This is a genomic window from Streptomyces sp. NPDC005393, assembly GCF_040606675.1.
Lineage (GTDB): Bacteria > Actinomycetota > Actinomycetes > Streptomycetales > Streptomycetaceae > Streptomyces.
Map to the genome: position 1 here is coordinate 57672 of NZ_JBEXFG010000022.1, position 56158 is coordinate 113829.

General features: G+C 71.9%; 55 protein-coding genes and 3 pseudogenes (2 of these 58 only partly in view). 10 read left to right on the plus strand and 48 right to left on the minus strand.

What is annotated here, in order from left to right:
* From dprA to proS, 16 genes are all read right to left on the minus strand, one after another.
* Positions 1–36 carry the 5' portion of a DNA-processing protein DprA gene (dprA, locus tag ABZS71_RS19575; RefSeq protein WP_356211700.1) on the minus strand. The gene continues 1272 nt to the left of window position 1, outside the view, so only the first 36 of its 1308 coding nucleotides appear in the window; the start codon lies at positions 34–36; its stop codon lies off the left edge, out of view.
* Positions 36–1658, minus strand: coding sequence for a YifB family Mg chelatase-like AAA ATPase (locus ABZS71_RS19580; RefSeq protein ID WP_356211702.1), 1623 nt, complete (start codon positions 1656–1658; stop codon positions 36–38). The genes dprA and ABZS71_RS19580 overlap by 1 nt, the downstream gene beginning before the upstream one ends.
* Complete coding sequence (locus tag ABZS71_RS19585; RefSeq protein ID WP_355846376.1) at positions 1658–2017, minus strand: YraN family protein; 360 nt, start codon at positions 2015–2017, stop codon at positions 1658–1660. The genes ABZS71_RS19580 and ABZS71_RS19585 overlap by 1 nt, the downstream gene beginning before the upstream one ends.
* 93 nt (positions 2018–2110) lie before the next feature.
* Positions 2111–2419: a DUF2469 domain-containing protein gene (locus tag ABZS71_RS19590; protein ID WP_009714730.1), complete on the minus strand. Its 309-nt coding sequence runs from the start codon at positions 2417–2419 to the stop codon at positions 2111–2113.
* A 39-nt stretch (positions 2420–2458) separates the two neighbouring features.
* Positions 2459–2938: an NUDIX hydrolase gene (locus ABZS71_RS19595; RefSeq protein WP_355846507.1), complete on the minus strand. Its 480-nt coding sequence runs from the start codon at positions 2936–2938 to the stop codon at positions 2459–2461.
* Positions 2939–2993: 55 nt separating this feature from the next.
* On the minus strand, positions 2994–3764 hold the full coding sequence (gene lepB, locus ABZS71_RS19600; RefSeq protein WP_355846373.1) for a signal peptidase I: 771 nt from the start codon (positions 3762–3764) through the stop codon (positions 2994–2996).
* 95 nt (positions 3765–3859) lie between these two features.
* Entirely contained in the window at positions 3860–4624 is a 765-nt protein-coding gene (gene lepB / locus ABZS71_RS19605; protein WP_356211705.1) for a signal peptidase I, read from the minus strand.
* Between the two features lie 103 nt (positions 4625–4727).
* Complete coding sequence (lepB, locus tag ABZS71_RS19610) at positions 4728–5834, minus strand: signal peptidase I (RefSeq protein WP_356211707.1); 1107 nt, start codon at positions 5832–5834, stop codon at positions 4728–4730.
* The gene (gene lepB / locus ABZS71_RS19615; protein WP_356211709.1) at positions 5827–6657 is read right to left on the minus strand and encodes a signal peptidase I; all 831 of its coding nucleotides are present in this window, start codon (positions 6655–6657) and stop codon (positions 5827–5829) included. The genes lepB (ABZS71_RS19610) and lepB (ABZS71_RS19615) overlap by 8 nt, the downstream gene beginning before the upstream one ends.
* A gap of 73 nt (positions 6658–6730) precedes the next feature.
* Positions 6731–7081, minus strand: a complete 351-nt coding sequence (gene rplS, locus ABZS71_RS19620; RefSeq protein WP_355846361.1) for a 50S ribosomal protein L19 — start codon at positions 7079–7081, stop codon at positions 6731–6733.
* Between the two features lie 132 nt (positions 7082–7213).
* The gene (gene trmD, locus ABZS71_RS19625; protein ID WP_356211712.1) at positions 7214–8044 is read right to left on the minus strand and encodes a tRNA (guanosine(37)-N1)-methyltransferase TrmD; all 831 of its coding nucleotides are present in this window, start codon (positions 8042–8044) and stop codon (positions 7214–7216) included.
* The gene (rimM, locus tag ABZS71_RS19630) at positions 8041–8592 is read right to left on the minus strand and encodes a ribosome maturation factor RimM (RefSeq protein ID WP_356211715.1); all 552 of its coding nucleotides are present in this window, start codon (positions 8590–8592) and stop codon (positions 8041–8043) included. The genes trmD and rimM overlap by 4 nt, the downstream gene beginning before the upstream one ends.
* An 81-nt stretch (positions 8593–8673) precedes the next feature.
* The gene (locus ABZS71_RS19635) at positions 8674–8913 is read right to left on the minus strand and encodes an RNA-binding protein (RefSeq protein WP_014048589.1); all 240 of its coding nucleotides are present in this window, start codon (positions 8911–8913) and stop codon (positions 8674–8676) included.
* Between the two features lie 2 nt (positions 8914–8915).
* Positions 8916–9359: a 30S ribosomal protein S16 gene (gene rpsP / locus ABZS71_RS19640; RefSeq protein WP_355846352.1), complete on the minus strand. Its 444-nt coding sequence runs from the start codon at positions 9357–9359 to the stop codon at positions 8916–8918.
* 155 nt (positions 9360–9514) lie between these two features.
* Positions 9515–10105, minus strand: a complete 591-nt coding sequence (locus tag ABZS71_RS19645) for a hypothetical protein (RefSeq protein ID WP_355846349.1) — start codon at positions 10103–10105, stop codon at positions 9515–9517.
* A gap of 158 nt (positions 10106–10263) precedes the next feature.
* Positions 10264–11679, minus strand: a complete 1416-nt coding sequence (gene proS / locus ABZS71_RS19650) for a proline--tRNA ligase (protein WP_356211717.1) — start codon at positions 11677–11679, stop codon at positions 10264–10266.
* A 264-nt stretch (positions 11680–11943) separates the two neighbouring features.
* Between proS and ABZS71_RS19655 the strand changes: the two genes are divergently transcribed.
* A complete protein-coding gene (locus ABZS71_RS19655; protein ID WP_355846343.1) occupies positions 11944–12825 on the plus strand; it encodes an SAM-dependent methyltransferase in 882 nt (293 codons plus the stop codon).
* A 192-nt stretch (positions 12826–13017) separates the two neighbouring features.
* On the opposite strand, the gene ffh is transcribed toward ABZS71_RS19655, so the two are convergent.
* The 5 genes from ffh to ABZS71_RS19680 form a co-directional block, all read right to left on the minus strand.
* Positions 13018–14571, minus strand: a complete 1554-nt coding sequence (gene ffh, locus ABZS71_RS19660) for a signal recognition particle protein (protein WP_355846340.1) — start codon at positions 14569–14571, stop codon at positions 13018–13020.
* 102 nt (positions 14572–14673) lie between these two features.
* A complete protein-coding gene (locus tag ABZS71_RS19665) occupies positions 14674–17250 on the minus strand; it encodes a [protein-PII] uridylyltransferase (protein WP_356211719.1) in 2577 nt (858 codons plus the stop codon).
* A 43-nt stretch (positions 17251–17293) separates the two neighbouring features.
* Positions 17294–17632, minus strand: a complete 339-nt coding sequence (locus tag ABZS71_RS19670) for a P-II family nitrogen regulator (RefSeq protein WP_355846334.1) — start codon at positions 17630–17632, stop codon at positions 17294–17296.
* On the minus strand, positions 17629–18918 hold the full coding sequence (locus ABZS71_RS19675) for an ammonium transporter (RefSeq protein WP_356211722.1): 1290 nt from the start codon (positions 18916–18918) through the stop codon (positions 17629–17631). Before ABZS71_RS19675 ends, ABZS71_RS19670 begins: the two co-directional genes overlap by 4 nt.
* Before the next feature lie 205 nt (positions 18919–19123).
* On the minus strand, positions 19124–20623 hold the full coding sequence (locus ABZS71_RS19680) for a hypothetical protein (RefSeq protein ID WP_356211793.1): 1500 nt from the start codon (positions 20621–20623) through the stop codon (positions 19124–19126).
* A gap of 465 nt (positions 20624–21088) precedes the next feature.
* On the opposite strand from ABZS71_RS19680, the gene ABZS71_RS19685 reads away from it, so the two are divergent.
* Positions 21089–21760 carry a bifunctional DNA primase/polymerase gene (locus ABZS71_RS19685; RefSeq protein ID WP_356211724.1) on the plus strand — a complete coding sequence of 224 codons (672 nt, stop codon included), beginning with the start codon at positions 21089–21091 and terminating at the stop codon, positions 21758–21760.
* A 70-nt stretch (positions 21761–21830) separates the two neighbouring features.
* On the opposite strand, the gene ftsY is transcribed toward ABZS71_RS19685, so the two are convergent.
* The 5 genes from ftsY to ABZS71_RS19710 all read right to left on the minus strand — a co-directional run bounded on the left by ftsY (position 21831) and on the right by ABZS71_RS19710 (position 26734).
* Entirely contained in the window at positions 21831–23057 is a 1227-nt protein-coding gene (ftsY, locus tag ABZS71_RS19690) for a signal recognition particle-docking protein FtsY (RefSeq protein ID WP_356211727.1), read from the minus strand.
* 34 nt (positions 23058–23091) lie between these two features.
* Complete coding sequence (locus tag ABZS71_RS19695; protein WP_356211729.1) at positions 23092–23760, minus strand: response regulator transcription factor; 669 nt, start codon at positions 23758–23760, stop codon at positions 23092–23094.
* Positions 23757–25895 (minus strand): histidine kinase, encoded by a 2139-nt coding sequence (locus ABZS71_RS19700; protein ID WP_356211731.1) that lies wholly within the window; start codon positions 25893–25895, stop codon positions 23757–23759. The genes ABZS71_RS19695 and ABZS71_RS19700 overlap by 4 nt, the downstream gene beginning before the upstream one ends.
* Position 25896: 1 nt before the next feature.
* Positions 25897–26193: a hypothetical protein gene (locus ABZS71_RS19705; protein WP_355846315.1), complete on the minus strand. Its 297-nt coding sequence runs from the start codon at positions 26191–26193 to the stop codon at positions 25897–25899.
* Between the two features lie 142 nt (positions 26194–26335).
* Entirely contained in the window at positions 26336–26734 is a 399-nt protein-coding gene (locus tag ABZS71_RS19710) for a hypothetical protein (protein ID WP_355846312.1), read from the minus strand.
* 232 nt (positions 26735–26966) lie between these two features.
* Here ABZS71_RS19710 and ABZS71_RS19715 point away from each other — a divergent pair.
* Positions 26967–27071, plus strand: a pseudogene (locus ABZS71_RS19715) (LLM class flavin-dependent oxidoreductase); the annotation flags it as partial.
* A 75-nt stretch (positions 27072–27146) separates the two neighbouring features.
* On the opposite strand, the gene ABZS71_RS19720 reads toward ABZS71_RS19715, so the two are convergent.
* The 4 genes from ABZS71_RS19720 to ABZS71_RS19735 all read right to left on the minus strand — a co-directional run bounded on the left by ABZS71_RS19720 (position 27147) and on the right by ABZS71_RS19735 (position 34113).
* Entirely contained in the window at positions 27147–28565 is a 1419-nt protein-coding gene (locus ABZS71_RS19720; protein WP_355846309.1) for a sugar porter family MFS transporter, read from the minus strand.
* Positions 28566–28784: 219 nt separating this feature from the next.
* Positions 28785–33014 carry an AAA family ATPase gene (locus ABZS71_RS19725; RefSeq protein WP_356211734.1) on the minus strand — a complete coding sequence of 1410 codons (4230 nt, stop codon included), beginning with the start codon at positions 33012–33014 and terminating at the stop codon, positions 28785–28787.
* A 237-nt stretch (positions 33015–33251) separates the two neighbouring features.
* On the minus strand, positions 33252–33458 hold the full coding sequence (locus ABZS71_RS19730; RefSeq protein WP_355846303.1) for a hypothetical protein: 207 nt from the start codon (positions 33456–33458) through the stop codon (positions 33252–33254).
* A gap of 373 nt (positions 33459–33831) precedes the next feature.
* Positions 33832–34113 (minus strand): acylphosphatase, encoded by a 282-nt coding sequence (locus ABZS71_RS19735; protein WP_355846300.1) that lies wholly within the window; start codon positions 34111–34113, stop codon positions 33832–33834.
* A 271-nt stretch (positions 34114–34384) separates the two neighbouring features.
* Between ABZS71_RS19735 and ABZS71_RS19740 the strand changes: the two genes are divergently transcribed.
* Together ABZS71_RS19740 and ABZS71_RS19745 are read left to right on the plus strand one after the other, a co-directional pair.
* On the plus strand, positions 34385–35248 hold the full coding sequence (locus ABZS71_RS19740) for a CAP domain-containing protein (RefSeq protein ID WP_356211737.1): 864 nt from the start codon (positions 34385–34387) through the stop codon (positions 35246–35248).
* A gap of 183 nt (positions 35249–35431) precedes the next feature.
* Positions 35432–35674, plus strand: a pseudogene (locus ABZS71_RS19745) (winged helix-turn-helix transcriptional regulator); the annotation flags it as partial.
* On the opposite strand, the gene mutM reads toward ABZS71_RS19745, so the two are convergent.
* From mutM to ABZS71_RS19790, 9 genes are all read right to left on the minus strand, one after another.
* Positions 35599–36516, minus strand: a complete 918-nt coding sequence (gene mutM / locus ABZS71_RS19750; RefSeq protein ID WP_356211741.1) for a bifunctional DNA-formamidopyrimidine glycosylase/DNA-(apurinic or apyrimidinic site) lyase — start codon at positions 36514–36516, stop codon at positions 35599–35601. The pseudogene ABZS71_RS19745 and the gene mutM sit on opposite strands and share 76 nt — an antisense overlap.
* Positions 36517–36681: 165 nt before the next feature.
* Positions 36682–37530, minus strand: coding sequence for a ribonuclease III (gene rnc / locus ABZS71_RS19755; RefSeq protein ID WP_356211743.1), 849 nt, complete (start codon positions 37528–37530; stop codon positions 36682–36684).
* A gap of 19 nt (positions 37531–37549) precedes the next feature.
* Positions 37550–37723 carry a 50S ribosomal protein L32 gene (gene rpmF, locus ABZS71_RS19760; protein ID WP_009714764.1) on the minus strand — a complete coding sequence of 58 codons (174 nt, stop codon included), beginning with the start codon at positions 37721–37723 and terminating at the stop codon, positions 37550–37552.
* A 2-nt stretch (positions 37724–37725) separates the two neighbouring features.
* The gene (locus tag ABZS71_RS19765) at positions 37726–38349 is read right to left on the minus strand and encodes a YceD family protein (protein ID WP_355846501.1); all 624 of its coding nucleotides are present in this window, start codon (positions 38347–38349) and stop codon (positions 37726–37728) included.
* Positions 38350–38493: 144 nt separating this feature from the next.
* Positions 38494–39729: a cell division initiation protein gene (locus ABZS71_RS19770; protein ID WP_356211745.1), complete on the minus strand. Its 1236-nt coding sequence runs from the start codon at positions 39727–39729 to the stop codon at positions 38494–38496.
* 100 nt (positions 39730–39829) lie between these two features.
* The gene (gene coaD, locus ABZS71_RS19775; protein ID WP_356211747.1) at positions 39830–40339 is read right to left on the minus strand and encodes a pantetheine-phosphate adenylyltransferase; all 510 of its coding nucleotides are present in this window, start codon (positions 40337–40339) and stop codon (positions 39830–39832) included.
* Positions 40336–40923: a 16S rRNA (guanine(966)-N(2))-methyltransferase RsmD gene (gene rsmD, locus ABZS71_RS19780; RefSeq protein ID WP_356211750.1), complete on the minus strand. Its 588-nt coding sequence runs from the start codon at positions 40921–40923 to the stop codon at positions 40336–40338. Before rsmD ends, coaD begins: the two co-directional genes overlap by 4 nt.
* A gap of 134 nt (positions 40924–41057) precedes the next feature.
* Entirely contained in the window at positions 41058–43295 is a 2238-nt protein-coding gene (recG, locus tag ABZS71_RS19785) for an ATP-dependent DNA helicase RecG (RefSeq protein ID WP_356211752.1), read from the minus strand.
* A 27-nt stretch (positions 43296–43322) separates the two neighbouring features.
* Positions 43323–45113, minus strand: a complete 1791-nt coding sequence (locus ABZS71_RS19790) for a DAK2 domain-containing protein (protein WP_356211754.1) — start codon at positions 45111–45113, stop codon at positions 43323–43325.
* Positions 45114–45334: 221 nt separating this feature from the next.
* Between ABZS71_RS19790 and rpmB the strand changes: the two genes are divergently transcribed.
* On the plus strand, positions 45335–45520 hold the full coding sequence (gene rpmB / locus ABZS71_RS19795) for a 50S ribosomal protein L28 (RefSeq protein ID WP_009714771.1): 186 nt from the start codon (positions 45335–45337) through the stop codon (positions 45518–45520).
* A gap of 83 nt (positions 45521–45603) precedes the next feature.
* Here rpmB and thiD read toward each other — a convergent pair whose 3' ends face one another.
* On the minus strand, positions 45604–46461 hold the full coding sequence (gene thiD / locus ABZS71_RS19800; RefSeq protein WP_356211756.1) for a bifunctional hydroxymethylpyrimidine kinase/phosphomethylpyrimidine kinase: 858 nt from the start codon (positions 46459–46461) through the stop codon (positions 45604–45606).
* Between the two features lie 10 nt (positions 46462–46471).
* Complete coding sequence (locus ABZS71_RS19805; protein WP_355846268.1) at positions 46472–47440, minus strand: thiamine-phosphate kinase; 969 nt, start codon at positions 47438–47440, stop codon at positions 46472–46474.
* Between the two features lie 137 nt (positions 47441–47577).
* Here ABZS71_RS19805 and ABZS71_RS19810 point away from each other — a divergent pair, with 137 nt between their 5' ends.
* Positions 47578–47811, plus strand: a complete 234-nt coding sequence (locus ABZS71_RS19810) for an Lrp/AsnC ligand binding domain-containing protein (protein ID WP_355846265.1) — start codon at positions 47578–47580, stop codon at positions 47809–47811.
* 19 nt (positions 47812–47830) lie between these two features.
* Positions 47831–48328: a DUF3515 domain-containing protein gene (locus ABZS71_RS19815; protein ID WP_355846262.1), complete on the plus strand. Its 498-nt coding sequence runs from the start codon at positions 47831–47833 to the stop codon at positions 48326–48328.
* A gap of 26 nt (positions 48329–48354) precedes the next feature.
* Here the strand turns inward: ABZS71_RS19815 and ABZS71_RS19820 are convergent, their stop codons facing one another.
* The 3 genes from ABZS71_RS19820 to ABZS71_RS19830 are packed head-to-tail and all read right to left on the minus strand — an operon-like array spanning position 48355 to position 51369.
* Entirely contained in the window at positions 48355–49527 is a 1173-nt protein-coding gene (locus tag ABZS71_RS19820) for a D-alanine--D-alanine ligase family protein (protein ID WP_356211759.1), read from the minus strand.
* Positions 49528–49561: 34 nt separating this feature from the next.
* On the minus strand, positions 49562–50581 hold the full coding sequence (locus ABZS71_RS19825) for an NAD(P)H-dependent glycerol-3-phosphate dehydrogenase (protein ID WP_355846256.1): 1020 nt from the start codon (positions 50579–50581) through the stop codon (positions 49562–49564).
* On the minus strand, positions 50578–51369 hold the full coding sequence (locus ABZS71_RS19830) for a lysophospholipid acyltransferase family protein (protein ID WP_356211762.1): 792 nt from the start codon (positions 51367–51369) through the stop codon (positions 50578–50580). Before ABZS71_RS19830 ends, ABZS71_RS19825 begins: the two co-directional genes overlap by 4 nt.
* Positions 51370–51539: 170 nt before the next feature.
* Between ABZS71_RS19830 and cofC the strand changes: the two are divergent.
* Positions 51540–52139, plus strand: a pseudogene (cofC, locus tag ABZS71_RS19835) (2-phospho-L-lactate guanylyltransferase); the annotation flags it as partial.
* A 319-nt stretch (positions 52140–52458) separates the two neighbouring features.
* Here cofC and ABZS71_RS19840 read toward each other — a convergent pair.
* The 4 genes from ABZS71_RS19840 to leuC all read right to left on the minus strand — a co-directional run bounded on the left by ABZS71_RS19840 (position 52459) and on the right by leuC (position 55550).
* Positions 52459–53028, minus strand: a complete 570-nt coding sequence (locus tag ABZS71_RS19840) for an HU family DNA-binding protein (protein WP_356211765.1) — start codon at positions 53026–53028, stop codon at positions 52459–52461.
* 125 nt (positions 53029–53153) lie between these two features.
* Positions 53154–53396, minus strand: a complete 243-nt coding sequence (locus tag ABZS71_RS19845) for a hypothetical protein (RefSeq protein ID WP_356211767.1) — start codon at positions 53394–53396, stop codon at positions 53154–53156.
* A 124-nt stretch (positions 53397–53520) separates the two neighbouring features.
* A complete protein-coding gene (gene leuD / locus ABZS71_RS19850; RefSeq protein WP_356211770.1) occupies positions 53521–54114 on the minus strand; it encodes a 3-isopropylmalate dehydratase small subunit in 594 nt (197 codons plus the stop codon).
* Positions 54115–54119: 5 nt separating this feature from the next.
* Complete coding sequence (gene leuC, locus ABZS71_RS19855; protein ID WP_355846241.1) at positions 54120–55550, minus strand: 3-isopropylmalate dehydratase large subunit; 1431 nt, start codon at positions 55548–55550, stop codon at positions 54120–54122.
* A gap of 142 nt (positions 55551–55692) precedes the next feature.
* Between leuC and ndgR the strand changes: the two genes are divergently transcribed.
* Positions 55693–56158: the 5' portion of an IclR family transcriptional regulator NdgR gene (gene ndgR / locus ABZS71_RS19860; RefSeq protein ID WP_055547339.1), read on the plus strand. Its footprint extends 251 nt past the window's final position; the window shows 466 of its 717 coding nt (coding positions 1–466); its start codon is at positions 55693–55695; its stop codon lies beyond the right edge, outside the window.

Here is a 56158-nt window from a genome sequence, read left to right on the forward strand (position 1 = left end):
CGGGGCGTCGCGGCCGTCGGCCGAAGGACCGGACATCACCGCTCCCCCGCCCCGACCGGCACTCCGCGCCTGACCCCGGTGCGCAGCTGGAGCGCCTGGGCGATGTCCGGCGCCAGGGGCCGGTCGTGCCCGGCCAGATCGGCGACGGTCCAGGCGACCCGCAGCACCCGGTCGAGCCCGCGGGCGGTGAGCACCCCACGCTCCATGTCGCGCTCGGCCTCGCGCAGCGCGCCGGGGTATGGCTGCCAGCGGGTGCGCAGCTCATGGCCCGGCACCTCGCTGTTCAGCCGCCAGGGGGTGCCCTCCAGGCGCGCGGCAGCCCGCTCCCGGGCCTCGCGCACCCGGGCCGCGACGGACGCGGTGCGCTCCGCCGTGGAGCACCCTCCGGTGAGCTCGGCCCGGCTGACCGCCTCGACATGGACACGCAGATCCACCCGGTCCAGCAGCGGCCCGGAGAGCCGCGCCTGATAGCGGCGGACCATCATGGCGGAGCACTCACAGCCGTCGCCCAGCATGCCGTGGCGACCGCAGGGACACGGGTTGGCCGCCATCATCAGCAGGAATCGCGCGGGCATCCGCATCATGCCCGCGGACCGGGCGACCACCACATGTCCCGACTCCAGGGGCTGCCGCAGCGCGTCCAGCGCCTGGCCGCTGAATTCGGGCGCCTCGTCCAGAAAGAGCACCCCACGGTGGGCGAGCGAGACCGCGCCGGGTCTCGGCAGGCCGTTGCCCCCGCCGACGAGAGCGGCCATGGTCGCCGAGTGGTGCGGGGCACAGTAGGGCGGGGTGTCCACCAGGGGCTGCCCCGGCGGCAGGGCCCCGGCCACCGAATGCACCGCGGTGACCTCCAGGGCCTCCTGCCGGGTGAGCGGCGGCAGCAGGCCGGGCAGCCGCTCGGCGAGCATGGTCTTGCCCGCGCCCGGCGGACCGTTGAGGAACAGATGGTGCCCGCCCGCGGCCGCGACCTCCAGCGCGGTGCGCGCGGCCCGCTGCCCGGCGACCTCGGCCAGATCGGGCCGCGCTGCCCCGCTGCCGGGCCGGGCGGCCACACCGGTGCCCATACCGGCTCCGGGCACCATGAGCCCCGCGAGCATCGGATCGGGCCGCCCCAGCTCCGGCGGCTCCTCCTCCTCGGGCACCGGCTCGTCCGTCAGCACCGCGATCAGCTGCCGCAGACTCCGCACGCCGAGCACCGAGACGCCCGGGACCAGGGATGCCTCCGCGGCCGTCTGCTCCGGGACGACGACCTGCCGGTATCCCGCCTCGGAGGCCGCGAGCACGGCGGGCAGCACCCCGCGCACCGGCCGGACCCGGCCGTCCAGGCCCAGCTCCCCGATCATCATCAGATCGGCGATCTCCCGTGGGTCGACGCGCTCGGCGGCGCCGAGCACCGCACAGGCCACCGCCAGATCGAAGCCGCTGCCGCCCTTGGGGACGGACGCCGGGCTGAGCCCGACCGTGAGCTTCTTCTGCGGCCAGGCGGCTCCGGAGTTGACGACCGCGGCGCGGACCCGGTCCCGGCTCTCCACCAGGCTCTTGTCGGGCAGCCCGACCAGGGTGAAGGCGGCCACCCCCGGCTCCAGATCGGCCTGGACCTCCACCACGACGCCCTCGACCCCGACCAGCGCAACCGAACAGGTGCGGGCGAACCCCATCAGGCCACCCCCCGCACATGCTCGACCACGGGCGCGCCGCGCCGCGGCAGCACCACACCCACCAGGTCGATCCGCACCCCGCCCGACGGCGGGCCGCCGTGCCGCTCCAGCCAGCGCTCGGCCAGCCGCCGCAGCCGGTCGGCCTTACCAGGCCGGACAGCCGCCATCGGATGCTCGTACGCCCCGTCGCGGCGCGTCTTGACCTCGCACACCACCAGCGACCCGGCGTCGAGGGCGACGATGTCGATCTCACCGTCCCGGCATCGCCAATTGCGCTCCAGGACGGTCATCCCGGCCTCGGCCAGCCGGCGCACCGCCAGATCCTCGCCGTACCGGCCCAGCGCTCCTCGCGCGTTCATTCGGCACCACCTCCGGCACCGACTGTGACGCCCCCGCGCCGCGCTATGGGATCTTGGACGTTTTCTGTGGACGGGCGGTCATCTGTGGATAACTCAGCCCCCCGGAAGGTCGAGGTCGCTCTTGTTCAGCTCCTCGATATTCACGTCCTTGAACGTGAGAACGCGTACTTGCTTCACGAAGCGGGCCGGTCGATACATGTCCCAGACCCAGGCGTCGGCCATCGACACCTCGAAAAAAACCTCACCCTGGACCGAGTGCACCTGCATCTCGTAGTCGTTGGTGAGATAGAAGCGGCGCTCGGTCTCGATCACATATTTGAACAGACCGACGACATCGCGGTACTCCCGGTAGAGCTTCAGCTCCATCTCGGTCTCGTACTTCTCGAGGTCCTCGGCGCTCATGGCATGTTCCCCTTCAGCCGTGCGTCCCCCCATTGTGCGTCAGACGCGCTCAGTCTCCAGGATCACCGGTGCACTCGGGGGTCCCTCGACGAGCAGCGTACGCAACAGCTGGGGCAGCCGTGTCGGATACACCGGCTCTGTCGCGGCGGCCAGCTCCTGCGCCGTCCACCATCGCAGCCCGGTCACACTGCGCCGCTCCAGCTCCGTCAGCCCGCCGCCGGTGCGCGTCGTGGCCTGTTCCGTACGGGCCAGGTAGTACCACTCGTCCTGATCCCAGCGCCGCCCGGCGAACGGGAAGGAGCAGATGCGCCGCCACAGCAGCGGGCCGAGCCGCGCGTCCGTGATCCCGGTCTCCTCCGCGAGCTCCCGGAGCGCCGCCTGCTCGCGGCTCTCGTCGCCCTCCAGGCCACCACCGGGGGTGAACCACCACGTCGTCGACGGATCGTCCGGCTCGAAGCCGTGGAGCAGCAGGATCCGGTCCTGTGGATCCAGCAGCACCACCCGGGCGACCTTCCGCAGCGGGGCCTCGGGGGTCCCGCCCGCGTCGGCCTCCCGCCCGGCTCCAGCGGCCCCGTCAGCCACGGGCCGCCACCTTCTCCTTCGCCTCGTCCCGCCGCCCGGCACCGGCTCCCCTGCGGCGGGCGACCGGCCCGTAGGCCGCGCCCGCCAGGATGAGCACGGCGCCGGTGACGACCGCTGTCAGGATGAGCCGCAGCGGCCCCGGCTGTGAGATGCCGCCGGGCAGCGCCTTGAACGCCCCGGGGCGCTCCAGCATCCCGAGGCCGCCCACCGGCCACGCGGTGGCGTCCACCCGGGCGGTCACCGCGCCTCGCGGTACGGCGCCATGGCTGCTGTCGGTGAGGTGCACCCGCGAGTCGAGGGAGTCGCTGCGGTGGTCGCCCATCAGGAACAGCCGGCCCTTGGGCACGGTGGTCGAGAACTGCGTCAGGGAGGCCGGCTCCGTGGACCGCAGATACGGTTCTTCGAGGACCTTGCCGTCCACGCTCAGCCGGCCCTGCTTGTCGCAGCACACGACCTTGTCGCCGTCGACCCCGACGACCCGCTTCACCATGGGCAGGGCGCCCCAGACCTCGTCCTGGAAGACCACCACATCGCCCCGGCGCACCTCGCCGCCGTCGATCCGCTGCGCGAGCACCCGGTTGCCCTTGGCGATGGTCGGCGACATGGAGTCGGTCGGGACGGTGTACGGCTTGTAGAGCACCGCGCCCCAGGCGAAGCCGCCCAGGAACAGCACACAACCGACGGCCACCGCCAGCCCGGACAGCACACTGCCCAGCTTGCCACCAGGCGGCTTGCCGCCCCCCACCCCTCGGGCTCCGCTCATTCCAGTGCTCCCGCCGTACGCAACAGACGTAGAAGATCAGGTTCCGCGTGCCCTGGGGGCACGGGACCGCACCTTACCCGGCGGTTCGGAACCCGTCAGCCGTCCCGTCGTACCTTGACGATCATCCTGCGGCGCCGCCACAGCACGATCGGCACCGCGCCCGCGAGCCCCACGGCCGACGGGGCCATCGAGGCCGCCGCGCCCAGCCCCGGCTGGTCGAAGGTGCCCGGCACCGACAGGGTGGACCAGCGGTCGATCGGCCAGGCGACGACGATCGCGCGCCCGACGACATCGTTCACCGAGACCGTGCCGTTGTGCAGATTCTGGTGGTAGCGGGAGTCCAGCGAGTCCTGACGGTGGTCACCCATCACCCAGATCCGGCCCTTGGGCACCGTGATCGGGCCGAACGGCTTCTCGTCACAGGGCGTGTTCCCGGGGAAGATATAGGGCTCGTCCAGCGGCTTGCCGTTGACGACGACCTTGCCGCCGCGCTTGCACCAGACCGTGTCCCCTCCGACCGCGATGACCCGCTTGATCAGGTCCTTCTCCTCCGCCGACGGCATCAGGCCGATAAAGCTGAGCCCCTTCTGGATGCCGTCGGCGATCGGGCCCGAGCTCTTCTGCTGCGTCTCGCCGAGCCAGCCGCCCGGGTCGTGGAAGACGACCACCTCGCCGCGCTCCGGCTTGGAGCCGAACCACGGCGTGAGCTTGTCCACCAGCACCCGGTCGCCCCGCTGCAGGGTGTCCTGCATCGAGTCGGACGGGATCGAGAACGCCTGCACCAGGAAGGTCTTGATCAGCAGCGCGAGAAGCAGTGCGATGCCGACCAGGATCGGCAGCTCCTTCCAGAAGGAGCGCACCTTCCGTTGCTTGCCGGTGCTCCGCTTCGCTCCCGGCCCGTCCTGCGAGCCGGAGGGATCCGCCTCGCCGGGGTCGCCCGGGGCGCCGGGCGACCCCGGCGTATCAGCCGTCTCGTCCGTGGGGGCACCGGTTTCGGGCGCCGCGGCCGCCCCGTCCCCGGGGTCCTGACTCCCCGTCCGGGGCTGCCTCTCGGGCTCTTCGTGACCGGATCGTGTGCCGACCGCCAAATCCCCCACATCCACTCCTCACGCCTGACTGCCGCCTGCCCCATGCACGGCGCAGGACCACCACTCCCATAACGAGCGGGAGTTCCGCAGGGGTCGGGAGCTGGACCATTCCTTGCTGATCCATGGGGGACACCTTATGCGGCGAGCCTGCCGTCTGTGTCGCCCCACTCGGCGCGTCCTGCACGGACGCATACGTTCCGGGCTCCTCGAGCCGCCGCATGTGTCCGAACGGCCAGGCGATCACCACGGCGCGGCCGACCACGCTGCTGTCCGAGACGGTGCCCTGATAGGGCTCGTCCAGATGCACCCGGGAATCCGCCGAGTTGGAACGGTGATCGCCCATCACAAAGATCCGCCCCTTCGGGACGGTCACCTTGAACTCCCGCTGCGACGGCGGGTTTCCCGGGTGCAGATACGGTTCGTTCAGCGGGGTCCCGTTGACCGTGACCTTGCCGTTCGTATCGCAGCACGCGACCGTGTCGCCGCCGACCGCGACCACCCGCTTGATCAGATCCTGTTCATCCGAGGACGGCAGCAGACCGATGAAGGTCAGAAACTCCTTGCCCTGCTTGATGACCGGCGGATCGTCCTTGGCCGGCTTGCGCTCGTCGTCCAGCCAGCCCCCGGGGTCCTTGAACACCACCACATCGCCACGCTCCGACTTCGAGCCGAACCACGGGGTGAACTTGTCCACCAGCACCCGGTCGCCGATCCGGATCGTCTGCTCCATCGAGCCGGACGGAATCACGAACGCCTGCACCAGGAAGGTCTTCAGGACCAGCGCGATCACCAGCGCCACGCCCACCAGGATCGGGATCTCCTTGACGGCCGAGCGACGCCGCCTGCGCTTGATACGGCGCTGGATCCTGCGCCGCTCCGCGCGCCCGCCCACCCGGCGCTCCCCCGGCAGACGCGGCTGCTCCTCGCCGAGCGCCAGGCCCCCGCGCCGCGTACCGGTCCGAGGCCGGCCGCGGCTACCCATGAGCGGCGCCCGGGTCGGCGTCATGTATGCCGCGCGGCTCCGCGGGCACGCCCGCGAAGGCGTCCGGCCGGCGCAGCTGGGACCAGCGGCCGGTGGGCCAGCCGATCCAGTCGGCGCGCCCGATCACCTTGTCGACGGGGACCGTGCCCCCGCCCGGCGCGCCGAGATGGTCGCGTGAGTCCCGGGAGTCGCCGCGGTGATCGCCCATCACCCACAGCCGTCCCTCCGGCACTACGATGTCGAAGGGCACCCGCGAGGGGGCGTCCCCCGGGTACAGGTAGTCCTCGTCCACCGGCTGACCGTTCACCTCGATCCTCCCCCGCTTGTCGCAGCAGGTGACCCGGTCACCGCCGACGCCCACCACGCGCTTGATGTAGTCGGACTCGGCCGGCTCGGCCAGTCCGACCGCCGCGGCCGCTCTGCGCAGCACACCGGTCACCGGGTTCCCGGACGCCTCCTCCTCGCGGAAGGAGCCGGTGCCGTCGAACACGACAACGTCGCCGCGGCGCGGATCGTCCCCGAAACGGTATGCGAGCTTGTTCACCAGCACCCGGTCCCCGGGGCGGAGGGTGTTCTCCATCGAGCCGCTGGGGATCAGAAACGGCTGCATCACCAGACCGCTCACCAGCAGTACAAGCACGGCGCAGGCCGTCGCCAGCAGCGCCGCCCGCCGCCATGGCCCGCCCCCGGTCAGCCACGCGCGCATCCGCGCCCACGGAGCCGGTGCGGGGGAAGCCGGCGCATGCGAAGAGCGCGACCGCTCCTCGTGCTCCTTCTCGGAGCAGGAGCGGTCGCGCTCCGCGAGCTGTCCTTGGGTGTCCATCGGGCCAGAGCCTATCCGCCCCGGCCGGATCATCCTGCGGTAGCTCAGTAGTCGCGCAAAACTGGGCGCGAACTCAGTTGTGGCGCTTCTCCTTGATCTTCGCGGCCTTGCCGCGGAGGTCACGCAGGTAGTAGAGCTTCGCACGACGCACATCACCGCGGGTGACCAGCTCGATCTTCTCGACGATCGGGGTGTGCACCGGGAACGTGCGCTCGACGCCGACGCTGAAGCTCACCTTGCGGACGGTGAAGGTCTCCCGCACGCCGGAGCCCTGGCGGCGGATCACGACGCCCTTGAACTGCTGGACACGGGAGCGGTTGCCCTCGATGACGCGGACGTGCACGTTGACCGTGTCGCCGGGGCGAAAGGTCGGGATGTCGCTGCGCAGCGACGCGGAGTCGACGGTGTCGAGCAGGTGAGACATGATCGTCTGCTTTCCTCGCCGATGCCACAGGTCATCAGCGGAATATCGGGTGATGATTCGGAGTGCCGCCCTCGTCGGACGGGCGTCGATCCCCCTGTGGCAGGGGCGCGCGCCCGGACGTACGGCAGCGGCCTATTCTTCCACGGCTCCGTCCGACCGCCCAAATCGGGCTCCCTCGTCGGACCCGGTCGCCTCCCAGCCCAGCTCGGCCAGGAGGGCGCGGTCGTGCTTGTCCAGCGCCGCCGGGTCGCAGCGCTCGATCAGATCGGGGCGCATCTCGCAGGTGCGGCGGAACGCCTCGTCCCGGCGCCAGCGCGCGATCTTGCCGTGATGGCCGCTGACCAGGACCTCCGGTATGGAGCGGCCACGCCACTCGGGGGGCTTGGTGTAGACGGGCCCCTCCAGCAGGTCGGCCATCGCGCCGGGGGCGAAGGAGTCGTCGCGGTGCGACTCGGCGTTCCCCAGGACCCCCGGCAGCAGCCGGGCCACGGCCTCGGTGATCACCAGGACCGCGGCCTCCCCGCCGGCCAGGACATAGTCGCCGATCGAGACCTCATGGACCTCGAGCCGCTCCCCGTACTCCTCGATCACCCGCCGGTCGATGCCCTCGTAGCGCGCGGGCGCGAAGATCAGCCAGGGACGCTCGGAGAGCTCGACCGCGAGGGTCTGGGTGAACGGTCGGCCGCTCGGGGTCGGGACGACCAGCGTCGGCTTCGCCAGCCCCTCGCCCTCCCCCGACGCGATGATCGCGTCCAGCGCCTCGCCCCAGGGCTCGGGCTTCATCACCATGCCCGGACCGCCGCCGTACGGGGTGTCGTCGACCGTGTTGTGCCGGTCGTGCGTCCAGACGCGCAGATCGTGGACGCGTACGTCCAGCTGACCGCGGGCGCGCGCCTTGCCGACCAGCGAGACGTTCAGCGGCTCCAGATACTCCGGGAAGATCGTGACGACGTCGAGCCTCATGACGACGCGTCCTCACGGCCGCTCGCGATCTCGGCGTCGGCCTCGTCCAGCAGCCCGGGCGGCGGGTCGATGACCGCGCGCTGCGCCTCCAGATCGATCTCAGGCACCACCTCGGAGACGAACGGGATCATCGCCTCGCTGCCGTCGGGGCGCCGGACGATCAGCAGATCCTGGTACGGCAGATGGGAGATCTCGGAGATCCGGCCCACCTCCGTGCCGTCCACGGTGACCACATCGAGATCGATCAGCTGGTGGTCGTAGAACTCCTCGGGGTCCTCGGGGACCTCCGTGGGGTCGACCTCCGCGATCAGCAGGATGTTACGCAGCGCCTCCGCACCCGTACGGTCCGTCACGCCCTCGAACCGCAGCAGCAGCCGGCCGCTGTGCACCCGGCCGGTCTCGATGGTCAGGGGCCCGGCCGAGGCGGGCTCGGTGGCCAGCACGGCGCCCGGGGCGAGCCTCAGCTCCGGCTCGTCCGTACGCACCTCGACGGTGACCTCACCCTTGATGCCATGGGCACGGCCGATCCGCGCGACAACCAACTGCACTATGCGATGTCCCTTCACACACACGGGCCGGGGACGGCCCAAGGCCGTCCCCGGCCCGTGCCGGTGCTCTTCTTGATCGCCTCAGCGGACCTGATCCACGTCGACGAGGTCGACGCGGATCCCGCGGCCGCCGATGGCGCCCACGACGGTACGCAGAGCGCGCGCGGTGCGGCCGTTACGGCCGATCACCTTGCCGAGGTCCTCGGGGTGCACCCGGACCTCCAGCACACGCCCACGACGCAGATCGCGCGAGGCGACCTGCACGTCGTCGGGATTGTCGACGATGCCCTTCACCAGGTGCTCGAGGGCTTCCTCGAGCATCCTCAGGCCTCGGTCGACGCGGTGGACTCAGCGGCCTCGGCCGCCTCGTCCGACTTCTTCTCCGCCTTCTTCGCCTTCTGGGTGATCGCCTCACCCTTCGGCTCGTCACCGGCGTCCTTGGCAGCGGCCTCGAAGAGGGCGCGCTTGTCGGCCTTCGGCTCGGCGACCTTCATCGGAGCCGGGGCGGGCAGACCCTTGAACTTCTGCCAGTCGCCGGTGACCTTGAGGATGGCGAGGACCGGCTCGGTCGGCTGCGCACCGACCTTCAGCCAGTACTGCGCACGCTCCGAGTCGACCTCGATGCGCGACGGGTTCTGCACCGGGTGGTACAGGCCGATCTCCTCGATGGCCCGGCCGTCACGGCGGGTACGGGAGTCGGCGACGACGATGCGGTAGTGAGGCGAACGGATCTTGCCCAGACGCTTCAGCTTGATCTTGACTGCCACGGAAGTGGTGTCTCCTGGTCTTGACGTGGTTGAGCACAACGAAGTGCCGCGTGGGGTTGCGGTACCCGAGTGCCCGATGGACGCGTCAGCCGGAGGAGAGAGGGGTCCTGGTCGGCTGTCGAGTACAGCGGACCATTCTGCCACACCGCGGCCGGTCAGCCGACCGCGGCCACCTCCGGGATACGGAAGGGCTTCCCGCATCCACCGCACATGATCGGCGCCTGGGCCAGCACCGACGGGACGACGCGGACATTGCGCCCGCATTCGCACACCGCCTTGACCCGGACGCCGCCACCGGACGAACCGTGCCGCGCGGCGGGCCCGCGGAAGGTGCGCGAGGTGTCGGCGGCGGTCGCGACGGTGTGCGCCTTGAGCGCCCGCTGGAGACGGTCGATCGTGGTCCGGTACCGCTTTCTCGCCTCGGGACTGAGGGTGACCAGCGAGAAGCCACTGCTGGGATGCGGCTCCTCGGAATGGTCGAGCCCCAGCTCCTCGGCGATCGCCAGGAACCGGCGGTTGTGGTAGCGGCCGGCGCGCGAGGTGTCACGGACACCGCGAGCGGCGGCGATGCCATGGACTGCCTCATGCAGCAGCCGTTCGAAGGAGAGCTCGGCGCCACACGCGGACGACGACTCTCCGATCAGCGATTCGGGCGCGGCAAGATCCGGCAGCTCGGGGTGGTGCCGTTGAATATCGGCCCACGCCTGTGCCAGCTCTGCGGCGAGAACAGGTGGTGTCGTGCTCACGTCGTGCTAACGAGCAGGGCCCGCCCGGTGTTCCGATTCCGGGGCATCCCAAATAATTTGCACGTACCAGTCAGTTCACGCTGATGTGCCACGACGAGGGCGGGTGCGTAAATGTATGGATGAGCCACGCACCGCGCCCCAAGGCGGTACGTACCGGTTCAGTAGGCGCGAGCGACAAAGGCGACGTTACCGGGCGCGTCATCGGAGTCCGGCACCGCCCCGTCCTCGGTGACCAGACACCGCACCGATACGGACTGCTCGGCGAGCGCCGCCTCGCCCTCCGGGCCCAGATCCGCCCACCGGATGCGCGCCCAGCCGCCCGCCGCCGCGGCCTCGGCCGCCTCCTGGACGCTCGTCACATCCGTAGTACGGGCCTCACGGCGCTCCCGCGCCTGGCGCAGCAGCAGCGCCTGGTCCTCCTCCAGGACCTTGGGCAGCAGCCCGGCCAGCAGCTCGGTGCGGACCGGCTCCTTGCCGCCCGGGATCCGCCGCGCCACCATCGCGGTGCCGCCCTCCAGATCCCGCGGGCCGACCTCGACCCGGACCGGGATCCCCTTGAGCTCCCAGTCGACCGCGCGCCGGCCGAAGGGGGTGTCCGTACGGTCGTCGACCCGGACCCGCACCCCCGCCGCCGTCAGCGCCTCGCCGATCTCGCGGACCTTGGCGAGCACCGCCTCATCGCCCTTGATCGCCATCACCACGACCTGGACCGGGGCCAGCCGCGGCGGGACCCGCAGCCCGTTGTCGTCACCGTGCATCATCACCAGCGCGCCGACCATCCGGGTCGTGCTGCCCCAGGAGGTCTGCCAGACCAGCTCCTGCGTGCCGTCCTTGGACAGATAGGTCGTATTGAAGGCGCGGGCGAAGTTCTGGCCGAGCTCATGGCTGGTGCCGAGCTGAAGCGCCTTGCCGTCGCCCATCATCCCCTCAAGCGTGAGGGTGTTGAGGGCGCCCGCGAAGCGCTCCTTGGCGGTCTTGCGGCCCAGGACGACGTCCATCGCCAGGACGTTCTCCATGAAGTCGGCGTAGACGTCGCGGTGGATGCGGGCGGCGAAGTCCCGGGCGTCCTCGTAGGTGGCGTGGGCGGTGTGGCCCTCCTGCCAGAGGAATTCGGTCGTCCGCAGGAAGAGCCGCGGCCGCAGCTCCCAACGCACCACATTGGCCCACTGGTTGATCAGCAGCGGCAGATCGCGGTAGCTCTGCACCCACTTGGAGAAGTACTCGTTGACGATCGTCTCGGAGGTGGGCCGGACGACGACCGGCTCCTCGAGCTCCTTGCCGCCGCCGTGCGTGACGACCGCGAGCTCCGGTGCGAAGCCCTCGACGTGATCGGCTTCCCTCGTCAGATAGGACTGCGGGATGAAGAGCGGGAAGTACGCGTTCTCAGCGCCCGCCGCCTTGATCCGGGCGTCCATGTCCTGCTGCATCCGCTCCCACAGCCCGTACCCGTACGGTCGGATCACCATGGTGCCGCGCACCGGACCGTTATCGGCCAGCTCGGCCTTGTTGATCACGTCCTGGTACCAGCGGGGGAAATCCTCCACCCGGGGGGTGAGCACGGGAGCCTTTGCCATGGCGCCGATCGTACGGCGACGACGCACAGAACCGTGAATCGAATAAAAGGGGCGAGGGCGACCGGGGGCGGTCCGGGGAGCAGGGCGAACACAAGGGCGTGCGGGGGCGCACAAAAGGGGCACGCAAGCACGGCCGTGAAACCTCTGGACGCGGGGACGGATGGGGAGTTCTCTGGCATACGGGGGTGGACGCCACAGCGCACGACGGCGGATGTGAACCGGATCTGACGACGGCACTTCTCTTTCGCTGATTGGGGCCCTTTGATGACATCAACGCTCGTACGGCGGCACCTCCCGCATCCCTCCATCTCGCGCGCGGCCGACCCCCACGCCCGCGCCCGCGACTGGGCGGAGATCCAGGAACGGATGCTGGTGCCGCTGTACGAGGCCGTCTACGCACGGCTGGACATCGGCGCCGGAACCCGGCTGCTCGGCCTGGGCTGCGGCTCGGGCCTGGCCCTCCTCATGGCGGCAGCGCGCGGCGCGGCCGTCTGCGGGGTCGACAGGGACGAGCGGCGCCTGGACCTCGCCCATGAGCGGCTGACGCCCCCGGGCGCGCCGCCCCGGGGCGACACCGCGCACCCCGCGCCACGGCTGGGACTCGGCGGCCCGGAGAGCGCCTGTGTACGCGAGGCGGGCCCGGAGGCCGGGGCGGGCTTCACCGTGGTGACCGCTTTCGAGCCACTGCCCACCCCGGGCACGGGCCCCGCGGTGGCCTCGGCGGCCGCCACACTCGCGGCCGCCGGCGCGCTCACCGAGCGCGGCGGCGCCGTGGTGCTCGTCGGCTGGGGCCCACCGGAGCGGTGCGCCACCTCCGCCGTCCTACGGGTGGGCGCGCGGCTGGCGGACTCGATGTGCGCCCCGGCCCGCTGGCGGCCGTGCGGCCGGGACGACCTGGAGGAGCTGGCCGAGCGGGCCGGGCTGCGACCGGACGGCTCGGGCCGGGTGGCCTGCCCGTTCGGCTACGCCGATATGGACAGCGCGGTGCGCGGGCTGCTGTCGACCGGGCTGTTCGACGCGGCGGAGCGGGCCACCGACCCGACCCAGGTGGCCAAGGAGATCGCCGAGGCGGTCCACCCGCATCAGCGCGCGGACGGCACGGTGTGGATGCCGAACGTTTTCCGCTACCTGATTGCCCGGGCGTGAGCCCGGCCCACCCGTGACCCGCATGGCCGCGCGCTCGTGGGAGCACACGCCCGACGGCGACACGGCTTGTGCTCCGCCCTCGCGGAGATGAACCGCGCGGGCGGACAGCGGATCGGCAGCCCGGTGGACTGTCGCTCCCCGCGACTGCGGGGTTGCCCGGGCGGGGCGCCTGCGTGCGCCCCGCCCGAAGCGTCACTTCGGGGGAAGGAAGTTCTTGAACTCCTGCGGGAGTTCGAAGTTCTCCGCTTCCTCTCCCCCGTCAGGCAGGCCGAACGCGCCGCCCTGCTCCCGGCGCGCTGCGGCTTCCTGCTCCTGCTGTGCTCGCTTCAGGGGGTTTCCGCTGCGCTGGCGCCCCTTGGCCTTCTTCTGCGGCTTGCCCTTGCGCTTGGCACCGCCGCCCATGCCCGGCATGCCCGGCATCCCTGGCATACCCGGCATACCGCCCTGGGCCATCTTCGACATCATCTTGCGCGCGTCGAAGAACCGCTCCACCAGGTTCTTGACCGCGCTCACCTCGACGCCGGAGCCGCGCGCGATACGGGCGCGGCGCGAGCCGTTGATGATGTGGGGGTCCTGGCGCTCGGCGGGCGTCATCGACTTGATGATGGCCGCGGTACGGTCCACGTCCCGCTCGTCCAGATTGTTGATCTGGTCCTTCATCTGGGCCATGCCCGGCAGCATCCCGAGCAGCTTGGAGATGGAGCCCATCTTGCGGACCTGCTCCATCTGCGCCAGGAAGTCGTCGAGCGTGAACTCCTTCGGCCCCTTCGCCAGCTTGGCCGCCATCTTCTCGGCCTCTTGCTGGCTGAAGGTCTGCTCGGCCTTCTCGATCAGGCTGAGCATGTCGCCCATGCCGAGGATGCGGGACGCCATGCGGTCCGGGTGGAACGCGTCGAAGTCGTCCAGCTTCTCGCCGTTGGAGGCGAACATGATCTGGCGGCCGGTGACATGCGCGATGGACAGCGCGGCACCGCCGCGCGCGTCGCCGTCGAGCTTGGAGAGCACCACGCCGTCGAAGCCGACGCCGTCGCGGAACGCCTCGGCGGTGTTCACCGCGTCCTGGCCGATCATCGCGTCGACGACGAAGAGGACCTCGTCCGGGCGGACCGCGTCGCGGATGTCCGCCGCCTGCCGCATCAGCTCCTCGTCGATGCCGAGGCGGCCGGCGGTGTCGACGATCACGACGTCGTGCTGCTTGGTCTTGGCGAACTCGATCGAGTCCTGGGCCACCTTCACCGGGTCGCCGACGCCGTTGCCGGGCTCCGGGGCGAAGACCGCGACGCCGGCGCGCTCGGCGACCACCGAGAGCTGGTTGACGGCGTTGGGGCGCTGGAGGTCACACGCGACCAGCAGCGGGGCGTGGCCCTGGCTCTTCAGCCAGCGGCCGAGCTTTCCGGCGAGCGTGGTCTTACCGGAGCCCTGCAGACCCGCGAGCATGATCACGGTCGGCGGCTGCTTGGCGAAGCGGAGCCGGCGGGACTCGCCACCGAGGATGCCGACGAGCTCCTCGTTGACGATCTTGATGACCTGCTGGGCCGGGTTCAGCGCATGGGAGACCTCGGCGCCGAGCGAGCGTTCCTTGATCTGCTTGATGAAGGCCCGCACGACGGGCAGCGCGACATCCGCTTCGAGCAGGGCGATGCGGATCTCGCGCGCCGTGGTGTCGATGTCGGCCTCGGAGAGGCGGCCCTTGCCCCGGAGGTTCTTGAAAGTCGCTGCGAGGCGATCGGAGAGGGTATCGAACACGGTGGTCGCGAATCCTTCGGTCGGATGTCGGTCTGCGGTCGGCCTCCAAGGGTATCCGCCCGCCGAGCGTACGGTCTTCCCCCGTGCCGCGGCCGCTCCCCTTCACCCCTGTCGCAGGGCCCCCTCGACCTCCTGGGCCACCTCCGCCGCGCGCGTCGGCTTCAGGGGTGCCCCGCTCGTATCGGTGACGTAGAAGGCGTCCACCGCGTTCGCGCCGAGCGTGGAGACATGGGCGCTGCGCACCGCCACTGCGGCGTCCTCCAGGGCCCGGCCGATGCGGTGCAGCAGACCGGGCACGTCCTGGGCGCGGACCTCGACCACCGTGGCGAGCTCGGAGCTGCCGGGCGCGATGGTGACCCGCGGTGGCGGGGCGTGCACCCCGCGGCGGCGCGGATACTTCCGGTACGCCGCCTCGCGCTCCGCGAGCCGGGCGACGATGTCGAGCGAACCGTCCAGGGCCCGCAGCAGATCGTTCCGCAGCCGCGCGGCCTGCGGCAGCGAGCCGTACTCGGCCGCCACCCGCCAGCTCAGCAGCAGGACGCCGGCGGCCTTGCCCGCGTCGGCCGGCCCCTCCAGCTCCGCCGGCAGCCCAACCGCGCGCAGATCCGCCGCCCGCACCGTGAGCCGGTGCAGGGCCAGCACCCCGGCAGCCGCCGGGAGGACGCCGGGCTGGTCGGGGACGGCGATCAGCAGCTCGACGCCGACCGGCTCCGATCCGGTCGGCTCCTCGGCCTCCGGCGGCCCCTCGACGCCCGCCGGGAGGATGGCGGTCTTCCCGGGCGGCAGCGCCTCCGACCGCGCGTGCAGGGCCAGCACGGGGCCGCCGGTGCGCCAGGCCTCGATCGCGAGCCGCTCCTGCTCGGCCGTCGTCTGCTGCGGGGCGGTCGAGTCCGCCGCCGGCTCGCCCGCGAGGACGGCCGCGACCCGCTTGACCAGATCGGCGACGATCGAGCCGCGCCAGGCGCTCCACGCGGCGGGTCCGGTGGCGAGCGCGTCGGCTTCGGTGAGGGCGTGCAGCAGCTCCAGGGTGACCGGGCTGCCCACGGCCTCGGCGACCGAGCGCACCGTGGCCGGATCGTCCAGGTCGCGGCGGGTGGCGGTCTCGATGAGCAGCAGATGGTGGCGTACGAGGGTGGCGAGGACGGCGACGTCCGCGCGGTCGAAGCCGATCCGGGCGGCCACGTCGCGGGCGATGGTCTCCCCGGCCACCGAGTGGTCGCCGGGCCAGCCCTTGCCGATGTCGTGCAGCAGCGCGGCGACCAGCAGCAGATCGGGGCGGCCGACGCGGCGGCTGAGGGCGCTGGCCCGTACGGCGGTCTCGACGAGATGCCGGTCGACGGTCCAGCGGTGCACGGGGTTGCGCTGGGGGCGGCAGCGCACCCGCTCCCAGTCCGGCAGCAGCCGGGTGATCAGCCCCTCGGCCTCCAGGGCCTCCCAGACCTCCACGGTGGACTCGCCGGCGCCCAGCAGCGTGATCAGCTGCTCCCGGGCCTCGGGCGGCCATGGCACGGGCAGCGGCCGCGCCGCGGCGGCCAGCCGCCGTACGGCGTGCAGCGAGAGCGGCAGACCGGCCTGGGCGGCGGCCGCGGCGGCCCGCAGGGGGAGCACGGGGTCGCGCTCGGGACGCGCGGCGCGGGCCAGCACCACCTCGCCGCCCTGTTCGACGACGCCCTCGGCGAGCGGGCTGCGCTCCCCCGCGTCCGTGCCGCTCCCGGCGCCCGCCCGGCCGCCGCGCCCGCGGAGCAGTCCGCGCAGCCGCGGCCGGGCCGCCGAGCGGGCCCGCAGCACCCGTTCGACCTCGCGCCAGGTGACATCGCTCGCGTACGAGACGGTCCGCGCGGACTCGTAGACCTGGCGCAGCAGGGTGTCGGCGTCCAGCAGCCCGAGCGCGGCCGCGACCTGGTCCTGCTCCTGGAGCGCGAGCCGGTCGGTGGCGCGGCCGGTGGCCAGATGGAGCGCGTCGCGGGCGTCCAGCAGGCGCCGGCGCGCGTCGTCGAGGCCCTCGCGGGGCGCGTCGGCGAGCCAGGAGGCGGCGATGGCGCGCAGCGCGGTGGCGTCGCGCAGCCCGCCGCGGGCCTCCTTCAGATCGGGTTCGAGGAGGAACTGGAGCTCGCCGTGGCGCTGGCCGCGCTCCTGGCACAGTTCGTGCAGTTCGGGCAGGCGCCGGGGGGCCTGGGTCCGCCAGTCGGCGAGGACGGCGGTGCGTAGCCCTGCGGTGAGGGCGGCGTCGCCCGCGATATGGCGGGCGTCGAGCAGGCCGAGCTGGACCTTGAGGTCTTCGCCCGCGGTCTTGCGGGCCTCGTCGGGGGTGCGTACGGAGTGGTCCAGGGCCAGGCCCATGTCCCACACGGGATACCAGACGTGGTCGGCGAGCGAGGCGAGGGCGGAGGAGCCGGCGGTGCCGTCGTGCAGCAGCAGCACATCGAGGTCGCTGCGTGGGGACAGCTCGCCGCGTCCGTAGCCGCCGACCGCGACCAGTGCGACGCCCTGCCCGATCCCGGCGGTCCCGGCGCCGCCGGTGAGCAGCGCGGCGAGCCAGTGGTCGGTGAGCTCGGCGAGGGCGGAACGGCGCGGCGGCCCGGACCGCGACCCCTCCTGGAGGAGTCGCAGCCGGGCCGCCGCGTAGCCGCCGGGCCCCGAGTCGGTGGTCTCAGTCGTGGTCCGGGCGCGTTCCGTCAACTCGGCTCCCTGTCGTGCCGTGGCCGTCCGGTGGTCTGGGCCCTCAGAGGGCGTCCGGTCCGCGCTCGCCGGTGCGGACCCGGACCGCGGTCTCGACGGGGACGCTCCATACCTTGCCGTCCCCGATCTTGCCCGTGCGGGCGGCCTTGACCACGACGTCGATGAGGTCGTCGGCGTCGTCGTCCTCGGCCAGCACCTCTATGCGGACCTTGGGCACCAGGTCGACGGTGTATTCCGCGCCCCGGTAGACCTCGGTGTGGCCGCGCTGGCGCCCGTAGCCGCTGGCCTCGGTGACGGTCAGACCCTGGACGCCGAACGCCTGCAGCGCCTCCTTGATCTCCTCGAGCCGGTGCGGCTTCACTACTGCCGTGATGAGCTTCACGCGTCCACCTTCTTGTTCTGCGGCGCGGTCGCGCCGGTCGCGGCCTGACTGGCGGCGGGCACCGTACTACGGGGCGATCCGCCGACCGCGCTGAAGTCGTAGGCCGTCTCGGCGTGGAACGCCTGGTCGATGCCGCTGATCTCGTCGTCCTCGTCGGCCCGGAAGCCGATGGTGACGTGGATCAGCTTGGCGAGGATCCAGGAGACGACGAAGGAGTAGGCCAGCACCGTGAAGGCGCCGAGGGCCTGCTTGCCCAGCTGGCTCATGCCGCCGACGCCATCGGTGGCAAGGACGCCGACGAGGAGGGTGCCGATGAGACCGCCGACCAGGTGCACGCCGACCACGTCGAGCGAGTCGTCGTAGCCCAGCTTGTACTTGAGGCTGACGGCCCAGGAGCAGACGACGCCCGCGACGAGGCCGATCACGATGGCGCCCCGGGCGTCGACCGCCGCGCCGGAGGGGGTGATGGCGACGAGGCCCGCGACCGCGCCGGAGGCGGCGCCCAGCGTGGTGAACGCGCCGTGCCGGATGCGCTCGTAGGCGAGCCAGCCGAGCATCGCCACGCCGGTGGCGATCTGGGTGTTGAAGGCCATGTTGGCGGCGGTCTCATCGGCGGACAGGGCGGAGCCGGCGTTGAAGCCGAACCAGCCGAACCACAGCAGACCGGAGCCCAGCATCACCAGCGGAAGGTTGTGGGGACGCATCGGGTCCTTCTTGAAGCCGATGCGCTTGCCGAGCACCAGGGCCACGGCGAGTCCGGCGGCGCCCGCGTTGATGTGGACCGCCGTGCCGCCCGCGAAGTCGATCACTTCCTTCTTGAACAGCCAGCCGTCGGCCTGCCACACCCAGTGCGCGACGGGGAAGTAGACGACCGAGACCCACAGGGTGATGAACAGCGACCACGCGCCGAACTTGACGCGGTCGGCGACGGCTCCGCTGATCAGCGCGGGGGTGATCACCGCGAACATCAGCTGGAAGAGCGCGAAGGCCATGACCGGCACCGCGTCGGGCTTCTCACCCCACAGGGAGGTCGGCTCGATGCCCTTGAAGCCGATGTGGTCGAGGTTGCCCAGCAGTCCGCTGCCGATGTCGTCGCCGAAGGTGAGCGAGTAACCGAACAGCACCCACAGCAGTGAAACGATGCCCAGCGAGATGAAGGACATCATCAGCATGTTGAGGGCGCTCTTCACTCGCACCATGCCGCCGTAGAAGAAAGCCAGGCCAGGGGTCATCAGCATCACGAGTGCGGCGCTGATCAATACGAACGCGGTATTTGCGCCATTCAAGGTGGACGTCTCCTCGCAACGACGGCCCGTGCGGGCAGAACATGGGTGGGCCGGTATTCGCCACGAGGTTGGCGCAGCGCCGTTTCAGTCGATGCCACCCGATGTTTCACGGCAGTGACGAAGGGCGCCGGAGTGTTACGCGCCGATGAACCGCTGTCACAGGGGCCGAGCGTTCCGTTACCGCGTCGCCATCATCGCCGGCCGCTCAGACGGCCCGGCCGACGCCCGCCGCATCGGGGGTGTCGGGCATAAGGGTGATCAGCTGCTCGCTGAGATCGGCGATCTCCGGTACGTCGCCGAACTGGCGCACCGCCGTGTCCACGGTCTTGCGCAGCCGGTTGTTCACCCGCTCCGAGCGCACCCGCTGGGCGAGCGGCAGTGCCTTCTCGGTCACCGCCGCGCACTGCTCGGGCCGCTTCTGGAGGAGATGGACAGTGGCCATGCCGATCAGGTTGAGCGCATACGAACGCTGATGGCCGCCCTCGCGCTCGGCCTCCTGGCCGAAGAGCTCCACGGCCCTGCGCATCACCGGGTCGGCGAGCTCCGCGTAGGTGGGGCTGCGCCCGGCCACATAGGCGAGATCGCGGTAGGAGTGGGCGTTCTCCGCGTTGAGCTCGGCCTCGGAGAAGAAGTCGATCCAGTCCGGGTCGCCGTCGCCCGCGGCGCAGTCGGCGAAGGTGTCCTCGGCCATCTTGACCGCGCGGTGGCATTTGCTGGGCTGGCCCATATTGGCGTACGCGCGGGCCTCCATCGCATACAGCATGGCCTGGGTGCGCGGGGTGCCGCTCTCCCGGCTGCCGTACTGCGCGAGATGGATCAGCTCCAGCGCGTCGTCGGGCCGCCCGACGTGGATCATCTGACGGCTCATGCTGGAGAGGATGTAGGAGCCGAGGGGCCGGTCGCCGGATTCCTTGGCGGCGTGCAGCGCGAGCACGAAGTACTTCTGCGCGGTGGGCTGGAGCCCGATGTCGTAGCTCATCCACCCGGCCAGCTCGGCGAGCTCGCCGGCGACCTTGAACAGCCGCTTGGAGACCAGCTCCGGATGCGGCTCCTGCAGCAGATCGGTGACCTCGTGCAGCTGGCCGACCACCGCCTTGCGGCGCAGGCCGCCGCCGCACTGGGCGTCCCAGGCGCGGAACATCGTGATGGTGGACTCCAGCAGCTCCAGCTCGGGCTCGGAGAGCCGGGAGATCCGCCGGGTGCGGCCGCCGTCCGACGGCCGGGCGCCCGCGGGCTGTCCGCTCGGCGAGGGGACGAGCCAGCGCTGCATGGGCTCGATGAGGGCCGGGCCCGCGGAGAGCGCGAGCGAGGTGCCGAGGAAGCCGCGCCGGGCGAGCATCAGATCGCTGCGGGAGAACTCGCCGATCAGCGCGACCGTCTCCGGACCGGCCCAGGGAAGGTCCACCCCGGATACGGACGGTGACCGGTGGGCCGGGCGCAGCCCGAGGTCCTCGATGCCGACGACACAGCCGAAGCGCTCGGAGAACAGCTCGGAGAGGATGTGCGGAATCGGCTCGCGCGGCTGCTCACCGTCCAGCCAGCGGCGCACCCGCGAGGTGTCCGTGCTGATGTGATGAGCACCTAACTGCCGTGCTCTGCGGTTGACTTGACGCGCCAGCTCGCCCTTCGACCAGCCGCTCCGCACGAACCACGACCCCAATTGCGCATTGGGGCGCTTCTCAGCACCGCCGCCACCGTCGCCCACTGGAACGCCCCCATCCCACGAATCTTCCCGGACCGCCACCAGAATGCCCTCTGTCACGGTCTGTTGTCCCCGCGATACGGCGCATCAACCGTCCGGGCGAGGAACCGCTTCATGCCAGTGGCATGTACCGATCCGTACTCCGCCGGTCATCAGCCCGCACTCCACCGAGCATCACTCTCGGGGACTGTGCACTGAAAGTAATCCTACGATCACGCCTCCGGCGAGGGAGTTCGCGAAAACGCCACCATTCGCCACCCCTTCGAATGAACCCCTTCATCGATCCGCACGATTCACTTGACACCGGGGCGACCGGGAAAGGTGAAGCGGTGCGCACGGGGGCGCACGAGTCGCGTCACACCACCTCCGTCACATCGAAGCGCACCACCGCCGCACCACAGCGGCGACGGAGCGTCATCACCACACTCCTGCTCGTAACCATCGAGAGCGCGACCCGTTGGAGGGGGCATGGGCTTCACGATCGGCGGCATCCGGGACATGCGGTCCGGCTCACGGCGCCGCGGCCGTGCGTCCGAGTCCACGACGGTGGCGGAGTACACCGGGCTGTGGGGCTGGGACGTGGTGCCGGGCGCCCGGGCAACACGGGGCACGAGTGGCAGCAGAAACGAATGTTCATGTGGCGCGGCCGACTGTGCCTCCCCCGGCGCCCATCCGCTCTCCTTCGCCTCCGGCGTCCCGGCGGGCGCCACCCTCGACGCCGCCGCGGCCGCGTGGGAGGAGGTCCTGGGGGCCGCCGTACTCCTTCCCGTGGGCCGTTCGTTCGACGTCCTGGAGGTCGCGGAGTACGCGGGCCGCCACGCCCTGGTCCGGCTGGAGCGAATGGGGCTTCCGCTCGGCCCGGTGGCCGTCACTCCGCACGGGCGCGCCCAGTTCTTCGTCGCCCCGGGCGCCGCCGCCGAACTTCCCGAGCTGCTCTACCGCATGGGCTGGGACGACGCCGAGCTCGATCTGCGCTGTCTGGGCCCCGGCGACCATGTCACCGCCCCGCCCTCCGACCTCGGCGGCCTCGGACCGGTCCGCTGGCTGCGGCCGCCGGCCTTCGACACGGCGGGCCGCCCGCCGCACGCCCGGCTGGTCCTGGGCACGCTCGCCTATGTGAGCCACCGGGCCGGGGCCTGAAAAAGCCGGACGGGCTGGATGGTCGTCCAGCCCGTCCGGCGTGTTGACACGGGGGATGTGCCCACCGGGCTCAGTCGCCGATCAGCGCGTCGACGAACGCCTCCGGCTCGAACGGCGCGAGATCGTCCGCGCCCTCGCCCAGCCCCACCAGCTTGACCGGCACGCTCAGCTCGCGCTGGACCGCGACCACGATGCCGCCCTTGGCGGTGCCGTCCAGCTTGGTCAGCGCGATGCCGGTGATGTTCACGACCTCCGCGAACACCCTCGCCTGCACCAGGCCGTTCTGCCCGGTCGTGGCGTCGAGCACGAGCAGCACCTCGTCCACCGCGCCGTGCTTCTCCACGACCCGCTTGACCTTGCCGAGCTCGTCCATCAGGCCGGTCTTGGTGTGCAGTCGCCCCGCGGTGTCGATGAGGACGACGTCCGCGGACTCGGCGATGCCCTCCTTGACCGCGTCGAAGGCGACCGACGCCGGGTCGCCGGCCTCGGGGCCCCGGACCGTACGGGCGCCGACCCGCTCGCCCCAGGTCTGCAGCTGGTCGGCGGCGGCCGCGCGGAAGGTGTCGGCCGCGCCGAGCACGACCGACTTGCCGTCGGCGACGAGTACGCGCGCGAGCTTGCCGGTGGTGGTGGTCTTGCCGGTGCCGTTGACCCCGACGACCATGACGACGCCCGGCTTCTCCTCACCGTTCGTGCCCACACCGCTCTCGGTGTGCACGGTGCGGTCGGCCTCGGTGCCGACCAGGCGCAGCAGCTCCTCGCGGAGCAGACCGCGCAGCTCCTCGGGGGTACGGGTGCCGAGCACCTTGACGCGCTCGCGCAGCCGCTCGACCAGCTCCTGCGTCGGCGCGACGCCGACGTCGGCGGTCAGCAGGGTCTCCTCGATCTCCTCCCAGGTCTCCTCATCGAGGCGCTCCCGGGACAGCAGCGTGAGCAGTCCCTTGCCCAGGGTGGTCTGGGAGCGGGAGAGCCGGGAGCGCAGCCGCACCAGCCGGCCGGCGGTGGGCTCCGGGACCTCGATCGGCGGGACCTCGGGGACGACGGGGGCGGGGGCCTCCGCGGTCGCGGCCGGGGCCTCGGCCCCGGGCAGGTCCACCTCCTCGATGGTTCTGCGCGGTTCCTCACGCGGGGTTTCGGCCTCCTCGCCGACATGCGGCTCGGCGGGCGGCGCGGTGACGGACGGGCTGCTCGACGGTGCCGAGGGCAGTCGCTTCTTTTTGCGGCTGCTGATCACAAGCCCGCTGGTCGCGGCGAGCACGACCACAGCGATGACTACAGCAAGGATGACGAATTCCATAACCCACCCAGTATCAGCCACGAGCCGGAGCGAGTCATTCGCCTCCCAGTCCGGCTTCCCGGGCGCGCACGATCGCCTGGGCGCGGTCACGCACCTGGAGCTTGGCGAAGATGGAGCCGACGTGGTTGCGTACGGTCTTGTCGGTGACCACCAGCCGCTGGGCGATCTGGCGGTAGCCGAGTCCGGCCGCGAGCAGGTCCAGGACCTCGCGTTCGCGTGCGGTCAGGGTGGGGAACGCCTCCTTGGCCGAGGCGGAGCCGGAGGCGCCGAGCAACGCCCCGAGCCGTTCCGCCATCCGCGGGCTGAAGACCGCGGCGCCGCGCGCCACGGTGTGCAGCGCCCGCAGGATCTCGTCCCGGCCCGCGCCCTTGAGGAGGTAGCCGCGGGCCCCGGCGCGCACGGCGGCCAGCAGGCTGTCGTCGTCCTCGGACATCGTCATGACCATGACCCGCACCTCAGGGCGGTCGCACAGGATCCGCCGGGTCGCCTCCAGACCGGACCGGCCGGGCAGCCCGAGGTCCATGACCATGAGGTCGGGACCGGTGCGCCCGGCCTCGGCGACCGCCTCGTCCGCGCAGGCCGCCTGGCCGACGACGGCGAAGGCGTCGTCGAGGTTGACGGCGGCGGCCAGACCCTCGCGGAAGAGCGGATGGTCGTCCACCAGGAGTACGCGCCACTGCGGCGGTTCCGCGGTTGCTGTCACTGGGTCGGGGTCCTTTCCCAGGGCGTGGTTGACGCGATGAGCGCTGTGCACCCCTCATGTCCGGTGGTCTTCCGGTGTTCCTCGGGGTTGCCGTGCTCCCCGGGCCCGGCCAGCGGTAGTACGGCGTGCACCACCGTGCCCGTCGCGGATCCGGTGACCGAGCAGGAGCCGCCGATCTCCTCGGCCCGCTCGGCCACCGAGGCGAGGCCGATGCCGGGCACCGCGGTCTCGCGCAGGCCACTGCCGTCGTCGATGACCTTGACCTCCAGGGTGTCCGGGCCCGCCGTCAATTCCACCCCGACCTGGCGCGCCCGGGCGTGTCGTACGGCGTTGGTGAGCGACTCCGCCGCGATCCGGTACGCGGCCGTCTCCACGCCCGGCGACAGCGGGGGCAGCACGGCCGGGCGGCTGGCCACGCTCACCCGCAGCCCGTCGACGCCCAGCCGGTGCGCCAGATCCCGAACGGCCCCGGTCAGCCCGCGCTCGGCCAGCGCGGCGGGGGCGAGGCCCGCGGTGATCCGCCGCACCTCGACCAGAGCCTCGGCGAGCGTCTCGGCGGCCTCGCACAGCTGGGGGCGGGCCGGGTGGCCGGGCGGGCAGGAGGTCTGGGCGATGTCCAGGCGCAGCCGGACGGCGGCCAGCTGGGGGCCGAGGCCGTCATGGATCTCCCGGCGCAGCCGGCGGCGCTCCTGTTCGCGGGCGAGCACCAGCCGCTCGCGCGCGGCCTGGGCCTCCTCGGCCAGGCGCAGCGCGGCGAGCGCGGGAGCCGCCTGGTCGGCGAGCAGGGACAGCAGCCCGCTGTCGCGCTCGGCGGGGGTGCCGGAGCCGTCGCGGGATACTTCGAGGCGGCCGACCGTCCGGCCGTGCAGGCGCAGGACGAAGGTCTGCACCGGGCCGGTGAGCGGCGCCCCGGCGGCGGCCAGGCATCTGGGCCCGGCGCGGGTTGCGACGCTGACAGCGGCGCCCGAGACGCCGAGGTCCTCCACGGCGCTGCGGCAGATCTGCTGGGGCACCTCGCCCGGGTGCGGGGCCTGCTGGAGCCGTACGGCCAGGGCGCTGACGGCTTCGTGCGGGCGGGCCCGGGGCCCGTAGAAGGCGCGCTCGACGCGGAGCGTGAGCCAGCGGGCGCTCGGCCGCAGGGCCCAGCCCAGGACGAGCGCGCAGCCCGCGGCGGCGGTGGTGGCCCCGCTCCGTACGGAGGGGACGCCCGCCTGTACCGCGACGACCGCGCAGACGACGACGGCGGCCAGTGAGGTGAGCACGAAGGCGCGGGCGAGGCGGTGGCTGGTGGAGCGGTCCAGTCGCCATATGCCGGTGCGGGCGACGCCCAGGCAGATGGCGGCCGCCCAGACCGCGCTGCCCACGGTGCGGGCCACGATGGTGGGCATGCCCTCGCCCCACTCGGACAGCAGCAGGGAGACACAGGCCGGATAGGCGCCTGCGAGCAGCGCCCAGTCGCGCCGCTCGGCGCCCCGGGAGGCGGCCGCGCGGCAGCACAGGGCCGCGGTGACCACCGCGGCGACCGTGCGCAGCACCCATGGCTCGGCCTCGGCGTAGGTGCCCAGCTGGTCGAAGGCCCACTGTCCGCACGCGGTGCCGAACGCCGGGTTGGGCACGGTGCCCACCAGCGGCTCGCTGATCAGCCACAGCACCGCGTAGCCCAGCCAGTAGGCGGACGCGCCCGCGCTGATCGCCCACCACTGCCACCGGCGCTGGGCGCCGCGCGGGAAGAGCCACAGCGGCAGCAGGAGGACGGTCAGCGGGCGGCAGACCATCTTGGCGGCGGCGAGCAGCAGCGACAGCAGGGCGCCGGTCGTGCCGAGGTCGGCGAGTCCCAGCAGTCCGGCCGCGGCCGAGGGCAGCAGCCACAGGCCCCCGGCCACCAGCAGGACGCTGCCGTACCGCCGCGCCGACCGCTCGGCGAGCAGGAGTACGCCGACGCCCAGCACCGGGACGCCGACGGCCACCCGGGTCAGCACGGTGGCGCCGCGGGGGCGCGGGTAGGTCAGGGCGAGCCATTGGTCGTTCACCCGCAGCAGTCCGGCGAGCCAGCCGGCCAGCACCACCACGAAGAGCGCCGATATCCCGCCCGCGGCCCGCACGGCGCGGTCCTTCGGCAGTGCGGCACGTCCCATGTCAGGCGGCGACCGGCCCGTCGGCGAGGGCCCGGGGTCCGCTCGCGCGGGAGCCGCCCCTGACCCACAGCGTGACGTAGTTGTCGCTGCGGCCGGGGCGGCACTTGTACTCGTCCCATCTGTGGTGCTGGATCCCGGCCTTGCCGGCCCGCTGACAGGCCCCGGTGGTGTCGAAGTGGCCCGCCTCCCGCCAGGACGCGTCCTCGGACGCGGCGGCCGGGGAGGCGGTGGAGGTCCACATGACGGCTGCGGCGATCATGCCGAGTGCGGTCGTCGCGCGGATTCGGGAAGGGCGCATGGTCGATCTCCTTGTTCTCGCCCCCGTGCCCTACCCGCCGCCGCGGCCCTGAAGTGCGGGGACGCCCCGGCCCACCCGAACCGGTGACCTCCTAGCACCCCCGTTCCGTATCGAGCGGCCTTGGCGTGGTGGACGCGGGTGCTCACCAGACGAGCGTGAGTACGGCGACGGCGATGGTCTCGGCCTCCCCGTAGGGCAGTCCGAACCGCATCAGGGCGAGCATGATCGGCTGCGCCGCCCAGGTCTCCAGCGTGTCCAGGAAGTTGGCGAGCCGGTGTGCGTACCGGCGCACCATCGCGGTCTCGCGGGGGCTGAGCCGGCTGAGCAGCTTGGCGAGCAGTGTGCCGCCGTGGTGCAGCGCGGTCACCAGCAGTCGCTGCCGGATGAGCTGTGCGTCGGCGGGACCTGGGCCGTCGGCGGCGAAGAGCGCGGCCCCGGCGGCTTCCAGTTCCCTGGTGTCGCCGGCGCTCAGCCGGACCCTGGTGACCAGGTCGTCGATGTCGGCCCTGGTGATGAGCGGTTCCCCCGTGCTGATCGTCACACGCCCTCCTCGTACGGCGGTCCGGATTCCGGCCGCCCTCGGCGGACCGGGTTTTACGATCAGCCGCCCCGCGTCCCAGGCGCATGAGTCATCCGCCCCGGCCGCGCCCGTGTGTCCGCCTGTGCCGGAGGTCCGTACCACGGTGTCCGGCCCATGACCGTGGTGATATGACGGCCCGTCAGCTACGGTCGGGGGCTTCCGGGGGCCGCCCAGGACGAAGGGGACATCCGCCATGCCCGTCACGGTCGTACGCCTCAACCTCGTCGATCCCGCCGCCACGCCGCGCACCCTGTCCGAGCGGTACCGCGCCGCCGTCGAGATGGCGGCGTTCGCCGAGCGGAACGAGTTCTGCCCCGCCTCAAGGACTGAGGCGGGGCAGTTCTCCTGTACGAGGAGTGGGCGGCGGGGGGGTTTAGCCCATCTCCTCCAACGCCTTGCCCTTGGTCTCCGGCACCCACTTGAGGATGAAGGGGATCGAGAGCAGGGCGAAGGCCGTGTACATGATGTAGGTCGCCGACAGGTTCCAGTCCGACAGGCTCGGGAAGCTGGCGGTGATGGCCCAGTTGGCGATCCACTGGGCGGAGGCGGCGACGCCGAGGCCGGCGGCGCGGATCTTGTTCGGGAACATCTCGCCGAGCAGCACCCAGACCACCACACCCCACGAGAGGGCGAAGAAGAGCACGAAGGCGTGGGCCGCGATCAGGGCCAGGACGCCCTGGGTGTGCGGGAGCTTGCCGTCGACCAGGTTCGCCGAGAAGGCCCAGGCCACCAGGGCGAGCGAGACCGCCATACCCACCGAGCCGATCAGCGCGAGCGGCTTGCGGCCGATCCGGTCGACGAAGAGCATCGCGATCACGGTGCCGAGGATGTTGATGATCGACGTGGTGAACGAGTAGAAGAACGAGCTGCTCGGGTCGACGCCGACGGACTGCCACAGGGTCGAGGAGTAGTAGAACGCCACGTTGATGCCGACGAGCTGCTGGAAGACCGACAGTCCGACGCCGATCCAGACGACGGGCAGCAGACCGAAGCGGCCGCCGAGCAGGTCCTTGAAGGTCGACTTGTGCTCGCTGCGCATCGCCCGCTCGATCTCGTCGACGCGGACGTCGAGGTCGACGGTCTTGCCCTCGACCTCTTCCAGGACCTTCTTGGCCCGGTCGATCCTGCCCACGGAGATCAGGAAGCGGGGCGACTCGGGAATGACGAAGGACAGCAGCCCGTACACGACGGCCGGGATGACCATGACGCCGAGCATCCACTGCCAGGCCTCGAGGCCGGCGATCTTGCCGCGCTGGTCGCCGTCGGCGGCGTTGAGGATGCCCCAGTTGACGAGCTGGGAGAGGGCGATGCCGATGACGATCGCGGCCTGCTGGAAGGAGGCGAGACGGCCGCGGTACGCGGGCGGGGCGACCTCGGCGATGTAGGCCGGGCCGATCACGGAGGCCATGCCGATGCCGACGCCGCCGAGCACTCGCCACATGGCGAGGTCCCACAGGGCGAAGGGCACCGCCGAGCCGACCGCGCTGACGGTGAACAGGGCGGCGGCGATCTGCATGACGCGGATCCGGCCGATGCGGTCGGCTATCCGGCCGGCGGTGGCGGCGCCGATGGCCGAGCCGATCAGGGCGACGGCGACGACCTGGGCGAGGGCCGCGGAACCGACGTCGTACCGGCCACGGATGGCCTCGACCGCTCCGTTGATCACCGAGCTGTCGTAGCCGAAGAGAAAGCCGCCCATCGCGGCGGCGGCGGTGATGAAGATGACGTGGCCGAGATGGTCCGGTTGGGCCTTACGGCCCTCGGACCCCTGCGCCTGCACGGTGGTGGTCAACGTGAACTCCTGTTGGCCCGCCCGGCAACGCTGCCGGACGTGGGGGGCTGGCTGGCCCTTCCAGCGGAGGCTCAGCCGAGAGGTCGGCCACCACTTGAAGGTAAAAGCAACGTTGCAGAGACTATTCCTTCAAGTTTCGAAGTCAATAGGCTGTGACTAAGAAGTTGTCCTTAGGCGTCGACACGCCGCTCAGACCCTTGACTTCAAGTATTGAAGCAGTCACCGCAAGCGTTGACTGATGACCTTGGATACCCCGTCGCCCTGCATCGATACGCCGTACAGCGCGTCGGCGACCTCCATCGTCCGCTTCTGGTGAGTGATCACGATCAGCTGGGAGGCCTCCTGCAGCTCCTGCATGATCCGGATCAGCCGCTGCAGATTGGTGTCATCCAGCGCCGCCTCGACCTCGTCCATCACATAGAACGGGCTCGGCCGCGCCTTGAAGATCGACACCAGCAGCGCCACGGCGGTCAGCGAGCGCTCACCGCCCGACAGCAGGGACAGCCGCTTGACCTTCTTGCCCGGCGGCCGGGCCTCCACATCCACCCCGGTGGACAGCATGTCGTCGGGGTCGGTGAGCACCAGCCGCCCCTCCCCACCCGGGAACAGCCGCGAGAAGACCCCCTCGAACTCGCGCGCGGTGTCCCGGTAGGCCTCCGTGAAGACCTGCTCGACCCGCTCGTCGACCTCCTTGACCACCTGGAGGAGATCGGCCCGGGTCTTCTTCAGATCCTCCAGCTGCGCGCTCAGGAACTGGTGCCGCTCCTCCAGCGCCGCGAACTCCTCCAGCGCCAGCGGATTGACCTTGCCGAGCTGCTGGTACGCGCGCTCCGCCGCCTTCAGCCGCTTCTCCTGCTGCGCCCGGACGTAAGCCACCGGCTGATGGCGCGGATGCTCCCCCGCGGCGGAGCCGCTATCGGATGCGGTCTCCGGCAGCACCTCCCCTTCCGCAGGAAGGGACGGCGGTACGAGCTGGTCGGGGCCGTATTCGGCGATCAGCCCGGCCGGTTCGACGCCCAGCTCCTCCAGCGCCTTCGACTCCAGCTGCTCGATCCGCAGCCGCTTCTCCGCGCCCAGCACCTCGCCCCGGTGCACCGAATCGGTCAGCTTGTCCAGCTCGCTCTTGAGATCGCGCCCCTGATTGCGCTCGGCCACCAGCTCGCGCTCGCGCTCGGCCTTGGCGCGCTCCGCCGCGTCCCGCTCCTCGGCGGCCCGCACCAGCGAGACCTCGACATGCGCGAGCAGCTGCCGGGCGCCGGCCGCCACGGCCGAGGCCACCTGTGCCTCGTGGCGCAGCCGGGCGCGCCGCTGCTCGGCGCGCGCCCGCGCCTCGCGCTCGGCGCGCGCGCCCCGGTCGAGCGCGTCGGCCCGACCCGCGAGCCCCTTGACGCGCTCCTCATGGGTGCGGACCTGGAGCCGCGCCTCCATCTCGGTCTGCCGGGCATTGGCGCCGTCGGCCGCCAGGCGGTCCCGTACGGAGGTGTCGGGCTCCTCTTCGCCCGGCTCCTCCTCGGCCACCACCAGTCTTTCCGCCAATTCCTCGGCCTCCTCGGCCGCCCGCTCCAGGGCCTCCTCGGCCCTCGCGACGGCCGCGGCCGTCCGCTCGGCCTCCCCCGCCGCCCCGCGCGCCTGCCCGGCCAGCCGCCCCAGCGACTGCGCGACCTGCGACTTCTCCCGGTCGGCCGCGCTGCGCCGGGCCGCAAGATCCTCGACGAGCGCCCCGCACTCGGTCCGCCGCTCCTCCGCCGCGCGCTGCGCCCCGGCCAGCTCCTCGCACCGTACGGCGAGCTCCTCCAGCTCCGCCGCCGCCTCGTCGACGGACGCCTGCACCTCCAGCAGGCTCGGCGCCCCGGCGGACCCGCCCTGCGCGAAGTGGCCCCCGAGCAGATCGCCTTCGGCGGTCACCGCCGTCACCTCCGGTCGCCGCCGGACGAGTTCCTCGGCGTCCTCGAGCGTCCCGACCACCACCACGCCGTCCAGCAACCGCCGCACGGCGGCCAACAGCCCCGCGGGCCCGTCCACCAGATCCGCCGCCCGAGCCGGCCCGTCGGCGGGGCCGGGCCCGCTCCTGGCCCCCGGAAGGCTGACGCCCGCCCCGGCGGACACCGCGCCGTTCGCCTCCGCGTCCTCCCCGCCCTCGGCGGAGGAGTGCGGCACCCGCACGGAGGCGAGGTGACCGGGCGGCCCGCCGACGGCGGAGGCCGGGCCTTCGGACCCCGCGTGCGGCGAGGCGGACTCCAGGGGCCCGCTGCCGTCGGCGGGGCCCGCCGCACCCCCGCCATCCGGCCCCGGAGCCGCGGCCACCGGGCCCGGGCCCCGGGCCGTCGCGACCTCGGCCGTGGCCCGCCCGAGCGGCGCGGGCGAAGCGTCGGAGGAGCCCGGCACGACAGCAGCGCCGTCGCCGACGCCCCAGGACGTGTCCGCCGGGCCGCCCGGGGCGGAGGGGTCGGAGGCGACGCGCTGCTCGGGAGGGCCGCCCGGCTCTCCCGGCCCGCGCCCACCGGCCACGTCTGCGGCCACGCTCGCCGCCCCAGCGCCCTCCGGCCCCGGGACCGCGGCCTGGTCGGGCTCCGGCGCGGACGAGGCGGCGGGAGAGCCCGGCCCGGCCGACAGGCCCGGACCGGATCGGTCGGCGTCGTCTCCGTCGCCGGCAGCGGACGGCCCCCGCAGGGAGCCGTCGTCCACGGCCTCGGACCGGCTGCCCGGCACGGCGGCGGCCGGTGGGGGCGCCGCGCCGTTCAGCAGCAGGGCCGCGCGGCCGGCGTCCTGCTGACGCAGCAGCCGGATCGCTTCGGCCGCGGCGTGGGGGTCGCTGACGGCGATCGCGTCGGCGGCGGCGCCCAGGGCCGCGGCGACGGGCACCTCGAAGCCCGGGGTGACCGTGAGGAGTTCGGCGGCGGGGCCGAGAAGGCCGGTGAGGCGGTCGGCGGCGGCGAGGAGGGCGCCGGTGCCGTCCTTGCGGCGCAGGCCGAGCGCCAGCGCGTCATGGCGGGCGGCGGTCGCGGCGCGCCCGCGCTCGGCGGCCGTCGCGGCCTCGCGGGCCGCGCTCAGCGCCGCCTCCGCCTCGGCCAGCTCGCGCTTCGCGGCCTCATGGCGCTCCGCCAATTCCGCGTCGTCCGCGTCGAGTCCGTCGACCTCGGCCTTGAGCTGCTCGTACTCCTCCTGCGCGGCGACCGCGCGCGCCTGCGCCTCGTCCCGGGACGAGGCCAGCCGCTCGATCTCGGCGCGCGCCGAACCGGCCCGGCTCCGGGCCGCGTTCACCTGGCCCTGGAGCCGGGCGAGCCCTTCGCGGCGGTCGGCGATGGCACGGGCCACGTCCTTGAGCCGGCGCTCCTCGTGCGCCAGGCTGCGCTCCAGCTCGGCGCGGTGCTCCACGGTGTCGTCCAGGGCGCGGCTCGCCGCTTCCAGGGCGGCCTCCAGCTCGGCTTCCTGTTCCCGGATGCGGGCCGCCTCCCGCTCCATGTCCTCCGGGTCGCGGCCGCGCCGCTCCTCGCCGGGGGCGGCGGTGGCGCTCTTGACCCGGGCGTCCGCGAGGCTGATCGTGCCGCGCACCCGCTCGGCGAGCTGGGAGAGCTCGTACCAGGTCTGCTGGGCGTCCCGCAGCCGGGGCGCCAGCCGGCGTACCTGCTCCTCCAGCGCCGCCTCGCGCTGCTGCGCGGCGCGCAGCTCGGCCTCCGCGGCCTCCTTGCGCTGTTTGAGCGCGGCCTCGTCGGCGACCTCGGCGCGCAGCGCCGCGCGCAGGGTCACCAGGTCGTCGGCGAGCAGCCGCAGCCGGGCGTCGCGCAGATCGGCCTGGATCACGGCGGCCCGGCGGGCCACGGCGGCCTGCCGGCCGAGCGGTTTGAGCTGGCGCCGCAGCTCGTCGGTGAGGTCCTGGACCCGGGCGAGATTCGTCTGCATCGAGTCCAGCTTCCGCAGCGCCTTCTCCTTGCGCTTACGGTGCTTGAGGACGCCCGCGGCCTCCTCGATGAAGGCCCGGCGGCCGGTCGGGTCGGCGTGCAGCACGCCGTCGAGCTGGCCCTGGCCGACGATGACGTGCATCTCGCGGCCGATGCCGGAGTCGGAGAGCAGCTCCTGGATGTCCAGGAGCCGGCAGGTGTCCCCGTTGATCTGATATTCGCTGCCGCCGTTGCGGAACATGATCCGCGTAATGGTGACTTCGGCGTAGTCGATGGGCAGCGCGCCATCGGCGTTGTCGATGGTGAGCGAGACCTCGGCGCGGCCGAGCGGCGGGCGGCCGGTGGTGCCGGCGAAGATGACGTCTTCCATCTTCCCGCCGCGCAGGGATTTGGCTCCCTGTTCCCCCATGACCCAGGAAAGGGCGTCCACGACATTGGACTTGCCCGAGCCGTTGGGGCCGACGACGCAGGTGATACCCGGCTCGAAGCGGAGCGTCGTGGCGGAGGCGAAGGATTTGAAGCCTCGCAGGGTCAGGCTCTTGAGATGCACGCCTTTGGACTCTACCCGGCGCCCTTCCTGCGGCACCGTCGCGCGGACGTGGCGCCGCGGACCCGTCCCGGCTTTTTCCCGGTTTCACGAGTGATCGGTTTCACTGGTGAGGGGGAGGGGCACATCAGTCGGTAAGGGAAGCCGGAAGACGCGACGGAAACGACGAAGGGACGCCGAGGCGTCCCTTGAAGATTCTCAAGCGGCTGACGATGCAGCCCGACCGGCCCTGGGGCTGGGTCAGGCGAGCGCAGGCTCCGCCTGGGATACGTCGATGCTTTCGAGCAGCGAGTCGCCGTGGTGAGCGGCGGCGGACAGTGCGTCGTTCTCGGACTGGATCCGAATGAGCTCGGATTCGAGGTCCTGGACGCGCTGCTGAAGCCGTCGCATCTCGGCGAGGACTCGGGGGTCGGAACCGCCGACGTAACCGAGAAGCGCCTTTGCCATGATGGATGGTCCTCCACACTGAGTGACCGACCGAAGCGGTGTGGGTCGTGAGGGTTCGCACCCGCGAGCTTGCCGAAATTACTACCGTGCTGCGCGGCAAACAGTTAAGGTGCGCGGGGCTTCCAGCGTCTCACCAATTGGTTTGAGGGTCAACACGATCACACGTCGGCCGCCACCGCAGGGGTCGAGAGCGCACCGGCGGCAGGCTGCGCCGCCCTCTCCAAAGGACCCGTGGCGATCGAAAGATCTTCCGTGACTCCGCAGCCTTGCACGGAGCGGCGCCGTTGGCAACCATCAGCCGGTTTCTGCTCATGGCACGCACGGAGGGCGTGGTCAGAGGGGTGCCGGAGGGGACCCATTCGGCCCTCCCCGGTCAGCGGATCTCGAAGGTGTCGTAGCCGCCGCGAGGTGTGTCCCAGATCTCGGTGACACCGTCGACGCGTCCGGGCGTGTCGACGTCCCGCAGCCAATCGAGCAACTGTTCGCATTCCGTGCGCGGGCCCTCCGCGACCACCTGCACCCGTCCGTCGGCGAGGTTCGAGGCGAAGCCGACGAGGCCCCCGATGCGCAGCGCGTTGGCCCGGGTGTACCAGCGGAAGCCGACGCCCTGGACATGACCGCGGACCCACGCGGTGAGGCGGACTGTGTCGTTCATAGATGAACGCTAACCGGCGAATTGGCCACCGAGCACGCGAGATCGGGGCCCGATGGCGTACAGTCCCGGCTCAATAAGACTCACCCACACGAGTGATTCATTACTCGCCCACACGAGTGACACATATTGATGCCGAGCACATTAAGGAAGGCAGGAGATGGGCCGCCATCGACGATCTGCCCCTGGTCCCGCGGTGCCCGCGGCCACCACAGGCCGCCATCGGGGCGCGCGCCGGAGCCCCCTCGCTCCGGTACGGACCGGGCTGTTGGGCGTGTCCGCCGCTGTAGCGGTGGGCGCGGTGGCGATGGCCTCCGGACTGGTTCCGGGAGGCGACCTCGGCGGGGGCAATGACTCCGCCGGCCAGGTACAGGCGGGCGGGCCCGCGGGCTCGGGCCTGGAGGCGCAGGGATCGGAGTCCGCGTCCCCCACCGGCCGCAGCGAGATACCGGCGAGCCGCGGCCACGACCGCCCTCACGCACCCTCCACAACTCCCTCCAAGAAGCCCTCCACGCCCTCCAGGACGCCCTCCACCACCCCGCCGAAGCCTCCGGGCTCCTCCGACTCCGCACGGCCCGGTGGAAGCGCCGGAAACGGCGACAGCGGAAGCAGCGGCGGACACGGCGGCAGCAAGGGCAACGGTGGCAGCGACGGCTCCGGCTCCGGCTCCGGCTCCGCGGACGACGGGGCCTCTCCCCCGGCCGATACGCCCACGACGGAGCCGCCCGGGGACACGAGCACGGCGAAGCCGGGCGGCCGGGAGTCGGCCGTGGAGAAGCAGGTCCTCGCGCGGGTCAACAAGGAGCGGGCCAAGGTCGGCTGCTCTCCCGTGACCGCCGACCCGAAACTCGGCCAGCTGGCCCAGGACTTCAGCGACGACATGTCCCTGCGGGGCTTCTTCGACCACGTCAGCCCGGACGGCGACAGCCCCTGGGACCGCGCCCAGAGCGCGGGCATCCTGGACCTGGGCGGCGAGAACATCGCCCGCGGCCAGATGACCTCGCAGGCCGTCATGGACTCCTGGATGGACAGCTCCGGCCATCGCGCGAACATCCTCAACTGTTCGTACAAGACCATGGGCGTCGGCGCGCACTTCGGCCCGGGCGGACCCTGGTGGACCCAGGAGTTCGGCCGCTGAGTCCGGGCGGAGCCCCGGGGCGTTTTTCGGACACGCCCCGGGGCTTCCGTACGCCCGCACCCGGGGCTTGTACGCCCGTACGACTTCACGCCCGCCGCCCGCACGGCGCCGCTCAGGCGGCCTCGGCGGAGCGGCCCGCCCGATACGTCCGCGCGGTCTCGGCGACGCGCCGGCCGAGGTGGGCACGCGCTGGAGCGCGACGGGCTGGTGCACCGCGAGGCGCAGCCGACCAATCCGCCGCGCGCGGACTACCGGCTCACCGCCCTGGGCCACGTGGTCGCCGAGCGGCTGCTGGCCCTGATCAACCTGGTCGAGGTGCGGATGCCGGAGGTGCTGACGGCCCAGGAGCGCTACGACGGAACGCGCGCCACGAGCGGTGAGACGCCGGCCGGGCGGGGCGTGGCCGCCGGGCGCGGCGGGCGCTGACAGCGCGGGCAGAAGTAGCTGGAGCGGTTCATCCAGGGGCGGCGGCGCATCGCGGTGCCACAGCGGCGGCACGGCTCGTTCTCCCGGCCGTACGCGTCCAGGGAGCGGTCGAAGTACCCGGATTCGCCGTTCACATTGACGTAGAGGCTGTCGAAGCTGGTGCCGCCGACCGCCAGCGCCGCGCTCATGACCTCGCGCACATGGCCGAGGAGTTCGGCGCTGCGGGGGCGGGTGAGGGTCGCCGTCGGCCGGTCGTAGTGCAGCCGGGCGCGCCACAGCGCCTCGTCGGCGTAGATGTTGCCGACGCCGCTGATCAGCGACTGGTCGAGCAGGGCGCGCTTGATGGTGGTACGGCGGCGGCGCAGCGCGGTGTGGAAGGCCGCCTCGTCGAAGGCGGGGTCCAGCGGATCGCGGGCGATGTGCGCGATGGCGTCCGGCAGGCCCTCAAGGTCGCCGGGCACGGTGTCATGCAGCGAGAGACCGCCGAAGGTGCGCTGGTCGACGAAGCGCAGCTCGGTGCCCACGTCGTCGGCGAAGCGGAGCCGGATGCGCAGATGCTTCTCGTCCGGGGCGTCGGCGGGCTGGACCAGCAGCTGCCCGCTCATGCCCAGGTGGGCCAGGACCGATTCGGCGGTGTCCTCGAACGGCAGCCACAGATACTTGCCGCGGCGGCGGACGGTCCCGGTGCGGCGGCCGGCGAGGCGGGCCGCGAAGTCCTCCGCGCCGCCGAGGTGACGGCGGACCGCGCGCGGGTGCAGCACCTGGACGTCGGCGACGGTGCGGCCGCTGACCCAGCGCTCCAGCCCGCGCCGGACCACCTCGACCTCGGGCAGCTCGGGCAACGTGTCTCCTTGGGAGGTGTGACCGATATCAGCTCCGGGCGCGCCCGGAGCGTACGCGGCCCCGCCACGCGGACGGGGCGGCCCCCGACCCCGGGACCGCCCTTGGGCGGCTCCGGGATCCGGGGCGGGGGCTCCCCGGGACGGGGCCCGGGGAGCCGTGACGTGCTAGCGCGCCGTGGTGGAGGCCGTGCCGGCGGCGGTCCCGCTCTCTCCGGCGGCCGACTCGGCCCCGGCGTCGGCGTCGGCCTGCGCCGCCTTGACGGCGGAGGCCTCGTCGGCAGCCGCGCGGATCGCGCGCCAGGCGGCCTCGGCCGCCTGCTGCTCGGCTTCCTTCTTGCTGCGGCCGGTGCCGGTGCCGTACGCGACACCACCGACGCGGGCGGCAGCCGTGAAGGTCTTCTCGTGGTCGGGCCCGGTCTCGGAGACCAGGTACTCGGGGACCCCGAGCCCCTCGGTGGCGGTCAGCTCCTGGAGGCTGGTCTTCCAGTCCAGGCCGGCACCGAGATTCGAGGACTTCTCGATCAGCGGGTCGAAGAGCCGGTGGACCAGCTCCGCGGCAGCGTCGAGCCCCCGGTCGAGATAGACCGCGCCGATCACCGCTTCAAGGGTGTCGGCGAGGATGGATGCCTTGTCCCTGCCCCCAGTGCCCTCTTCGCCCCGGCCGAGCCGGACGAAGGCGCCGAGGTCGAGGCCGCGGCCCACCTCGGCGAGCGCGCGCGAGTTGACCACCGCGGCCCGCAGCTTGGCCAGCTGGCCCTCGGGCAGGTCGGGGTGGATGCGGTACAGCGTGTCGGTGACCACCAGGCCGAGCACCGAATCCCCGAGGAATTCCAGCCGCTCGTTGGTGGGCAGCCCGCCGTTCTCGTACGCGAAGGAGCGGTGGGTGAGCGCACGCACCAGAAGGGCGGACTCGAGCTGATACCCGAGCCGCCCTTCCAGGATCGTGTGGGACGAGGCCGTGTCCGCCTGGACCGCTTCACCGCGCTTACGCGGAGGCGTAGTGGCGTCTGACATAGAGCCTGTCACCCGCCGATCAGACCTCGAGGACCTGGCGGCGGTTGTAGGTGCCGCAGCTCGGGCACGCGATGTGCTGCTGCTTCGGCTCGTGGCAGCGCTCGCACGCCACCAGGGTGGGGACCGCAGCCTTCCACTGCGACCGGCGGTGGCGCGTGTTGCTGCGCGACATCTTCCGCTTCGGAACAGCCACGGCTACTTCTCCTGTGAGTCATCCCCGCGCTGGCGGGGTGCGTTTTCCGTCTCGCCGTCCTGATTGGCCTCGGCGAGTCCCTGCAGTGCCGCCCAACGGATGTCGACGGCGTCGTGATGGTGGTCCGGGTCGTCCGCGAGCCGGGCACCGCAATCGGCGCACAGCCCCGGGCAGTCCTCCCGGCACACCGGCTGCAGCGGCAGTGCGAGCACCACCGCGTCGCGCAGCACGGGCTCGAGGTCGAACAGGTCGGCCTCGAGGAAAAGCGTGTCCTCCTCCTCGGCGTCGTCGCCGGTCTCCGCGTAGCGGCTCCGGTCGTCGGCGTCGGGGTAGGAGTACATCTCCTGGAAGTCCACTTCGAGCTCACGCCCCAGCGGCTCCAGACACCTTACGCACTCCCCTGTCAGCGGCGCACGGGCGGTGCCTGTGACAAGCACCCCCTCCATGACCGACTCCAGGCGGAGGTCGAGCTCCACGGTCGCGCCCTCCCGCACCCCGATGACCTCGATGCCGAGCTCCTTGGGGGCCGCCACGGTCCGCGAGAGCCTTTTGAGCGCACCGGGACGACGGCCCAGCTCGCGCGTGTCGAACACGAGGGGGGCGCGGTGGTCGAGGCGGGCGTTCAGGGCTTCCTGCTTTCTACGGCTGCGGCGAGCCACCCGATCACATGGTGCGAAGCGGGCAGCCTGGATCGCGGACGTACTCGCGACCGAAGAGCCAGGATACTGGACGGGCCGCCGTAGACCCAATCCGCCCGGTGGAGGGGTGCTCTAGCGGCCTTGTTCGTACTGCCGGAGCTGATCGAGGTCGATCATGCTGGTGTCGAACAGGCTGGTCTCGTCGAGGGCGGCACCCGGCTGCTGGTGCTGCTGTTGCTGCTGTTGCTGGAGCTGCTGTTGCTGCTGGAGCTGCTGTTGCTGCTGGAGCTGCTGCTGCTGCTGGAGCTGCTGCTGCTGCTGGAGCTGCTGCTGCTGCTGGAGCTGCTGCTGCTGCTGGAGCTGCTGCTGGTCGGGGACGTAGCCCGCGTTCGGATCGTAGCCCTGGGCCTGGGCCTGCTGCTGCCAGGTGTAGGCGTCCGCCTGCGGATAGCCGCCCTGCGCGGCGTACGGGTCCTGCTGCTGCGGGACGTAACCCTGCTGTTGCGGATAGCCGTACGCGTCCTGTTGCTGCTGGTAGCCCGCGGCCGCGGCGTAGTACGCGGCGTCGGCCGCGGCGACCTCGGGCTGGACGGCCGGCTGGGCCGGGGAGGCCTGGACCGGGGACGCCTGGACCGGGGACGCCTGGGACTGGGCGAGGTCCGCGAGGTAGTCGTCGTCGCTGGTGCGGAGGCCGAGGGAGGCCGCGTCCTGGGCCGCCATATGGGCGGCCAGCTCATCGGCGGGCCGGGCCCCGAGCAGCTTCTGCCGGCCCCGGCCGACCGCCTCCAGGGTCTTGCCGAGGACGGCCGAGACGGCGCCGAGCTTGGTGTCCACGTACTCGTCGGCGCGCTGCCGCAGGGTCTGCGGGTCGGCGCTGCGCTCCGGCCCCTCCTCCGGCTGCCCCATGCCGTCCGGACCGGCGGGGGCGCGGCCCAGGAGCTTCTCCCGGCCGCGGCCCACGGAGCCGATGGTCTTGGTCAGCACGACCTCGAAGTTGGCGAGCTTGCTGTCCACGTAGTCGTCAGCCTCGGCGCGGATCTCCTCGGCCTCCCGGCGGGCCTCGGTGAGGATCCGCTCGGCCTCCTCCTGGGACTGCCTGGCCACCTCGGTGGCCGAGATCAGCGAGGTGCGCTGGGCGTGCGCGGACTCGATGATCCGCTCGGCCTCCTGGCGGGCCTCCTCGACCATCTGGTCGCGGCCGCCGATCAGCTCCTGGGCATGGGCAAGGGAGTCCGGGAGCGCGGCCCGCAGCTCCTCGAGCAGGGCGAGCAGCTGGGCGCGGTTGACCACGCACGAGGCCGACATGGGCATGGACCGGGCGCTGCCGACGGTATCGACGATCTCGTCGAGCTTCTTCTGCACGTCCACTGTGGGTGCTCGCAGACTCTCTGGGTGCGGATGAGAACGAACGCGACGACTGTACGGCCAGGGGACCTCTGCCCGACACCCGCTGACGCCCCGTCAGCCGCTACTTCCGTCCGAGCCGCTCGGTGAGCGCCTCCAGGACCAGCGGGGGCACCAGATGGGAGACGTCGCCGCCCCAGGCCGCGACCTCCTTGACCAGGCTGGAGGACAGGAAGCTGTAGGTGGGGTTGGTGGGCACGAAGAGGGTCTCCACGCCTGACAGGCCGTTGTTCATCTGGGCCATCTGCAGCTCGTAGTCGAAGTCGCTGACGGCTCGCAGCCCCTTGACGATCGCGGGGATCTCGCGCTGCTTGCAGAAGTCGACGAGCAGCCCGTGGAAGGACTCCACCTTGACGTTTCCGTATTGCGCGGTGGTCTGGCGGAGGAGGTCCATCCGCTCGTCCACCGTGAACAGGCCCTGCTTGGACTTATTGATCATCACCGCGACGTAGACCTCGTCGTACAGCTTGGAGGCACGGGCGATGATGTCGAGGTGTCCATTGGTGACGGGGTCGAAGGACCCTGGACAGACGGCGCGGCGCAACGGAATTTCCTCGCTCTCGGGTCCGGTCATGACGCGTTGTCGCACGTCGAGACGGCGCGACCGTACCAAAGCGTGCCCTCGCCGTAGCGACGGGCCCGCAGCCCCTCGAATCCGGCCGGCCACCCGAACTCCCCGCCTCGTGTGCTGCGCTCCACGGTGGCCAGCGCATCGGGCGCGAGCCAGCCTTTATGGAGGAGTGTGAGGAGGATCTCGCGGAGATCGTCATCGCTGACGGCGTAGGGCGGATCGAGGAAGACGACGTCGTACGGGCCGGTGGCGGGAGCCTGTCCGGCAAGGGCCTGTTCGGCCTTGGCAGTACGGAGCTCGGCACCGGGCAGCCCCAGCGTCCGGATGTTCTCCCGGATGGTGCGCGCGGCGCGCGGGTCGGACTCGACGAGCAGCACATGGGCGGCGCCGCGGGACAGCGCCTCCAGGCCGACCGCGCCCGAGCCGCCGTACAGATCGAGGACCCGGGCCCCGTTCAGCGAGCCGAGCAGCGACTCCCAGGAGGAGAACAGGCCCTCGCGCGCCCGGTCCGAGGTGGGTCGGGTGCCGTTTCCCGGCGGCACGGCCAGGCGCCGGCCGCCGGCCGCTCCGGCGATCACGCGGGTCATGGGTGAGGCAGTCCTTCGCGGTGGTCGGGGCAGCGGCGGGCGGTACGCCATGTCGTGGTCGGGCCGCTGCCCCTCCACGATATGGCGTACGGCGCCGGGGGTGGCCGCGCGGCCCCAAGGTCCTGTCCGGCGGCTCACCCCTTGTCCAGGAATTCCTCCCGCTCCTTGTCCAGCAGGGCGTCCAGCGCGGTGCGCAGCTCCGGGAAGCCGGTCAGCTCCGGATCGGCCGAGACGATCGCGGTCGCCTCCTCCCGGGCCGCCACGATGACCTCCTCGTCGTCGATGACGGCGAGCATCCGCAGCGAGGAGCGGACCCCGGACTGGGCCTGGCCGAGCACATCGCCCTCGCGGCGCTGCTCCAGATCGATCCGGGACAGCTCGAAGCCGTCCAGCGTGGCCGCGACCGCGCCGAGCCGGCCACGGGCGGGGCTGCCCTCGGGCATGTCGGTGACCAGCAGACACAGCCCGGCGGCCGAGCCTCGGCCGACCCGGCCGCGCAGCTGGTGCAGCTGGGACACGCCGAACCGGTCGGCGTCCATGATCACCATGGCGGTGGCGTTGGGCACATCGACCCCGACCTCGATCACGGTGGTGGCGACCAGGACGTCCACGTCGCCCGCGGCGAAGCGGCGCATCACCTCGTCCTTGGCATCCGGCTGCATCCGGCCGTGCAGCACCTCCACCCGCAGCCCGTGCAGCGGACCCTTGGCGATCTTCTCGGCGACATCGAGGACCGCGAGCGGCGGCCGCTTCTCCGCCTCGTCCTCGGGGGACGCGGACTTCTCCTTGGCCGCCTTCGCCGTCTTGGCCGCGCTGGGGTCGTCTTCCTCGTCCCCGATGCGCGGGCACACGACATACGCCTGATGCCCGGCGGCCGCTTCCTCCCGCACCCGCTCCCAGGCGCGGGCCAGGAAGTGCGGCTTGTCCTTCGCGGGCACCACATGGGAGGCGATCGGGGAGCGGCCCGAGGGCAACTGGTCCAGAACGGAGGTCTCCAGATCGCCGAAGACGGTCATGGCGACGGTCCGCGGGATCGGGGTGGCGGTCATCACCAGCAGATGCGGGGGCTGCTTGCCCTTGGAGCGCAGGGCGTCGCGCTGCTCGACGCCGAACCGGTGCTGCTCGTCGACGACCACCAGGCCCAGATCGTGGAACTGGACCTTGTCCTCGATCAGGGCGTGGGTGCCGATCACGATCCCGGCCTCGCCGGTGACCAGGTCCAGCAGCGCCTGACGGCGGGCCGCGGCGCCCATGGAACCGGTGAGCAGCACCACCTTGGTGCCCTGCTCCGCACCGCCCAACATGCCGCCCGCGGCCAACTCCCCCATCATCTCGGTGATCGAGCGGTGGTGCTGCTGGGCGAGCACCTCGGTCGGCGCGAGCATCGCCGCCTGTCCCCCGGCGTCCACGACGCCGAGCATCGCGCGCAGCGCCACCATCGTCTTGCCCGAGCCGACCTCGCCCTGCAGCAGCCGGTGCATGGGGTGGTCGGTGGCGAGGTCGGCGAAGACCTCTTCGCTGACCTGCCGCTGGCCCTCGGTGAGGGTGAAGGGCAGCCGGGCGTCGAAGGCGGCGAGCAGTCCGTCAGCGACGGGCTTACGGGGCGCGGCGGGCAACTGGGCGTCGGCCCGGCGGCGACGGGCCAGCGCCACCTGCAGGACGAACGCCTCGTCCCACTTGAGGCGGTCGCGCGCGACGGCGATGTCGGCCTTGGTGCGCGGCCGGTGGATCCTGGCGAGCGCCTCGGGGAGCGTGGCCAGTCCGCGGCCTTGGCGCAGGGCGTCGGGCAGCGGGTCGACGAGGCCTGCCAGCGCGGCCTCCTCGTGTCCCGCGGGGCCCAGGACGGTGTCGACGGCCTGCTGGATCTGCCAGGACTCCATCTGCTTGCACGCCGGGTACAGCGGCAGCAGCTGGTTGGCGAACGCCTCGACGGCGTCCGCGCCGCTGTCCGCGCTCAGCGGTTTGAACTCCGGGTGGGCCAGCTGCCGCTTGTGGTTGAAGACCGAGACCTTCCCGGCGAACATCGCTCGGCTGCCGGGCAGCAGCTCCGCGCGAGGCTTGTGGATGCCCTTGCCGAAGAAGACCAGCTGGAGACGGCCGCTGCCGTCGGTGATGGTGACCTCCAGGCGCTTGCCCCGGCCGCCGTTGAACGTGTGCACCCGGGCGTCGGCGACCTGGGCGACGACGGTCACATGCTCGTCGAGCGGCAGATCGGACAGCCGGGTCAGCTCACCGCGCTCCGCGTACCGCCTCGGGTAGTGGTGCAGCAGATCGCCGACCGTGTGCAGGTCGAGATGGTCGGCCATCACCTTCGCGGTGTTGCCGCCGAGGACCTTCTTCAGGGGTTCATCCAGCACGGGCACGCAGTCCATTGCACACCACCGCACCGACAATCGGGATCATTCGATGCCTATGATCAGCGGCACGGTGGGCTGGCCGCCGTGGTAGACGACCGTGTCGACGGCGAAATGGCCGTCCCGTACGTGCCGCTCCAGCCGTTCGGCGAGCTCGTCCGGCAGGCCCTCGCCCAGCACCAGGGTGACCATCTCGCCGCCCGCGGCCAGCATCCGGTCCAGCACGGTCTCGGCGGTCCCGGCCAGCTCGTCCCCGATCACCGCCACATCGCCGTCGATCAGGCCGAGGACGTCCCCGGCCTGGCACACCCCGGCCATGGTCCAGGACTGGCGCTCGGCGACGGCCAGTTCGGCGTGGCGCGTGGCCCCGGCGGCGGAGGTCATGGCGACGACGTCCTCGTCGAAGCTGCGGCCGGGCTCGTGGACGGCGAGCGCGGCGATGCCCTGGACCGCGGAGCGGGTGGGGATGACCGCGACCCGTACGCCCTCGGCGCGGGCCTGCGCGGCGGCGGCCGCCGCGCAGTGGTGCAGCTCGGTGTCGTTCGGCAGCAGGACGACCTCCCTGGCGTGCGCCCGCCGGATCGCCTCGGCCAGTTCACCGCTGGCGGGCGGCTCGCCGGGGCGGGCGACGACCGCGGTCGCGCCGGCCTCGGCGCACAGCGCGGCGAGCCCGTCGCCGGGTACGACGGCGACGACGGCGCGGGTGGCGCGCTCGGGGCGGGGACCGCGGGACGGCTCCTGGTCTCCGGGCTCCGCCCGCTGCCCGGCGGCCGGGTCCGGGCGGCCCGGCTCGCCGGTGCCCGCCTTATGGACGGCGGCGCCGCCGAAGTGGGTGATGCGGATCCGGTACGGGCGCCCGGCCTGGATGCCCGCCTCCACGGCGGCCCCGGCGTCGTCCACATGGATGTGGACATTCCACAGGCCATCGCCGCCGACGACCACCAGGGAGTCGCCGAGCGCGTCCAGCCGCTCCCGCAGCCGTACGACGGCCGCTTCCTCCGCCTCCAGCAGATAGATCACCTCGAAGGCGGGCCCGGCCCCCGGGGAGCCGTCGGCGGGACAGCCCTCAAGGTCCCGCTCCAGGGGCGCGGGGCGGCCCCCGCGCGGGCGTCCCAGCGCGGCGGGCGGTGGAGGCGGGGCCTCGCCCGACAGCGCCTCGGCGAGCCCGCCCAGGACCGTGACGAGGCCGTAGCCGCCCGCGTCGACGACTCCCGCACGGGCGAGGACGTCGAGCTGCCCGGGGGTGGCCTGGAGCGCCGCACGGGCCCCTTCGTACGCCGCGCGGGCCACGGTGCCGATGTCGTCGCCGGTGGCCCGCTCGGCGCCCTCCGCCGCGGCCACGGCGACCGTGAGGACGGTGCCCTCCACGGGGTGCGCGACGGCCAGATAGGCGAGGTCGACCGCGCGCCGCAGGGCCCGGCGCAGCCCGTCGGCCTCGCCCTCCGGGGAACCGTCGCCCCCCGGGCCGTCGGCCAGGACGTCCGCCATGCCGCGCAGCAGCTGCGCGAGGATGGTGCCGGAGTTGCCCCGTGCGCCGATCAGCGCGCCGTGGGCCATGGCGCGCACCACATCGGCGACGGTGGGGCGGGAGGCCGAGGCCGAGGCGGCGTGGCCGTTGAAGGCGGCGTCGACCGCCTGGGCGGCGGATTCGACGGTCAGATACAGATTGGTGCCGGTGTCCCCGTCCGCGACCGGATAGACATTGATCGCGTCGATGTCCTCGCGGGCCCGGCCCAGCGCGTCCAGCGCGAGCCCGCACCAGATCCGTACCGCATCGGCGTCGAGCGTGTGCGGCACGTACGTCCTCCTCGGGACGGCTGGGGCGGGGTCGGTCATCGCGTCATCGCAGGGTAGTCGCCGCCCTCGGCGAGTGCCGGGCCAGCCATGATAGTTTCGTTGTACGGGAGTGGCCGTTGTATGCTGCTCCGGTTGCCCGATGAGAATCGGGCCATTCCCCCCTGGCGCCGCCGGTGGTCCACGATCCTGGCCACGTCCGGGGTCCCCGTAAGTTCTGTCTCCTCGCGAGAAGCGAGGCTGACCCGTCTTTGGAGTAACCCGTGGCTGCCAACTGCGACGTCTGCGGCAAGGGGCCGGGCTTCGGCAACAACATCTCGCACTCGCACCGCCGCACCCGCCGTCGTTGGAACCCCAACATCCAGACGGTGCGCGCTGTGGTCGGTCGGACCCCGAAGCGGCTCAACGTCTGCACCTCGTGCATCAAGGCCGGCAAGGTCTCGCGCTAGGCGCAACGGCCGCCCCGCGCGAGCGGGATTCCGGTTGCCAGGGCCGGTCCACAGAATGTGTGGACCGGCCTTTACGCATGCCTTCAGCCGGCCTGGTCGGCGCGATCGGAGCGGTCCGCCGACCGCCAGCCGTGGTCGACCGGCCCGAGGCCCGCGCCCAGCGGGAAGCCCGCCTCGATCGCGCCCGTGACGTACTCCTTGGCCTCCGCCACGGCCTGTGGGACCTCGAGCCCGCCCGCCAGATAGGTGGCGATCGCCGCGGCGAGCGTGCACCCCGTCCCATGGGTGTGGCGGTTGTCGTAGCGGGGCGCCCGCAGCCAGTGCTCCTCGGTGCCGTCCGTGAGCAGATCGACCGCGTCGCCCGCCAGATGGCCGCCCTTGATCAGCACCCATTGCGGGCCGTGGGCCAGCACCGCCCCGGCCGCCCGCCGCAGATCGCCCTCCGACTCCACCCGGACGCCGGTGAGCTGGGCGACCTCGTCCAGATTGGGGGTGGCGACGGTCGCGGTCGGCAGCAGCTTCGTACGGACCGCGTCGAGCGCCTCGGCGGCCAGCAGCGGATCGCCGTGCTTGGAGACCCCGACCGGGTCGACGACCACCGGGGCGGTGAAGCCCGCGAGAAGCGCGGCGACGGTCTCGACGAGCTCGGCGCTCGCCAGCATGCCGGTCTTGACCGCCTGGACGCCGATGTCGTCGACGACGCTGCGGAACTGGGCCCGGACGGCCTCGGCGGGCAGCTCCCAGGCGCCCTGCACGCCCAGCGAGTTCTGCGCCGTCACCGCGGTGATCACGCTCATGCCGTGCGCGCCCAGGGCCAGCATCGTCTTCAGATCGGCCTGGATGCCCGCACCACCGCCGGAGTCCGATCCGGCGACGCTGAGAACACGTACGGGTGCCGCGGCATCGCGCGGTAGACGAGTGAGACGAGGAGAATTCGGCATGCGGCCGAATCTACTCGGCGCCCTTGTCCTGTCCGAAATGGTCCCAGCCCGCGTGCAGCCAGGGGGCTCCGTCCACCGTCACCTGAGGCAGCGCCGAGGGGTTCAGCACCTCGCCGATCACCTTCCAGCGGGCCGGGAGCTTCACATCGGGCGGGAAGGTGGCCACGATCGCGTGGTCCTCTCCCCCGCTGAGCACCCACTGGAGCGGGTCGACGCCCACCGCCTGGCCGATGTCCGACATCTGCGAGGGGATGTCAATGTCTCCCGAGCACAGATCGATACGGACTTGGCTGGCGTCCGCGATGTGCCCGAGGTCGGCGACGAGCCCGTCGCTCACATCGGTCATGGCGGTCGCTCCGAGCCCGGCGGCGGCGGGGCCCGCGTGGTACGGCGGCTCCGGCCGCCGGTGCGCCTCGACGAAGGCGCGCGGCGAGCGGAAGCCGCGCGAGAGCACCGCGTGCCCGGCCGCCGACCAGCCCAGCCAGCCGGTGACCGCGACAACGTCGCCCGGCTGGGCACCAGATCGGGTGACCGGCTCATGGTTGCGCAGATCGCCCAGGGCGGTGATCGCGACGGTGATGGTGTCGCCGCGCACCACATCGCCGCCGACCACGGCCGCGCCCGCCACCTGGCACTCGTCGCGGATGCCGTCCATCAGCTCGGCGGGCCAGGTCACCGGGAGGTCGGCGGGGACCACCAGGCCGAGCAGCAGCGCGGTCGGGACCGCGCCCATCGCCGCGATGTCGGCCAGGTTCTGGGCCGCGGCCTTACGGCCGACGTCATAGGCGGTGGACCAGTCCCGGCGGAAGTGCCTGCCCTCCAGCAGGACGTCCGTACTGGCCACGACCCTGCGGTCCGGTGCGGCCACAACCGCGGCGTCGTCACCGGGCCCCAGCTTCACCGCCGGGGTGGTGGTGAGCCGGGAAGTGAGCTCTCTGATGAGCCCGAACTCCCCCAACTCGCCCACGGTGCCCTTCATCCCATCGCCCCTTCGTGCTCGTGGCCCTGCGCCCGCCGCGCCGCGCTCGTCGCGCGGGTCTCCCCTCGCCGCCTGGCGACGCGGTACCGTGGCGTCCCTTCTCCCCACATGATCCTCGTAGCCGCCCTGGAGGTTCCGTGGTACAGGCGTACATCCTGATCCAGACCGAGGTCGGCAAGGCGTCGACCGTGGCCGACGTCATCGCCAAGCTCCCGGGGGTGATACAGGCCGAGGACGTGACGGGCCCCTACGACGTGATCGTGCGCGCCCAGGCCGACACGGTGGATGACCTCGGCCGCATGGTGGTCGCGAAGGTCCAGCAGGTGGACGGGATCACCCGCACCCTGACCTGCCCGGTCGTCCATCTCTAGCTCCCCGTATGCTCAGCCGGTGAATTCCGCACACCGTAGTCTCACCCGTAGGCGCGTCCCGCTGTCCGCCGCGGCGGCGCTGGTCCTGCTGTCGGCGGCCGGTTGCTCCTTCACCGAGGATTCCGACGACTCCGGCGCACCCGCGGTTCCCACGCCGTCGCCGCAGGCGGCGTCGGTGTGCCGGGCGTTGCACAAGGAACTGCCCACGACCGTGGACGGGCTGAAGCGGCGCACCGCCGGGCCCGCCTCGGACTTCACCGCCGTCTGGGGCGACCCCGCCGTGCAGCTGCGCTGTGGGGTCGCCCGCCCGGAGGCGCTGACCGCCTCGACCCGGTCGGCCGAGGTGAACGGGGTCGACTGGCTGCCCGAGAAGCAGAAGCACGGCTATCGCTTCACCACCGTACTGCGGCGGGCGTATGTGGAGGTGACGGTGCCTGCGAGGTACGCGCCCGAGGTGAACCCGCTGCTCGACCTCGCCCACGCCGTCAAGAAGACCGTGCCGAAGGGCGTGGCCTAGGGCCGCCCGGACCGGGCTCGGGCGGCCTAGCGCAGCCCTGTCGAGCGGCGCAGCGCGGCCTGGATGAGCCGGTCCACCAGCTCGGGGTAGCTCACACCGCTCTCCTGCCACATGCGCGGGTACATGGAGATCGGGGTGAAGCCCGGCATGGTGTTGACCTCGTTGATCACGAACTCGCCGCTGTCCAGCAGGAAGAAGTCGGCGCGCACCAGCCCCTCGCAGGACACCGCGTCGAACGCGCGCACCGCGAGCTCCTGGACCCGTGCGGTCTGCTCCTCGGTGAGGGGCGCGGGCACGATGCCGTCCGCCGAGTCGATGTACTTCGCCTCGAAGTCGTAGAAGTCGTGGGAGGAGACCGGCGGGATCTCGGCGGGGAAGCTGGCGCGCGGCCCGTCCTCGAATTCCAGCACCCCGCATTCGATCTCGCGACCGCGCAGCAGCGCCTCCACGATGACCTTCGGGTCGTGGCGCCGGGCCTCCTCGACCGCCGCGTCGAGCGATGCCTCGTCGTCGACCTTGGTGATGCCGATCGACGAGCCCGCGCGCGCGGGCTTCACGAAAACCGGCCAGCCGTGCTCCCCGGCGAAGTCGACGATCTTCTTACGGGCGGCGGAAGGATCCTGCTCCCACTGGCGGGGGCGGATCACCTCGTACGGGCCGACGGGCAGCCCGAAGGAGATGAACACCCGCTTCATGTACTCCTTGTCCATGCCGACGGCGGAGGCGAGCACTCCGGCGCCCACGTACGGCACGCCGGACAGCTCCAGCAGCCCCTGGAGGGTGCCGTCCTCGCCGTAGGGGCCGTGCAGCATGGGGAAGACCACATCGACGTCGCCCAGCGCCTTGGGCACCGCCCCCGGCTCGCTGTAGACGACCTCGCGGTTCCCCGGGTCCACCGGGAGCACGACCGAGCCCTCCGCGGACTCGGCGAGCCGTTCGACGCTGGGCAGCTCACGGTTGGCGATGGCCATCCGGTCGGGCTCGTCGGCGGTCAGCGCCCAACGGCCGTCCGCCGTGATGCCGATCGGCAGCACGTCGTACTTCTCGCGGTCGATGGCGCGCAGCACGGCGCCCGCGGTGACCACCGAGATGGCGTGCTCGGAGCTGCGGCCGCCGAAGACGACGGCGACGCGCGGCTTCCGCGGCTCGCCTGCGGAGGAAGCCGGGACAGGGCGTGGGGAAGGGGTCTGGCTGCTCATATCGCGTTGAGGTTACCTTGCGGTTCGTACGGCGTCAGTGTCGCTCGGCCTTGGCGCTGCGCGACATCAGCTCTTTGAGGGCGACGAGCGGCGGTTTGCCGTCGTGCACGATGCCGACCACGGTTTCGGTGATGGGCATGTCGACGTCGTAGCGGCGGGCGAGATCCAGCACGGACTCGCACGACTTGACGCCCTCCGCGGTCTGCCTGGTGACCGCGATGGTCTCCTCCAGTGTCATTCCGCGGCCCAGATTGGTGCCGAAGGTGTGGTTGCGGGAGAGCGGGGAGGAGCAGGTGGCGACGAGGTCGCCCATGCCCGCGAGGCCCGCGAAGGTGTGCGCGTCGGCACCCATCGCCAGGCCCAGCCGGGTCGTTTCGGCGAGGCCGCGGGTGATGAGCGACGCCTTGGCGTTGTCGCCGAGCCCCATGCCGTCGGCGATGCCCACGGCCAGCGCGATGACGTTCTTCACCGCGCCGCCCAGCTCGCAGCCGACCACGTCGGTGTTGGTGTACGGGCGGAAGTACGAGGTGTGGCAGGCGGTCTGGAGGCGGCGCGCCACGCTCTCGTCACGGCAGGCCACGACGGAGGCGGCGGGCTGGCGGGCGGCGATCTCCTTGGCGAGGTTGGGCCCGGTCAGCACCGCCACCCGGCCGGCGACCTCCACACCGGGCGACGCCTTGCCGACGACTTCCTCGATGACCTCGCTCATCCGCTTCGCCGTGCCGAGTTCGACGCCCTTCATCAGGGAGACCAGCACGGTGTCGGCGGGCAGCAGCGGCGCCCACGCGGCGAGGTTTGCGCGCAGCGTCTGGGAGGGCACCGCGAGGACGGTGAACTCCGCGTCGCGGGCCGCGAGGGCCGGGTCGGTGGTGGCCGACACCCCCAGCGGCAGCTCGGCCCCCGGCAGATAGTCGGGGTTGGTGCGGCCCCTGTTGATGGCCTCGGCCAGCTCGGCGCGGCGGCCCCACAGCGTCACCTCACAGCCGGCGTCGGCGAGCACCATCGCGAAGGCGGTGCCCCAGGAGCCGGTGCCGAAGACGGCGCAGCGCGTCACTTGCTCTCCTCTTCGGCCACGGGGCGCGGCTGGTCGGCGGCGTGGGGCTTGGTGGCACGGGGCCGGACGGCGTGCGGCCTGGCGGACCGCAATTCCTTCGTCCCGGCGGGCGCGGGCACTCCGCGGACCTCGGCGAGGAGGTCGGTGATGGCGGCCATGATGATGTCGGTGGCCGCCCGCAGCACCTCCACGGTCGGCTCCTGCCCGTAGAACTCGGACAGGTCCACCGGCGGGCCCGCGAGCACTTTGAGGGTCTTGCGGGGGAAGAGCCGGACCTTCTTCTCCTTGGCGTACGGCGGCACGGCCTCGTTAGCGCCCCACTGGGCGACCGGGATGACCGGGGCCTTGGTGAGCAGCGCGACGCGCGCCGCGCCCGTCTTGCCGCGCATGGGCCACAGGTCGGGGTCGCGGGTGAGGGTGCCCTCGGGGTAGAAGGCCACGCACTCGCCCCTGTTGATGGCGTCCACGGCGGCCCGGAAGGCGTTGGCGGCGTCGGTCGACTCGCGGTAGACGGGGATCTGGCCGGTGCCACGCAGCATCGTGCCGAGGAAGCCGCCCCTGAAGAGCGCGGCCTTGGCGAGGAATCGCGGCACGCGTCCGGTGTTGTACTGGAAGTGCGCGTAGGAGAGCGGGTCGAGATACGAGTTGTGATTGATCGCAGTGATAAATCCACCGTCGGCGGGAATGTGCTCCATTCCGTGCCAGTCCCGCTTGAACAGAACCACGAGCGGCGGTTTGACCAAGACCGCTGCCGTGCGGTACCAGAAGCCGATTCTGCGGCCGGACACTCGGAACATCCTCTCTTGGACCCTGCTGACCTGCTGGCTTACTGCCGTCCGGGCAGCCGCACAAGTGTCGCTCCAGGTACCCGGTCTGTCGAGGACACCGTAACCCCGCAGGTCCCGGGCGAGCCGGGCAGCAGACGAGAATGAGGCCCGTGGGAACAAAGGGAGCCCGTGTGGCCTGGACGCTGGTGGTGCCGCTGAAGCCCTTGTCACGGGCGAAGAGCAGGCTTTCCGACGCCGCGCGGGACGGTCTGCGGCCCAGGCTCGCGCTCGCGTTCGCGCAGGACACGGTAGGCGCGGCGATGGCGAGCCGGTGGGTGCGGGGCGTGATGGTCGTCACCGACGATCCGCTCGCCGGGCGCGAGCTGTCGGCCCTCGGCGCCCGGATTCTGCCCGACCCGCCGGGGCGCGGTCTGAACGCGGCGCTCACGCACGGCGCCCGCGCGGTGCGCCAGGAGCGGCCGGAGGCCGCCGTGGCGGCGCTGAACGCCGATCTCCCGGCCCTTCGGGCCACGGAGCTCGACCAGGTGCTCGAAGCCGCCCACGGCTTCTCACGCGCCTTTCTGGCGGATGCGGCGGGGGTGGGTACGACGCTGCTCTCGGCGGCGCCGGGCGTCGAGCTCGCCCCGGCCTTCGGCGGCGCCTCACGGGCCCGGCACCGGGCGTCGGGGGCGCGCGAGATCGACCTGGCGGGGGTGGACTCGGTGCGGCGCGACGTGGATACCGCCGAAGATCTGCGCGCGGCTCTGGCCCTGGGCGTCGGCGCCCATACGAGGGCTAGGGTGGCGGTCATGCAGGGAACCGCCTACACGTACGACCCCGAGACCCGCGCCGGCAGTGTGCTGCTCGACGACGGCACCCCGTTGCCGTTCGACGCCGCGGCCTTCGACGCCGGGGGGCTGCGGATGCTGCGCCCGGGACAGCGGGTGCGGATCGAGGTGGAGGGCGAGGGAGAGACCCGGCGGGTCGTCTTCATCACCTTGCAGACGTTCTAAACACCGCGGGCCGGGCTCCCTCGGGGAGCCCGGCCCGGCGCGGCGTGACGGTGCTGCTGTGCTGCTGTGCTGCTGTGCTGCTGAGCTGCGCCGCTGACTAGCGCTTCCTGGCGGCGGTGGTCTTCTTGGCGGTGGTCTTGCGCGCGGTGGTCTTGCGCGCCGGAGCCTTCTTCGCGGCGGCCTTCTTGGCGGCCGTCTTCTTCGCCGGCGCCGCGGGGGCCTTCTTCGCCGTGGTCTTGGCGGGGGCCTTCTTCGCGGCGGCCTTCTTGGCGGCCTTCGCCGGCGCCGCCTTCTTCGCGGCGGCCTTCTTGGCGGCCGCCTTCTTCGCGGCGGCCTGGAGGCTGCCCTTGGGGGCCTTCTTCACGGCGACCTCACCGCCGCGCGGCAGCTTCTTCGAGCCGCTCACCAGGTCCTTGAAGCCCTGGCCCGCACGGAAGCGGGGCACGGAGGTCTTCTTGACCCGGACCCGCTCTCCGGTCTGCGGGTTGCGGGCGTAGCGGGCGGGACGCTCCACCTTCTCGAACGAGCCGAATCCAGTGACCGAAACTCGCTCCCCGGCTACGACCGCCCGGACGATGGCGTCCAGGACCGCGTCGACGGCTTCGGCGGCCTGCTGACGGCCTCCGACCTTGTCGGCAATCGCTTCTACGAGCTGCGCCTTGTTCACGTCTTCCCCTTCGGAGACATTGCCGGAACGAATGTGTTCAAGCTTTTTCGCACGTTAGGCAGATATATACCGCAAATCAAACACGAAACGGGCTAATCACCCTTGTGCCGCAACGCACTCGATCGTCACGGACCGTCGGAGTCGGGATCTTCGGGGAAACGCCCCTCGTCGAGGTCGTTCATGAACCGCTCCAGACGCCTTGCCGCGTCTGCGAGATCGTGTTTCGCCGCTGAGGTGATGACCAGCAGCTTCCGGGACAGCGCCATCCGTACGCCCTCCGGGACTTGCAGTGTGCGCACCCTTGTGTGCGCTTCCTTGAGCCGGGCGGCGACGAGACCGTAGAGCTCGAGTTGGCCGTCGCGTTCCATGCACTGATTGTGCCATCTGAGGCGAGTTGTCGCTTCACGGGGCCTCAACATGACGATGCGCCGCCAGTCCGAGTACTGGCGGCGCATCATGCCAAACCTGCTCTGTACAGGGAGAACCGGGGGGTCAGACCTCCGCCGTGCTCGGCTTGAAGGAGGGGCGACGAACCTCGTACGCGGCGATGTCCGCCTCCTCCCTGAGGGTGAGACTGATGTCGTCCAGGCCCTCCAGGAGTCGCCACCGAGCGTTCTCGTCAAGCTCAAAATCAGCCGTGATTCCCTCGGCTCGGACCTGACGGTCGACGAGGTCCACGGTGACCTCCGTGGTGGGGTCCGACTCGACCAGCTTCCACAGCCGGTCCACGGTCTCCTGCGGCAGGACGACGGTCAGCAGGCCGTTCTTGAGGGAGTTGCCGCGGAAGATGTCGGCGAAGCGGGACGAGATGACGGCCTTGAAGCCGTAGTTCTGCAGTGCCCACACCGCGTGCTCGCGCGAGGAGCCGGTACCGAAGTCGGGGCCGGCCACCAGAACCGTCCCGCCCTTGTACTCGGGGCGGTTGAGCACGAAGTCCGGGTCCTTGCGCCAGGCCTCGAAGAGCCCGTCCTCGAAGCCGTCGCGGGTGACCTTCTTGAGCCAGTGCGCGGGGATGATCTGGTCCGTGTCGACGTTGCTGCGCCGCAGCGGAACGGCCCGGCCGGTGTGCGTGGTGAAAGCTTCCATGGCTCTTAGGCCCCCACGGGAGTCGATACGGCGGCGTCGGACAGATCGGCGGGCGAGGCCAGATGGCCGAGCACCGCGGTGGCGGCGGCGACCTGCGGCGAGACGAGGTGCGTACGGCCGCCCTTGCCCTGCCGGCCCTCGAAGTTGCGGTTGGACGTGGACGCCGAGCGCTCACCGGGCGCAAGCTGGTCGGGGTTCATGCCCAGACACATCGAGCAGCCCGCGTGCCGCCACTCGGCGCCGGCCTGGGTGAACACCTTGTCCAGCCCCTCCTCCACGGCCTGCAGCGCGACCCGCACCGAGCCGGGGACCACCAGCATCCGTACGCCGTCGGCCACCGAACGGCCGGACAGGACCGAGGCGGCGGAGCGCAGGTCCTCGATGCGGCCGTTGGTGCAGGAGCCGACGAAGACGGTGTCGACCTTGATGTCACGCAGCAGCTGACCCGCCGTCAGACCCATGTATTCCAGGGCCTTCTCGGCGGCGTACTGCTCGCTGGCGTCCTCGAAGCCGGCGGGGTCGGGGACCGAGGCCGACAAGGGCGCGCCCTGGCCGGGGTTGGTGCCCCAGGTGACGAACGGGGCGAGCCCGGAGGCGTCGATGACGACCTCACGGTCGAAGACCGCGTCGTCGTCGCTGCGCAGGGTGCGCCAGTACGCGACCGCGGCGTCCCAGTCGGCGCCCTTCGGGGCGTGCGGCCGGCCCTCCAGGTAGGCGAAGGTGGTCTCATCCGGGGCGATCATGCCCGCGCGGGCGCCCGCTTCGATGGACATGTTGCACACGGTCATCCGGGCCTCCATCGAGAGCTTCTCGATGGCGGAGCCGCGGTACTCGATCACATAGCCCTGGCCGCCGCCCGTGCCGATCTTCGCGATGATCGCCAGGATCAGGTCCTTGGCGGTGACGTCCTCGGGCAGCTCGCCCTCGACGGTGATCGCCATGGTCTTGAAGGGCGCGAGCGGCAGCGTCTGGGTGGCCAGCACATGCTCGACCTGGCTGGTGCCGATGCCGAACGCGAGCGCGCCGAAGGCGCCGTGGGTGGAGGTGTGGCTGTCACCGCAGACGACGGTCGTACCGGGCTGGGTCAGTCCCAGTTGCGGTCCCACCACGTGGACCACGCCCTGCTCGACATCGCCGAGCGGGTGCAGACGGACGCCGAACTCCGCGCAGTTCTTGCGCAGCGTCTCCAACTGGGCGCGGGAGACGGGGTCGGCGATCGGCTTGTCGATGTCGAGGGTGGGGGTGTTGTGGTCCTCGGTCGCGATGGTGAGGTCGGTACGACGGACCTGGCGGCCGGCCTTGCGAAGGCCGTCGAACGCCTGCGGGCTGGTCACCTCGTGCAGCAGGTGCAGATCGATGAAGAGGAGGTCGGGCTCGCCTTCGGCGTGCCGGACGACATGGTCGTCCCAGACCTTCTCCGCGAGTGTCCGTCCCATCGCTTTCCCTCCGGCCGGCGTCGCTGCCGGCCCAACTCGTGTGGAGTGCGTGCCCTGGTCTGCGGGCCCGCCATTTACAGAGTGGCGGGTATCCCGGAAAATTGAACTTGCGTTTCACACTGTGAGACGCGAGTATCGTTTCATGGACAACTCTAGCGGCGTCGGCGTTCTCGACAAGGCGGCTCTGGTACTGAGCGCTCTGGAGTCCGGTCCGGCCACCCTCGCCGGGCTGGTCGGGGCGACCGGTCTCGCGCGCCCCACGGCGCACCGGCTCGCGGTAGCACTGGAACACCACCGGATGGTGGCGCGTGACATGCAGGGCCGCTTCATCCTGGGCCCGCGCCTGGCCGAGCTGGCCGCGGCGGCGGGCGAGGACCGGCTGCTCGCCACGGCCGGGCCCGTACTCACCCATCTCCGGGATGTGACCGGCGAGAGCGCGCAGCTCTACCGGCGCCAGGGTGATATGCGGATCTGTGTCGCGGCGGCGGAGCGGCTGTCCGGACTGCGGGACACCGTGCCGGTCGGCTCCACGCTGCCCATGAAGGCCGGCTCGGCCGCCCAGATTCTGATGGCCTGGGAGGAGCCGGAGCGGCTGCACCGCGGGCTGC

Bases quoted from the DNA above. Each gene is read 5' to 3' on its own strand.
- lepB (WP_356211709.1), bottom strand. From the start codon at position 6,657: ATGGACACCCAAGGACAGCTCGCGGAGCGCGACCGCTCCTGCTCCGAG.
- ABZS71_RS19590 (WP_009714730.1), bottom strand. From the start codon at position 2,419: ATGAGCGCCGAGGACCTCGAGAAGTACGAGACCGAGATGGAGCTGAAG.
- rplS (WP_355846361.1), bottom strand. From the start codon at position 7,081: ATGTCTCACCTGCTCGACACCGTCGACTCCGCGTCGCTGCGCAGCGAC.
- ABZS71_RS19705 (WP_355846315.1), bottom strand. From the start codon at position 26,193: ATGCGCCCTTCCCGAATCCGCGCGACGACCGCACTCGGCATGATCGCC.
- ABZS71_RS19805 (WP_355846268.1), bottom strand. From the start codon at position 47,440: ATGAAGGGCACCGTGGGCGAGTTGGGGGAGTTCGGGCTCATCAGAGAG.
- ABZS71_RS19655 (WP_355846343.1), top strand. From the start codon at position 11,944: ATGACATCAACGCTCGTACGGCGGCACCTCCCGCATCCCTCCATCTCG.
- ABZS71_RS19790 (WP_356211754.1), bottom strand. From the start codon at position 45,113: ATGACCGACCCCGCCCCAGCCGTCCCGAGGAGGACGTACGTGCCGCAC.
- leuC (WP_355846241.1), bottom strand. From the start codon at position 55,550: ATGGGACGGACACTCGCGGAGAAGGTCTGGGACGACCATGTCGTCCGG.
- ABZS71_RS19735 (WP_355846300.1), bottom strand. From the start codon at position 34,113: ATGAACGACACAGTCCGCCTCACCGCGTGGGTCCGCGGTCATGTCCAG.
- ABZS71_RS19700 (WP_356211731.1), bottom strand. From the start codon at position 25,895: ATGGGACGTGCCGCACTGCCGAAGGACCGCGCCGTGCGGGCCGCGGGC.
- coaD (WP_356211747.1), bottom strand. From the start codon at position 40,339: ATGACCGGACCCGAGAGCGAGGAAATTCCGTTGCGCCGCGCCGTCTGT.
- ABZS71_RS19730 (WP_355846303.1), bottom strand. From the start codon at position 33,458: ATGGCAAAGGCGCTTCTCGGTTACGTCGGCGGTTCCGACCCCCGAGTC.
- ABZS71_RS19585 (WP_355846376.1), bottom strand. From the start codon at position 2,017: ATGAACGCGCGAGGAGCGCTGGGCCGGTACGGCGAGGATCTGGCGGTG.
- leuD (WP_356211770.1), bottom strand. From the start codon at position 54,114: ATGGAAGCTTTCACCACGCACACCGGCCGGGCCGTTCCGCTGCGGCGC.
- ftsY (WP_356211727.1), bottom strand. From the start codon at position 23,057: ATGGAATTCGTCATCCTTGCTGTAGTCATCGCTGTGGTCGTGCTCGCC.
- thiD (WP_356211756.1), bottom strand. From the start codon at position 46,461: ATGCCGAATTCTCCTCGTCTCACTCGTCTACCGCGCGATGCCGCGGCA.
- rnc (WP_356211743.1), bottom strand. From the start codon at position 37,530: ATGTCAGACGCCACTACGCCTCCGCGTAAGCGCGGTGAAGCGGTCCAG.
- ABZS71_RS19845 (WP_356211767.1), bottom strand. From the start codon at position 53,396: ATGGAACGCGACGGCCAACTCGAGCTCTACGGTCTCGTCGCCGCCCGG.
- lepB (WP_356211707.1), bottom strand. From the start codon at position 5,834: ATGGGTAGCCGCGGCCGGCCTCGGACCGGTACGCGGCGCGGGGGCCTG.
- ABZS71_RS19685 (WP_356211724.1), top strand. From the start codon at position 21,089: ATGGGCTTCACGATCGGCGGCATCCGGGACATGCGGTCCGGCTCACGG.
- lepB (WP_355846373.1), bottom strand. From the start codon at position 3,764: ATGAGCGGAGCCCGAGGGGTGGGGGGCGGCAAGCCGCCTGGTGGCAAG.
- ABZS71_RS19635 (WP_014048589.1), bottom strand. From the start codon at position 8,913: ATGCTCGAGGAAGCCCTCGAGCACCTGGTGAAGGGCATCGTCGACAAT.
- rsmD (WP_356211750.1), bottom strand. From the start codon at position 40,923: ATGACCCGCGTGATCGCCGGAGCGGCCGGCGGCCGGCGCCTGGCCGTG.
- ABZS71_RS19820 (WP_356211759.1), bottom strand. From the start codon at position 49,527: ATGAGCAGCCAGACCCCTTCCCCACGCCCTGTCCCGGCTTCCTCCGCA.
- proS (WP_356211717.1), bottom strand. From the start codon at position 11,679: ATGGCAAAGGCTCCCGTGCTCACCCCCCGGGTGGAGGATTTCCCCCGC.
- ABZS71_RS19580 (WP_356211702.1), bottom strand. From the start codon at position 1,658: ATGGGGTTCGCCCGCACCTGTTCGGTTGCGCTGGTCGGGGTCGAGGGC.
- recG (WP_356211752.1), bottom strand. From the start codon at position 43,295: ATGGACTGCGTGCCCGTGCTGGATGAACCCCTGAAGAAGGTCCTCGGC.
- trmD (WP_356211712.1), bottom strand. From the start codon at position 8,044: ATGAGGCTCGACGTCGTCACGATCTTCCCGGAGTATCTGGAGCCGCTG.